This is a genomic window from Alteromonas sp. 4NH20-0104, assembly GCF_057547795.1.
This window is the reverse complement of the sequence record NZ_BAAJLP010000037.1, coordinates 1-54037: the sequence shown is the minus strand read 5'-3', so window position 1 is coordinate 54037 and position 54037 is coordinate 1. Positions and strand designations below refer to the sequence as shown.

General features: G+C 44.9%; 51 protein-coding genes and 1 tRNA gene. 28 read left to right on the top strand and 24 right to left on the bottom strand.

The features are described 5' to 3' along the window. Positions 1–919: 919 nt before the first annotated feature. The 7 genes from AC27IB_RS20835 to AC27IB_RS20805 all read right to left on the bottom strand — a co-directional run bounded on the left by AC27IB_RS20835 (position 920) and on the right by AC27IB_RS20805 (position 6030). Positions 920–1720: a DUF2884 family protein gene (locus AC27IB_RS20835; protein WP_487123348.1), complete on the bottom strand. Its 801-nt coding sequence runs from the start codon at positions 1718–1720 to the stop codon at positions 920–922. A gap of 157 nt (positions 1721–1877) precedes the next feature. Continuing rightward, positions 1878–2363, bottom strand: a complete 486-nt coding sequence (locus AC27IB_RS20830) for a PAS domain-containing protein (protein WP_296051880.1) — start codon at positions 2361–2363, stop codon at positions 1878–1880. Then, positions 2363–3361: a response regulator gene (locus AC27IB_RS20825; protein ID WP_296051884.1), complete on the bottom strand. Its 999-nt coding sequence runs from the start codon at positions 3359–3361 to the stop codon at positions 2363–2365. Before AC27IB_RS20825 ends, AC27IB_RS20830 begins: the two co-directional genes overlap by 1 nt. A 122-nt stretch (positions 3362–3483) precedes the next feature. Continuing rightward, positions 3484–4224 (bottom strand): LrgB family protein, encoded by a 741-nt coding sequence (locus AC27IB_RS20820; RefSeq protein WP_487123346.1) that lies wholly within the window; start codon positions 4222–4224, stop codon positions 3484–3486. Continuing rightward, positions 4218–4586: a CidA/LrgA family protein gene (locus AC27IB_RS20815; protein ID WP_487123344.1), complete on the bottom strand. Its 369-nt coding sequence runs from the start codon at positions 4584–4586 to the stop codon at positions 4218–4220. The genes AC27IB_RS20820 and AC27IB_RS20815 overlap by 7 nt, the downstream gene beginning before the upstream one ends. A gap of 166 nt (positions 4587–4752) precedes the next feature. Further along, the gene (locus AC27IB_RS20810) at positions 4753–5622 is read right to left on the bottom strand and encodes a LytR/AlgR family response regulator transcription factor (protein WP_487123342.1); all 870 of its coding nucleotides are present in this window, start codon (positions 5620–5622) and stop codon (positions 4753–4755) included. Positions 5623–5691: 69 nt separating this feature from the next. Continuing rightward, positions 5692–6030 carry a DUF3718 domain-containing protein gene (locus AC27IB_RS20805; RefSeq protein WP_296052963.1) on the bottom strand — a complete coding sequence of 113 codons (339 nt, stop codon included), beginning with the start codon at positions 6028–6030 and terminating at the stop codon, positions 5692–5694. A 329-nt stretch (positions 6031–6359) separates the two neighbouring features. Between AC27IB_RS20805 and AC27IB_RS20800 the strand changes: the two genes are divergently transcribed. Continuing rightward, positions 6360–7022, top strand: coding sequence for a C40 family peptidase (locus tag AC27IB_RS20800; protein ID WP_296052964.1), 663 nt, complete (start codon positions 6360–6362; stop codon positions 7020–7022). A 98-nt stretch (positions 7023–7120) separates the two neighbouring features. Here AC27IB_RS20800 and AC27IB_RS20795 read toward each other — a convergent pair whose 3' ends face one another. After that, positions 7121–7450, bottom strand: coding sequence for a hypothetical protein (locus AC27IB_RS20795; RefSeq protein WP_296052966.1), 330 nt, complete (start codon positions 7448–7450; stop codon positions 7121–7123). Positions 7451–7728: 278 nt separating this feature from the next. Here AC27IB_RS20795 and AC27IB_RS20790 point away from each other — a divergent pair. Then, positions 7729–7805: transfer RNA gene (locus AC27IB_RS20790), tRNA-Ile, on the top strand. Positions 7806–7853: 48 nt separating this feature from the next. Here AC27IB_RS20790 and AC27IB_RS20785 read toward each other — a convergent pair. From AC27IB_RS20785 to AC27IB_RS20775, 3 genes are all read right to left on the bottom strand, one after another. After that, entirely contained in the window at positions 7854–8219 is a 366-nt protein-coding gene (locus AC27IB_RS20785; RefSeq protein ID WP_487123350.1) for a nuclear transport factor 2 family protein, read from the bottom strand. A 187-nt stretch (positions 8220–8406) separates the two neighbouring features. Next, positions 8407–10473, bottom strand: coding sequence for a TonB-dependent receptor domain-containing protein (locus AC27IB_RS20780; RefSeq protein WP_487123339.1), 2067 nt, complete (start codon positions 10471–10473; stop codon positions 8407–8409). A 133-nt stretch (positions 10474–10606) separates the two neighbouring features. Continuing rightward, positions 10607–11065, bottom strand: coding sequence for a TonB-dependent receptor plug domain-containing protein (locus AC27IB_RS20775; protein WP_487123337.1), 459 nt, complete (start codon positions 11063–11065; stop codon positions 10607–10609). A gap of 757 nt (positions 11066–11822) precedes the next feature. On the opposite strand from AC27IB_RS20775, the gene AC27IB_RS20770 reads away from it, so the two are divergent. Further along, positions 11823–12641 carry an Npun_F0296 family exosortase-dependent surface protein gene (locus tag AC27IB_RS20770; RefSeq protein ID WP_296052973.1) on the top strand — a complete coding sequence of 273 codons (819 nt, stop codon included), beginning with the start codon at positions 11823–11825 and terminating at the stop codon, positions 12639–12641. A gap of 55 nt (positions 12642–12696) precedes the next feature. On the opposite strand, the gene AC27IB_RS20765 is transcribed toward AC27IB_RS20770, so the two are convergent. Further along, complete coding sequence (locus AC27IB_RS20765) at positions 12697–14184, bottom strand: Na+/H+ antiporter NhaC family protein (protein WP_487123335.1); 1488 nt, start codon at positions 14182–14184, stop codon at positions 12697–12699. A 151-nt stretch (positions 14185–14335) separates the two neighbouring features. Between AC27IB_RS20765 and AC27IB_RS20760 the strand changes: the two genes are divergently transcribed. The 14 genes from AC27IB_RS20760 to AC27IB_RS20695 all read left to right on the top strand — a co-directional run bounded on the left by AC27IB_RS20760 (position 14336) and on the right by AC27IB_RS20695 (position 30321). Continuing rightward, positions 14336–15028, top strand: coding sequence for a cupin domain-containing protein (locus tag AC27IB_RS20760; RefSeq protein WP_487123333.1), 693 nt, complete (start codon positions 14336–14338; stop codon positions 15026–15028). Positions 15029–15215: 187 nt separating this feature from the next. Further along, positions 15216–15899 carry a DUF2202 domain-containing protein gene (locus AC27IB_RS20755; protein WP_487123331.1) on the top strand — a complete coding sequence of 228 codons (684 nt, stop codon included), beginning with the start codon at positions 15216–15218 and terminating at the stop codon, positions 15897–15899. Positions 15900–16226: 327 nt separating this feature from the next. Then, positions 16227–16871 (top strand): GntR family transcriptional regulator, encoded by a 645-nt coding sequence (locus AC27IB_RS20750; RefSeq protein WP_296053699.1) that lies wholly within the window; start codon positions 16227–16229, stop codon positions 16869–16871. 154 nt (positions 16872–17025) lie between these two features. Continuing rightward, on the top strand, positions 17026–18735 hold the full coding sequence (locus tag AC27IB_RS20745; protein ID WP_487123329.1) for a M1 family metallopeptidase: 1710 nt from the start codon (positions 17026–17028) through the stop codon (positions 18733–18735). A gap of 164 nt (positions 18736–18899) precedes the next feature. Continuing rightward, positions 18900–19526, top strand: coding sequence for an RNA polymerase sigma factor (locus tag AC27IB_RS20740; protein ID WP_296053055.1), 627 nt, complete (start codon positions 18900–18902; stop codon positions 19524–19526). Between the two features lie 94 nt (positions 19527–19620). Continuing rightward, a complete protein-coding gene (locus AC27IB_RS20735; RefSeq protein ID WP_487123327.1) occupies positions 19621–20253 on the top strand; it encodes a hypothetical protein in 633 nt (210 codons plus the stop codon). Then, on the top strand, positions 20253–21806 hold the full coding sequence (locus AC27IB_RS20730; RefSeq protein WP_487123325.1) for a peroxidase family protein: 1554 nt from the start codon (positions 20253–20255) through the stop codon (positions 21804–21806). The genes AC27IB_RS20735 and AC27IB_RS20730 overlap by 1 nt, the downstream gene beginning before the upstream one ends. Next, complete coding sequence (locus AC27IB_RS20725) at positions 21799–22299, top strand: hypothetical protein (protein WP_296053049.1); 501 nt, start codon at positions 21799–21801, stop codon at positions 22297–22299. Before AC27IB_RS20730 ends, AC27IB_RS20725 begins: the two co-directional genes overlap by 8 nt. 12 nt (positions 22300–22311) lie before the next feature. Further along, complete coding sequence (locus tag AC27IB_RS20720) at positions 22312–25458, top strand: CHAT domain-containing protein (RefSeq protein ID WP_487123323.1); 3147 nt, start codon at positions 22312–22314, stop codon at positions 25456–25458. Positions 25459–25589: 131 nt separating this feature from the next. After that, positions 25590–26051, top strand: coding sequence for a RidA family protein (locus AC27IB_RS20715; protein WP_487123321.1), 462 nt, complete (start codon positions 25590–25592; stop codon positions 26049–26051). Between the two features lie 84 nt (positions 26052–26135). Beyond that, entirely contained in the window at positions 26136–26750 is a 615-nt protein-coding gene (locus AC27IB_RS20710; protein WP_487123319.1) for a YigZ family protein, read from the top strand. Between the two features lie 125 nt (positions 26751–26875). Continuing rightward, positions 26876–27511 (top strand): PAQR family membrane homeostasis protein TrhA, encoded by a 636-nt coding sequence (gene trhA, locus AC27IB_RS20705; RefSeq protein ID WP_487123317.1) that lies wholly within the window; start codon positions 26876–26878, stop codon positions 27509–27511. A 24-nt stretch (positions 27512–27535) separates the two neighbouring features. After that, complete coding sequence (locus AC27IB_RS20700; protein ID WP_487123315.1) at positions 27536–28006, top strand: protein-tyrosine phosphatase family protein; 471 nt, start codon at positions 27536–27538, stop codon at positions 28004–28006. Positions 28007–28881: 875 nt separating this feature from the next. Next, entirely contained in the window at positions 28882–30321 is a 1440-nt protein-coding gene (locus AC27IB_RS20695; protein WP_487123313.1) for a zinc ribbon domain-containing protein, read from the top strand. 652 nt (positions 30322–30973) lie between these two features. Here AC27IB_RS20695 and AC27IB_RS20690 read toward each other — a convergent pair. Beyond that, complete coding sequence (locus AC27IB_RS20690) at positions 30974–31414, bottom strand: MarR family winged helix-turn-helix transcriptional regulator (RefSeq protein ID WP_487123311.1); 441 nt, start codon at positions 31412–31414, stop codon at positions 30974–30976. A gap of 106 nt (positions 31415–31520) precedes the next feature. Here AC27IB_RS20690 and AC27IB_RS20685 point away from each other — a divergent pair, with 106 nt between their 5' ends. After that, the gene (locus AC27IB_RS20685; RefSeq protein WP_487123309.1) at positions 31521–31946 is read left to right on the top strand and encodes an organic hydroperoxide resistance protein; all 426 of its coding nucleotides are present in this window, start codon (positions 31521–31523) and stop codon (positions 31944–31946) included. Positions 31947–32014: 68 nt separating this feature from the next. Here the strand turns inward: AC27IB_RS20685 and AC27IB_RS20680 are convergent, their stop codons facing one another. From AC27IB_RS20680 to AC27IB_RS20670, 3 genes are all read right to left on the bottom strand, one after another. Further along, positions 32015–32470 (bottom strand): GDP-mannose mannosyl hydrolase, encoded by a 456-nt coding sequence (locus tag AC27IB_RS20680; RefSeq protein WP_487123307.1) that lies wholly within the window; start codon positions 32468–32470, stop codon positions 32015–32017. Between the two features lie 108 nt (positions 32471–32578). Then, positions 32579–34363, bottom strand: coding sequence for an autotransporter outer membrane beta-barrel domain-containing protein (locus tag AC27IB_RS20675; protein WP_487123305.1), 1785 nt, complete (start codon positions 34361–34363; stop codon positions 32579–32581). Between the two features lie 216 nt (positions 34364–34579). After that, positions 34580–35317, bottom strand: a complete 738-nt coding sequence (locus AC27IB_RS20670) for a helix-turn-helix transcriptional regulator (protein ID WP_487123303.1) — start codon at positions 35315–35317, stop codon at positions 34580–34582. A 223-nt stretch (positions 35318–35540) separates the two neighbouring features. Between AC27IB_RS20670 and AC27IB_RS20665 the strand changes: the two genes are divergently transcribed. From AC27IB_RS20665 to AC27IB_RS20620, 10 genes are all read left to right on the top strand, one after another. Beyond that, positions 35541–36032 (top strand): VanZ family protein, encoded by a 492-nt coding sequence (locus AC27IB_RS20665; RefSeq protein ID WP_487123301.1) that lies wholly within the window; start codon positions 35541–35543, stop codon positions 36030–36032. Positions 36033–36153: 121 nt separating this feature from the next. Further along, a complete protein-coding gene (locus tag AC27IB_RS20660; RefSeq protein ID WP_487123299.1) occupies positions 36154–36864 on the top strand; it encodes a metallophosphoesterase in 711 nt (236 codons plus the stop codon). Positions 36865–37075: 211 nt separating this feature from the next. Then, positions 37076–37492, top strand: a complete 417-nt coding sequence (locus AC27IB_RS20655) for a hypothetical protein (RefSeq protein ID WP_487123297.1) — start codon at positions 37076–37078, stop codon at positions 37490–37492. Further along, a complete protein-coding gene (locus tag AC27IB_RS20650; RefSeq protein WP_487123295.1) occupies positions 37492–38670 on the top strand; it encodes an outer membrane beta-barrel protein in 1179 nt (392 codons plus the stop codon). Before AC27IB_RS20655 ends, AC27IB_RS20650 begins: the two co-directional genes overlap by 1 nt. Before the next feature lie 4 nt (positions 38671–38674). Beyond that, a complete protein-coding gene (locus AC27IB_RS20645; protein ID WP_487123293.1) occupies positions 38675–39238 on the top strand; it encodes a polysaccharide biosynthesis/export family protein in 564 nt (187 codons plus the stop codon). 13 nt (positions 39239–39251) lie between these two features. Continuing rightward, positions 39252–41462: a GumC family protein gene (locus AC27IB_RS20640; RefSeq protein ID WP_487123291.1), complete on the top strand. Its 2211-nt coding sequence runs from the start codon at positions 39252–39254 to the stop codon at positions 41460–41462. Positions 41463–42207: 745 nt separating this feature from the next. After that, positions 42208–43224 carry a nucleotidyltransferase family protein gene (locus AC27IB_RS20635; protein ID WP_487123289.1) on the top strand — a complete coding sequence of 339 codons (1017 nt, stop codon included), beginning with the start codon at positions 42208–42210 and terminating at the stop codon, positions 43222–43224. A gap of 27 nt (positions 43225–43251) precedes the next feature. After that, positions 43252–44514, top strand: coding sequence for an oligosaccharide flippase family protein (locus tag AC27IB_RS20630; RefSeq protein WP_487123287.1), 1263 nt, complete (start codon positions 43252–43254; stop codon positions 44512–44514). A 17-nt stretch (positions 44515–44531) separates the two neighbouring features. Beyond that, positions 44532–45281 (top strand): putative capsular polysaccharide synthesis family protein, encoded by a 750-nt coding sequence (locus AC27IB_RS20625; RefSeq protein ID WP_487123285.1) that lies wholly within the window; start codon positions 44532–44534, stop codon positions 45279–45281. Positions 45282–45495: 214 nt separating this feature from the next. After that, entirely contained in the window at positions 45496–45726 is a 231-nt protein-coding gene (locus AC27IB_RS20620) for a transposase (RefSeq protein ID WP_487123283.1), read from the top strand. Positions 45727–46070: 344 nt separating this feature from the next. On the opposite strand, the gene AC27IB_RS20615 is transcribed toward AC27IB_RS20620, so the two are convergent. The 8 genes from AC27IB_RS20615 to AC27IB_RS20580 all read right to left on the bottom strand — a co-directional run bounded on the left by AC27IB_RS20615 (position 46071) and on the right by AC27IB_RS20580 (position 53303). Next, a complete protein-coding gene (locus tag AC27IB_RS20615) occupies positions 46071–47036 on the bottom strand; it encodes an IS481 family transposase (RefSeq protein ID WP_487123281.1) in 966 nt (321 codons plus the stop codon). 124 nt (positions 47037–47160) lie between these two features. Continuing rightward, positions 47161–47637 carry a glycosyltransferase gene (locus tag AC27IB_RS20610; RefSeq protein ID WP_487123279.1) on the bottom strand — a complete coding sequence of 159 codons (477 nt, stop codon included), beginning with the start codon at positions 47635–47637 and terminating at the stop codon, positions 47161–47163. Beyond that, positions 47634–48083 (bottom strand): hypothetical protein, encoded by a 450-nt coding sequence (locus tag AC27IB_RS20605; RefSeq protein ID WP_487123277.1) that lies wholly within the window; start codon positions 48081–48083, stop codon positions 47634–47636. The genes AC27IB_RS20610 and AC27IB_RS20605 overlap by 4 nt, the downstream gene beginning before the upstream one ends. Beyond that, on the bottom strand, positions 48080–48739 hold the full coding sequence (locus AC27IB_RS20600) for a hypothetical protein (RefSeq protein ID WP_487123275.1): 660 nt from the start codon (positions 48737–48739) through the stop codon (positions 48080–48082). The genes AC27IB_RS20605 and AC27IB_RS20600 overlap by 4 nt, the downstream gene beginning before the upstream one ends. Then, on the bottom strand, positions 48723–49970 hold the full coding sequence (locus tag AC27IB_RS20595; protein WP_487123273.1) for a hypothetical protein: 1248 nt from the start codon (positions 49968–49970) through the stop codon (positions 48723–48725). Before AC27IB_RS20595 ends, AC27IB_RS20600 begins: the two co-directional genes overlap by 17 nt. Next, positions 49957–50847, bottom strand: coding sequence for a sulfotransferase family protein (locus AC27IB_RS20590; protein WP_487123271.1), 891 nt, complete (start codon positions 50845–50847; stop codon positions 49957–49959). Before AC27IB_RS20590 ends, AC27IB_RS20595 begins: the two co-directional genes overlap by 14 nt. Next, positions 50840–51910 carry a glycosyltransferase family 4 protein gene (locus AC27IB_RS20585; RefSeq protein WP_487123269.1) on the bottom strand — a complete coding sequence of 357 codons (1071 nt, stop codon included), beginning with the start codon at positions 51908–51910 and terminating at the stop codon, positions 50840–50842. The genes AC27IB_RS20590 and AC27IB_RS20585 overlap by 8 nt, the downstream gene beginning before the upstream one ends. Then, positions 51900–53303, bottom strand: coding sequence for an undecaprenyl-phosphate glucose phosphotransferase (locus tag AC27IB_RS20580; RefSeq protein WP_487123267.1), 1404 nt, complete (start codon positions 53301–53303; stop codon positions 51900–51902). The genes AC27IB_RS20585 and AC27IB_RS20580 overlap by 11 nt, the downstream gene beginning before the upstream one ends. Between the last annotated feature and the right edge of the window lie 734 nt (positions 53304–54037).

The window sequence follows — 54037 nt, the reverse complement described above, 5'->3', positions numbered from 1 at the left end:
TCCGAGCCGGGATCTCCATAACAGGCTGTCTTATCCAATTCAAGCGATTCGCCAATGAAGTAGTACACCCACGATATCATGCAAGGGGATCCCCGCTTACAGCATGCGGGGATGACGAGAGTGGAACAGGCGTCAATAATACCGTCATCCAGCCCCTACATGTAACGCCATCGTGGCTCACCATTTACCGTCACCCAGCCCCTGCATGTTACGCCATCGTGACCCAACATTTATCGTCACCCAGCCCCTGCATGTTACGCCATCGTGACCCAACATTTATCGTCATCCCGGCCCAACATTTATCGTCATCCCGGCCTCCGAGCCGGGATCTCCATAACAGGCTGTCTTACCCAATTAAAGGGGTTCGCCAATGAAGTAGTACACCCACGATATCATGCAAGGGGATCCCCGCTTACAGCATGCGGGGATGACGAGAGTGGAACAGGCTTCAATATTACCGTCACCCAGCCCCTGCATGTTACGCCATCGTGGCTCACCATTTACCGTCATCCAGCCCCTACATGTAACGCCATCCCGGCCCAACATTTATCGTCATCCCGGCCCAACATTTACCGTCATCACGGTTAAATATTACCGTCATCCCGGCCCCCGAGCCGGGATCTCCATAACAGGCTGTCTTACCCAATTAAAGGGGTTCGCCAATGAAGTAGTACACCCACGATATCATGCAAGGGGATCCCCGCTTACAGCATGCGGGGATGACGAGAGTGGAGCAGGCTTCAATATTATCGTCACCCAGCCCCTACATGTTACGCCATCGTGGCCCAACATTTACCGTCATCCCGGCCCCCGAGCCGGGATCTCCATAACAGGCTGTCTTACCCACGGGATCGTGCGAAGGATGACGCGGAGGAAGTATTAAACCCTGACATGCCGGGTAACATCTACTGCGGTGTGATTAGTCTTTATGGCCGGTTTGACGAATGAAGTCGATGCCTGCCAATTGCGGGATGGTACTCTGCATTTGCTTTTCGAGCATATCGAGTTGCTTCAGGTAGTCGCAGTACCAGCGTGCTTTTTGCGGTAACGTGGTGTCTACAGGCGGCCCATCGCCGTCTGAAGTGGCCGCATAGTGAGCGATACGTTGATTGATAACCGCCATCTCTGTGCGATCCACCGCTAGTTTACCCGAGTCCATTGCACCAAGTGTCGTCAGAATACTGCCCACAGAGGTAGTGAGCGTTTTTGATAAAGGCACCATCAGATCGGCCTCCGCCAACTCATCCAGCCCTTCACTGGAACTAGGCCCAAGGTAATAATGACTGCGGGCATAACGAAACTTCTTACGCACCCGCTTTTTCATTTTATCCATAGCAGCGTTGAGCTTTTCGTAACTGTCGTGATCGCTGCCCAGTAGCGACAAAAACATCTGCTGAACGGTATCGGTAGCTAAATCAATGCCGGTAGTGGCCAGCAGTGTTACCTGAGGAACCACCGCATGCAAACCTTTAGCGTACTCGGTGACCAATGCAGACTGGTTTTTATCCAGCTTGAGCCAGTCACCCGCAACAAACAGCTGCTGCTGGTGATTTATCTGATATAAGGTGAGATATTCTTTGAGTATGCGAAGCTGATCGTCATTCACCACAACGCCATAATTTAAATCAACATCGCAGCTATAATGGGCCACAGCCGGCGCAGAAATACCAGCCGGTAACAAACACATTATGTAAAACAGGAAATGAGATACGCTTTTCATACCGATATTGTGAAACCAAAACCGTAAATGAAAAGTCGCTTTAGACCAGATTGCTAAAAATCAGGTTGAATACAGGCACCTATAACAACCAGCGGTGAACGCTACATTGCTCGCGGTAACTCGTCGCAAATAACCCACCATATATCAGGCGCGCGCCTTATGCCCCCCGCTCTAATGCTTCACTCTGCATTACCTGCAATGCTTCAAGTTGCTTCTTACCACCCGCAATATCGGTCATGTCGTAAATCATCATACTGATATGTTCAACCTTGCCGGTGGCAGAGACCAGTGGCGACAAAATGATATTCTGATACATAAATTCTTCGCTACCGGTAATCGGCCGGTAATTGGAAAATTTAAACAGGTAAGGACGCTGCTCCCACAGCATAAATGCGCGCGTTTTCAGCTCAAACACCGGCTTGGCTTTTTGCGCAAACCAGTTGTGATTGATGTCCGGAAACAAACTAAACAGGGTTTTATCGCGCACCTCCGACGGTAACTTGCCGCTATGGCTTTCCATAAAGCCGTTCCACATTTTGATTTTGAATTCGCGATCCAACACCACAATTCCAACATCCACCGTTTGCAGCATGTCGATGATCCAATGAAACTCAAGCATGTCATCCACGGCGTCATTCGCCATCAGAAATCCTCCAGCAGGTGAGCAAGTTTATAATTGAGTGTTTCCATGGAGCTTTCGGTAAATAACAACAGCAGTTCACACACGGTGTTATACCCTTCCAGGCCGTAGGAAATTTCGATGGCCAGGGTTCTTTTCCATTTAAGTTTGTTGGTTGCGATGATCTCGGTAATATTTCGATGCTGGCCAAGCACAACCGGCTGCCCCTGGGCAAAGCTGATATCGAGCTGCTCTGCAATACCACTCAGGCAAGTGCCAATCAGAATACTGGCCGCATCCATCAATAACTCTAGTTGTTTTTGGTCGTCGACGTCGCCGGAGATATTGAGGATACGTGCCACATCATCAAGACTTGAGTCACTCAGAATACACAATGCTTCGCCCTGCACGCCAGGCCCCACAAAGCCCTGACAAACCGCACTGACCCGTTCGTGATTTTCAATGTCACTGAGCAGCATGTGTAACTCAGACACTTCAATAAGGTTAACGTTTGGAATAGGTAAATGCACAAAGACATTCAGCGTTCTGGCTAAATGGTCGCCCGCCCGTCCCATGGCAATATTGGTGATCTCCTGATAGCAGTCACGAATATCCGGATCGAGCGGTTCAAATTCCTGCGGCTCTTCTGCTTCAGGCGCATTAATGAGCTTGTGCTTGCTTAACACATCCAGCAGCTCCGGCGCACTAACCGGTTTACGAATGAAATCCAGCGCCCCCAGCCTGATAACCCGTTCCCGGGCTTCGGGCTGCACGTCGCCAGACACCACAATAACATTGGTTTTTAAGCCCTGATTGCCAATGGCCTCCAGCGTTTGATAGCCGTCCATCTCAGGCATATTCAAGTCGAGTAACAACAGCTGGCCTTTACCAGCGGTTAAACACTCTATGGCCTCTCCGCCATGCCTGGCAAAATGGATAGCAACGTCCCAGTCCTGCGGCAGGCATTTTGCTACCTGCTTGCGGGCCACCAGCGAGTCATCACAGATTAAAACAGAGTACATAGCTATCCAAGGGTTAAGAACCGGCACAAAACCGTGCAGTAAGCACCCTTTAACAAATAGCAGTCAGTCGCCAAAAATCAAACTAAATGCACAGTATTTGTGCTTCAGGTTAACCCATAGCCTTAAAATATAACCGGTAAGATGATAGCGGTAAGAATGCCGTTAAGCCCAAGCCCAACTGTAGCCAGAGCGCCTTGTACTTCGCCCATCTGTAAGGCTTTGGAGGTGCCCACAGCATGGCAGACAGCCCCCAGTGCCAGTCCCTGTGCATCAGGCATGGTTACCGCAAGTAGCCGATAGGTGAGCGGCGCTGCGAGAGCCCCAACAATGCCGGTCAGAATAACGAATACGGCAGCGAGTGCAGGAATACCGCCAATGGCTGCGCCCGTTTCCATTGCCAGCGGGCTGGTAATAGATTTCACCAGCATGGTCATTTGGATAGCCACCGGCGCATCGGTTAAGTAAATTACGCCCCAGGCCAGCAGCGGCGCAACAATGCCCCCCACCATTACACTGATAACAAGCGGGGCACCTAACTGGCGAATATTCTGCCACTGATTATACATAGGGACCGCCAGGGCCACCGTGGCAGGCCCCAGTAACCAATGCAATAATGACGCGTATTCCCGGTACTGAGCAGCGGAGACATCAGACAACCACATCACCCCAGCCACCGCAATAGTAGTGATACTCAACGGATGTACCAATGGATGGCCTCGGGAGGCCCGGAAGATTTTAAGCGCAACGCCATAAAACGCCAGCGTAATGGCCAACCACAATACCCCGGAAACCGTGACGGTGTGGCTGATGACCTCGCTAAAACGGGTGATGATCTGATTAACGGCCAGCTCTGCTCTTAACATTTATCAGACCGTCTGGATTTCATCAGGCGCTGGGCAAACCAGGCCGTAAAGCCAAGCGCAACAATAGTGGTAGCCACCAAAGCCAGCACAATCCCCAATGCATTTTCACTCACCTCTGCCCAGAACAACCCCACACCAATAACAGCCGGTACAAACAACACCGACATATGGGTAAGCAATGGCTTAGCCCCTCGCCCTACCGTGATTGCCGGGCGCTGTCTGAGTAGCAGACCACCGAGCAACAATAACAGCCCAATTAAGGCTCCAGGCAATGGCAAATCAGTGACTAACACAAAAAATTCGCCCACCAGATAGCAGCCAGTAATCATTAGCCAGCCAGTCAGGGTTGATTTTACATGCACGCAGAATGCTCCGCCGGGAAGGAATGTTTTGATAATAACGAGGTTCACGCTAAACCACTACCCGACTTCAGTTGTAGTGACTTATGTGTAGGATTAATTTAAGAAATGACGATGTGGTGAGCACCGGTCCCCTTTGCCAGCACAACCCGCCAGCAGACTCACCCACTCAGGACTGCGACAGCGCCGCATCCAGTTGTTGATGACAAACAGGCATTAGTCGCCGGCTTATTTTTACCTTACTGCCATCCTGCAGCTCCACGTAATTTACCCGCGAGTTGAGTTTAATAAGCCGCTTCACAAACTGCGTGTTTACAATAATGGAGCGGTTTACACGGGTGAAGGCGTGTTGAGGTAATCGCCTGGCCATCTCGGTTAACGTTGAACGCACAATCAGGGTTTCTTCCTGAGTGTAAACACACATGTAGTCTCCCGCGGCTTCCACATATCGAATGGTTTGCCAGTCTACATACTGCCAGTCTACGCCACAGCGCATGGCAATTTGCTGAGTTGGCCGCGAACAATTCGATTTCACGTCAGACAATTCAGCCATCAGGCGCGCAGGCGAACACGCGCGTTGCCGGGCGAGCTGCTCGGTTACCAAATGCCATTTCATGGCCTGAATCCGGGTTTGATATTTCAAGTACAAGCGGTGCAGTTGCTTACGCTTTTCCTCCAGGCTGGCCGATAAACAAAAAAACATTCCTACACCAGCGTTAAACGCCTGCAATGCATCCTGATTAGAGTGGCCGCACATTACGCTGGTTACCCCACGAAAACCGGTTTCAAGAAACGGTTTTATGGTGGCCTGATCGGTGACTACAATTTGAATCTCTGGTGGCTGACATGAAGTGCCAGAAGTCATTGACGGGTGGCTGGCAATAAGTTCATTCAACGCGGCTTCGTTAAGATCCGCGGTAAAGTTAAACTCAAAAGGCGCTACAATATGCTGTGATAGAAACTGATGAAAGGCATCAACTTCCGCACTCGGTGTTCCAATAAATCGCATTACAATACTATCTGACTGCATCTCTTCCATATCAGACTCCGAAAAAAGGGCTGTGAAGAACACAGCCCAAACCCCAGGGAGGGAACTAAAACCATTACCCTACTGCTTCGCTGTTAAACTTGGTTCTTCCAGGTTGGTGCGTTTGGCAATTACCGCACCGGTATTATCGGCACCATGCTGCATCGCAAAGGTGTACATATCCATGCCATCACACACCAGGCCGCGGGCCAGACGACGGTAACTTACCCCGCTGTCCCTGACTGCTTTGTGCAGCTCAATGCGGCTGTCGTCTTTAATTGCCTGACAAACCGCGACTAATTTATCTTCCATGGCCTCAGGCAAGTTGCCGGCCTGAGCGGAAGCAATACCGCCGAATGTTGCTACTACTGTGGTACCTGCTAATAACGCTGAACGAATTACACTGTTAATTTTTTGCATGACACTATCCTCTACCTATCGCTGACTCTGTTGTGGAAGATGAAGCCTGACTCTTCCTTTCGCTCTTATACAGTAGGGGCAGAGCAGCAAAAGGTTGCCTGCAAAGCGTTAATCGACGTCTATTTGAGATTTTGCGACAAAAGGGATATAACTGCAGTTAAACGGTCCGGAATCCCCTATTGTTAATCGTGTGTGTCACACACTTTGTAACATTCGCCCTGATGCCCCGAGCAAGGAGTACGCGGTAAAGAAGCGAGAAAAGCCGAAAACAGATGATCTGTTTGGCCAGAAACCGGATTGCAAAGAGCTCAGGCAGCAACAGGAATGACATGCTTACTCAAAACGCCTATCACGATATAAAACACCTTATTGCGCCAGGCGATATCATTGCCTTTGGTGGTACCAGCTTATTTTCGCGGTGGGCCAAGTTCACGACCCGTTCGGTGGTTACCCACACCGCAATGGTCATCGACTCGCCGGACGACCATCGCTCAGTCTCCGATGTGCAGGACCTCACTATGATTGAGGCTACCTCTATAAAAGGTAAAAAAGGGGTAATGCACAACTATGTGGAAGAACGAATAAAGCACTACAAAGGCGAGGTATGGTGGCTCCCCCTGCATGATGCTGCCAAGCAGCAATTGCAGAACAACTGGCATGGCTTTCACGATTTTCTGGCCGGCGAACTGGGCAAGGATTATGACATCTGGCAATTGTTTGGTGCGGCTATCGATGTGTTTGACGATCACCGCTGGTTTAACTGGATCACCTACAACCGTAAAAAGAGCAATCGCTGGTTCTGTTCAGAACTGGTAGCCGAAGGGTTAAATCAGGCAGGCATCGCCATTGAACTCAATCCATCGGAAACCACGCCCAAAGATATTTGCCAGTTCACTATCTACGCACCTGAATACGTGCAGCTCAAGGGCAAAAAAAAGCCAATTAAGGGATTTAATACGCTGGATCCCCACCGTTGGGGAAATCTAGGGTAGCGCCGGGCTCATAGAGAGGAGAAACAGAGTAGCCTTAACATACGAAAGCGGTTTGGTAGGTTGCCATCACAAGCCTACCAACAGTGTTATGCAGGCGCTTAAAAAATGCTGTCCTGATGAACGCGAATAAACATCGAGGTACCGGCTTTAGAATAATCAATTTTGTATTCTTTGCCGTTAAGGGTTTGCACAAAAATCAGCGTTTTTTCATCGCCGAATACTTCGCTACTGGTAGCATCCACCAGCTCTATATCCATCATTTTGGCTTCGCGTTTGTTTTCCGGGATCTTGCCCGAATATTCCTTAATGCCCTTGTAATTCACCACTACTGCCGGGTCGTCATTGCCGTTTAGTATCAGTAGATCAAATTTACGAATTTTATGGATTAATGTGTTGCGGCCACTGACCAAATAGGGTTTTTCAGTCATTGTTATCTCCCAATTCAAATGCCGAACCAAGACGTATTTATCTATAAGTAGCTGAAAGATAGCAGACTATTAGTATATTTGCACTAAGCTATGGCGTTGCTCACTGGATTCAGCAAATCTGATCAGGTTCAGGCTTCTACAGATCGTTATTTTTAGTATTGTTCAGTATAAGAAAACATCAAGTAATCCCAACATGGGGTGACAAGCCCGGAAAAACTGCTTATACTTGCGCGCGCTTGGTATTTCAACCAGGTGTTCAATAGCGTTTACCGCACAATGGCCCTATAGCTCAGTTGGTTAGAGCACACGACTCATAATCGTTAGGTCCCCTGTTCGAGTCAGGGTGGGGCCACCATTTCGCGCAATTTCCACCGTTTTTGATGTTCCCGGCTTTTGCCAGTGGCTACGGCATCTTTCTGGCCGGATCCCAGTGTTCAGCAATTTTCCCATCTTCAATGCGAAACATATCAAACCACGTGGTGGTGTAAGCACTGTTTTTGCCTTCAGGCTCTTTCACATCCTGCACAAACGTAAGAATAACCCAATCCTTTTCGGCAACAATGGATACCAGCGGCATTTCCACCGTTTCCTTTATGGGTTTTGCGGTAGTGAACTGACTAAAGAAGTCTACAAAGCTCTGCCTGCCACTTGGCACGTTGGGGTTATGCTGAATGTAAGACTCGGTAAGGTATTTATCAGCAAGCTCCAGATGCCCGCCTTCAAACACTTCCCGCCAGAAGTCATAAACTAGTTGCTTATTGGCAGCCAGTTGTGGGTCGTCGCTTTGTAATAATAAACGGTGATCTTCAGCCGCTGTAACCGCTTCCTGTGCTCTTGTGCTCCTGTGCTCCTGTGGGCAAGCTAAATACCATGAGCGATAACAACATCGCAGAGAATACTGATTTCATAATAATTCCTGTAAAAGAAAAAAGCTGCCGGTTGGCAGCTTCTTGAGGTTAGAAAGTATATGTAGCGGTAACCCAGTAGGAACGGGGTTGGTCGTAAGCCACACCAAATATGGCATTTGGATTGGCCGCAATAGACTCCTGCGAAACGCTCTGACGGTCGAGAGATGCCAGGAAGCCTCCCGGAGCCGCCCACGACATTACGCCGGCTTCATCAAACAGGTTGCGGATCTGCCCTTGCACCTTCCAGTTGTCGTTCACATTCCAGGTAACACCAGCATCAAACATCCAGTAGGCAGGTAAGTCCCAGGCGCCCTGACGGTTAGCCGGGCGATCCCCCATGTAACTGGACGTCAGATAGGTCTGAATATCATCGCTGGCATCCCAGGTTATAGTGCCTCTGAACATCACATTTGGCACGTTGTCGGCGTCAGTATCCGGGCCAACCGTATACACATCGTCATCGGCGCCTGGATCATTAGGCGCCCACAAGCCAAATCCAGATGCTTCGGCGGTTTGTAAAGTTAATGCTGAACGTACTCGTAACGAAGACGTAATTTCCCAGTCAACATCGGCCTCCAAACCATAGGTTGTTACTTCACCGAAACGCGTGGGCGTGAGGTAGTTACGGCCAAACTCATCGGTAAACTGTTGAATAGCGCCTACGTTGGTCAGGCCACTATAAAACGGGAATAAAGCAATATTCCAGTTATCTGAAAGGTACTTAATACCGATTTCCATCTGCTCAATTTTTTGTGGCTGGGCAAACTCATTATCAACCCTGAACGGAGTATCCAGTAACACTACAGAGCCCATATCCGGCGCTTTCTTAGAATTTGAATAGCGCACGTAGGTACTCACATCCGCCGACCATTGATAGGTCACTGAGCCCGTATAAGCAAAGTAGTCGTAATCACGCTCCACATTCAGCTCAATAGTTTCGTTAGCCTGATTGTCGTAAAGCGTTGCAGGATTGCCGTCCGCACCACCGCCACCATTGTAGGCCGAGGCGGGCACATTGCGGTTAACAGCCGTGTTCTTTGCGTCGTAGTTAATTTTTTCATAACGTACCGCCGCATCAATAGTGATTTCATCATTCACGTACCAGGTATCACCCACGAAAAGTGACATCTGTTTCTGACTTCCCTGATATTTTACCCCCGAAGAGAACGCATTAGCGTGCGCACCAAACCCGGCCGGGTCGGTGACAATCAGCTCTGTGCCATCCGGTAAAATGTGAGTAATATCCAGCATACGAGGCTGTTCTTCCAACGTCGCAACACCGGCACCACCAGAGCCCCCTGTATTATCGATATCGCCTTTAGATAACTCAATACCAAATGCCAGGCTGTGATTACCGGCTTCTTTATTCAGCACAGATTTAAAGAACACCTCATCGGTTTCATACAGTTGATACATTGCGAACTGCGTAAACACACCCGCGCCATCAAATAAGGTTGGCGATGGCAGGTTGCTCGAAACCACCGTGCGATCAAAGCCAGTGGCAGAGGCTACGCGCGCCGCTTCTGCGCCACTATCCTGATAGCTGTAAACGGTTTCCCCCGGCAAGCCAAAGGAACCCGGTAGAATGCCAGCAAACATATCGGTCAGGTTCATTGGTGAGATTACAGCCCCGGTGTTCCATTCCGTTGATTTTTGCGCATAGCCCAGCCAGGTGTTCAAACTAAAATCATTGGGTAAGTCATGACGCCAGTCCAGATTGACACTTTTCTCTTTGGAGTGGATCAGATCAGAACCGTCCCAGGACCCGGTGCTGCCATCGGGATTAGTAAAGGTGTGAGGATTCGCCGGCGGTAATACCGAACTGGTGGTACTAAAACCAGTAGCCGGACGCGGATCGCTAAAGTTGGTTGATGGAATAAATTCAAACCAGCCGTTATGGTCGTTTAAGTATTTGGCATTAACCTGTACCCGGCCACCATCGTACTCATGCAGAATATTGGCCCGTATCTGACCACCATAGTTCAGATCATAGCCCGGATGGCGTGCACCTTTGGCCTTACGATAAAAACCACCCACCGCATAGTAAGTGTCTTCCGATAGCTCGCCACCGGTATAAAAGTCCAGCCGCTTATACGGGTTATTATCGCCCTCCAACCCATAACGGGCCTGGATCTGCGTTTTATCAAAGGATTTACCGTGCGCATAATATAGTTAAATACCCCACCAGGGGCATTTGCGCCGGTCACACTGGCGGTGCCGCCTCGCAGCGACTCCACGTGATCCAACATCAAATCAGGGCGCGAGAAATAGTCAAATTAGTGGTGGTCATCAGTTCTACCGGTACTGAGTTTTCCTGCATGGATACGTAATAGTAACCACTTGCGCCATCTAACGAGTTGGCCGATACGCACCGGGAAAACACCACGTTACGAATTTCACCCAGTGCAGAGTTAACAAATACACCCGGAACATTTTTTAAAATATCTGATGCGCTCGACGGAATTTGTTGTTCTAACTCTTCACCACTAATCACAGACAGAGCTACCGGAACCTGCTCCAGCGATTTAGCTGAAAACACACCGGTGACAACAATATTTTCTACCTCTTCCTCTTCACTGTTTTGTGCGTTGTTATTCTCCTGTGCACCAACAATTGGGGATGACATCATGCCTGCCAGACACATTGCAGCCACCACTTTTCTTACCCGAAATGCATTAGGCAATTCATTTACTTCATTCGCAACCATATTTTTTCTCACTATGAGTTGAGTCTTTATCATCAACAGCTTCCCAGTAGCGAAACTTCAGGGCTCTGGGGAAACCACATAGCTGGTCTTCATTTTTTTATTATTGACCATCAGTTACTGCGCCTTGCTTTTCCGGGCAAATGTAAACACCGCACCACCAAGCAATTAACATTATTTAAACAATTAAACCAAAAACCAATCATAGCCAACATATTTTAATCATTATTTTATGATTGATATTGACTGAATATGACTATTGTCAAAATTATCCTATATTATTCATGCAATTTTTGAATTTGGGTTTTATTTTAAAGATGGAGGATTATTTTTAGAACGGGATTAAAAATTAACATTAAATTTTCATATGAAAATTTGCAGGCTGGGTAGTACCAGGAGCGGCTGAGCGAGCGAAAAGAGACAAACAGAGTTTTTTACGGCTCTATTTAGCCAACAAAAACTGGGAGACAGCCTCTCATTTTTCTTAACTAACCTGACGGCCGGCTTTTACATTACATCCGAGTCATAATAAGCAAATCTTAACGAGCTAACATGTCTATTGTGACCCGAAGTAACTTACGAACAATTACCAAACCGCTCAAAAAACAACCTAACCATGTCAATTTTTTTTACAGGTGACTGTTTAGGAAAACAGATGAAAAACCCCAAGCCATTGAAATTAGTATAAAATATTAAGTTGGCATGATAATGGCTATACATTCAGTGTATTTTGAATTCTCCTGCCTTTAAGGACCATAAAATGAAAAAGTTGAGCCAAGTCGCTAAGGTTGTATCAATCGGTGGCGCATTAGTTTTCGGTTCATTATCAGCTAACGCCGCATCTATCTCTTTCTCCTACGATGCAGCAACTGATAGCTCTGGCTTAACCAGCCAGTATATCGATCCAGTAACCGGTGGTTTGCCAGGTTACTTCATTGAAACATTCGACCAGGATACCAATTTTTCTGGTTTCCCGGGCTCTACTGCTTATAACGATCCAGGTTTTGATCAGGATTGTGCAGTAAACAGTGTAAACGGCGGTCCTGCTGGCGTTTTGGTAACGCCTCCAAGCAGTAACGTTGGTGTTCGTCAGGGCTCTGTCTCTAACGTAGCAGCTGCACCTGCAAACGATGATACATGTTTCGCCTACCTGACCAATAACGGCAGCGGTTCTGCGAGCTTTACCTTTGACTATAGTCAGTTACTGGCAGCCAACGCAGACACAGGTATTACCTATCTAGGCTTCTACTGGGGTTCGGTAGACCGTTACAACGATTTTAATTTCTACTCTGGCGGAAACCTGGTTTCTAGCATTACAGGTAATAGCCTGCTTAATGCCCTGGGTGGCAGCGCAGGTAACCAAACAAACCCTGGTTCAAACGTTTATGTGAATATCGATTTCTCATTCGCCGAACAGTTTGACCGCCTGGTGATCAACACTTCTGGTGTAGCCGGTGAGTTCGACAACATTGTTGTTGGTTTGAGCCAGCGTCCTGTTCTTGCTTCAAGCCCTGGTAGCAACGCTCTGTTACTGTTAGGTCTGGCAGCTATCGGACTTCGCTTACGCCGTAAAAAGTAATAGCTAGTTAATACGAAAAAAGCTGACTTCGGTCAGCTTTTTTTATGTCCGTCATTCACGTAACGCGCTTCAGTACAGTAAGCACTATCAGCTGAACCATCAGTGCGCCAACAAAAATCAGCGGACTGGTCACCCAGCCGGCAATAGCAAACGCCACAACCGCAATGCCACCGTTCATTAGTGCGTAAGGTAGCTGAGTTTTAAAATGGTCGTACTGACGGCAGCTAGCCCCCGTAGCCGACAATATTGTGGTTTCCGATATGGGCGAGCAGTGATCGCCAAATAATCCGCCGGATAATACCGCCCCAATGCTCACTAATAATGCGGCATCAATGGCAAAGGCGGTTGGGATCACCAAGGGCAACATAATAGCAAAGGTGCCCCAGGAAGAACCGGTCGCAAAGGAAATAACCGCCGACAGCAAAAAGGCTACCAGCGGCAGTAACCAGGCCGGAAACCCCCGTTGCGCCTGTTCAGCAATGTAGGCAGCCGTACCCAACTCGTGGCCCAGGGAACTCAATGTCCAGGCCAACACCAGTACAATGATCACCTGCATCATGCCGCTCATGCCCTGCAAATACAGCGTAACGCCCTCCAAGCCAGAACGAACCTTATACCAGGCCATTAGTCCAATCAGCGTGCACGCCGCCAGAAAATAGGCACTGGCAAGGGCGGCCCGAAATACTGAGCCCGGCACACTGGAAAACGGAAACCCCAATGGCACCAGCATAAAGAGCAATACCAGCGCCATAACTAACAGTGGCAAAAACACAAAGCTGGCGCGGGCATTTTTATGGGTAAAGGCCTGCACCTTATTCCTGTTTTCTTCTTTCGGGTTAGCCGATACTGGCACTTTCGCCGCCTTTATTTCAGTTTTTGCCATGGCGCCAATATCGGCTTTAAGAAACACCAGCAACGGGATCACGGCAATCGCCAGTAAGGCATAAAACTGATAGGGAATAACAGCAATAAACACCTGCCAGCTATCGAGGGATTTACCGGCCTGTTCGAACTCCTTTTGTAACAAGCCCATAATGTATATCCCCCACCCAATGAAGGGCACCAGAATGGCTACGGGCGAGGCCGTGGAGTCGATAATAAATGCCAGTTTTTCCCGCGACACCTGAAGCTTCTCAAACAATGGTCGAAATACCGGCCCAATAATCAGCGGCGTGCCTAAATCTGAATAGAAGATAAAGATACCGCCACACCAGGCTGCTATTTGCGCTTTAGCCTTACTGGCGATCACCCCAATCATTTTACTGGCAAAAGCCGGCCCGCCACCAGACTTCTCCATCAGGGCCACAAAGCCACCAATAAACACCATCAACACAATCACTCCGGCATTGTAACTATCGGTGAGTGTGCCCACTAAATGGGTCTTGATCAGCTCCGCCATTACATTCAGCGGATGCCAGCCGGTGAGTAAAATCACCGCGGTGACCACCCCGCCAAACAAACCAATCACCACATGCTTGGTATACAAAGCCAACGCAAGCGTTACAACAATGGGAAGAACAGAAAGCATATCAGGGTGTGTCAAAATACCGTCCTGCTGGGCAAAATAGTTGCCGAACCAATAAATTATAATTTATATAAATCTATCTTAAACAAGCAGATGTCGCAATGAGTTGAGCTTTTCACCCATTCGTACGTACAATCCTCCAACGCCCCTGGACCGAGCAATATCAACCATGCAAATAAACAGTGATTTTAGTCAGCGAGTGGTTATTCAACCCGAAGAGTACGAATTTATCCCTTCTCCGCTTAACGGCGTTAGCCGCATGATGCTGGACCGCGCCGGTGGTGAGGTAGCCCGAGCTACCAGCATAGTCCGTTACGACGCGGGCGCCGGTTACAGTGGCCACACCCACGATGGCGGTGAGGAGATCTATGTTTTAAGCGGCACTTTCAGTGATGAGCACGGCGATTACCCTGCCGGTACCTATCTGCGCAATCCCCCAGGCAGTGCACACACGCCATTCTCAGCAGCCGGATGTACCATTCTGGTTAAGCTCTGGCAGTTTGCACAAGACGATTCCGAACATCTCACCATCAATACACATCAGGCAGCATGGCTTCCCGGCCAGGTTGAAGGGCTTAGTGTAATGCCATTGCATGAACACAACGGCGTCAGCACTGCGCTGGTTAAATGGGCGCCTGACACCCGGTTTGGCGGGCACGTTCATCCGGGCGGCGAGGAAATACTGGTCCTTAACGGGGTCTTCAACGACGAACATGGCAGTTATCCGGCAGGCAGTTGGATCCGCAATCCAAGATACAGTCAGCATACCCCTTTTACGGGTGAGGAAGGCGCGCTGATCTTCGTAAAAGTGGGTTATATGGGCGCAAACTTACTCGGCGACAAGTTTATCAGCGACGGCTGATGAGTCAGGCTGTGTCAGAGTTGTCAGTGCCTCAGGCAATTACTGTCAACGCTGACCAAAGCCGCCCTCGCTTAGAATAAAAAGCTTATATTTCAAATAGTAAAATATACTAAAAAGTAGGCACCAAGCTTGCTATCTGCTTATTGAAGAGGCGCTGTAGGAGCCTCATGGTTCAGGAGCAGAGACTATGTACCGTTTTTTACTTTTTATACTAATGGGTATGGCTTTATTCACAGCTGGCTGTGGCGATGGCAACAATCAGGGGCCAAACACGTTTACAGTCAATAATGATGGCCTGTCCACATTTAACCTTAGTCAGCTTCGTAACCAACTGAATACATACCCGTTAGGTACCCTGACCGCACTGGAGGAAGAAGGCCTGTTAATGATGCGAGAAGAAGAAAAACTCGCTCATGACGTGTACACCACCTTATATAACCAACACGGCCTGCTGATATTCAGTAACATTGCCAACAGCGAACTCACTCATACCGAGGCGGTCCTGGCATTGCTCGAACGATACCAGTTAACCGATCCGGTCACCAACAACGCCACCGGCGCATTCAGCAACACTGAGTTTAGTTACCTTTATACTGTATTAACAGAAAGTGGCTCTGTTTCTATTCTGGAAGCGCTGTATGTGGGGGCGCAGGTAGAGGAGCTGGATATTTACGATCTCATGCGCTTAGGCAACGATGTGATGGATAATCCCGACATCGACCTGGTTTACGGCAACCTGCTCAAAGGTTCACGCAATCATTTACGCGCTTTTTACAGTCAAATCCTGACTAACAATGGCACCTATCGCCCTCAATATATCAGTCAGGACCTGTTTGATGAGATTGTTAACAGCCCCATGGAAAGAGGCTAACTGGCTAATTTAACACCTTAAATTCAATTTCTAACGGCAGGTTCGGGCGCTCTGAGTTCTCTCAGCCTACCTTATTGCTGCGCAAATTAATCGCCTGCCGATATTAAAAATAGTTTTTTTGATTTTAAAACCCGTTCAAAACAAACTTTAACGTTCACAACTGTGCAAAAAGAAAGCATTCAAACCACCCGTAGCTATCCGCCATAGCTCAGATAGTATACTGTATGACATGAAGTCTACCGCTAGAATCGGTCAGACTATCGCTACAATAATAAAAAAATATCAAAATAACGAAATACCAAACTTCTGTTAAGGAGTCATTTATACATGTCAATTGTGGTTAAAACTTTGTCGGAACAAGCTTACGAGATTATTCGTGAGCGTATCCTTGCCAACGATATGTTCCCGGCAAAACCCATTCGTCAGGACGCCCTCTCCCAGGATCTGGGAGTAAGTAAGATCCCGCTGCGTGAAGCACTCACCCGGCTGGAACAAGACGGTTTATTAGTTTCTCACCCAAACCGCGGATTTATTGTTCGCCCACTCAGCCTGGCCGAAGCCGAAGATGTGTTTCATCTGCGGACCACGCTGGAACCTGAAGCGGCTGCCCAGGGCTGTAAAAAAGCCACCGAGGAAGATAAAGCCAAGGTTTCCGAGATTTTTAAACGTCTGCAAAGCATGGCTAATGAAATATCGCCCGAAGCGGTTACCGTCAACCGGGAGTTTCATTTGGCGCTGTCGGCCCCCGCCGGCCGCAAAATCACGCAGGAACTGCTGTTCAAGATCCACCTGCTGTCTGAACGTTACGTTCGTAAGCACCTTGAGCCACCCGATCGTGAGGCCGACGCCTACCGCGAACATGAAGAAATTTATGCTGCGTGGATGAACAAAGAACCTAAACTGGTGAAAAAGTTACTTAAAGAACATACTCATAGCACATTAGAAGATTTACGCGGTGAGTTATTCGAATAAGCCATTCAGGTACAGATAAAAAGAGTGGCATTGCCACTCTTTTCGTTTAACGCCGTAAAAACACGTTCAATATAAGCGCCACATCAGGATTTCATGTCGTTTAGCGCTATAATCGCAGTAACAATAACAACGACAGATCATCCGGAGCTCACACATGGATTGTATCCGTGCCTTACAAGGCCTTTTACTTTCAACTGCAGTTATCCTTAGTGCCTGCAGTGCCCCACCGCCCTCCAGTACTTCTCAATCGGCAACACCGCAGAACTTATCAACCGCCTACACCCTGAAAAGCGGCGGGCAAATCCCGCGCTATCAGCAAGGCGTCACTGTTGAGCATGCAGAGCTGCATTTCGCTTTTGATTTCGATAAGGAGCAGCTCTTTGGTAACACCATTCTGACCCTGCAAGCCGCACAACCAGCCAAAGCGGTATCAGTCGACCTGGACAGCGTGTTCACTATCGACGGTGTGTGGCTTAATGGCGAAAGAATCAGCCCGCAACGCTACACCAATGAACAGGGCGAACTGGTTATTACCCCGGCTAATGAAGTGAGTTTTCCGGTGTCGGTTCAGGTGAAATATCATGGTCATCCCCGCACGCCGCCCAACGCGCCCTGGGACGGCGGTGTAATGTGGGATAAAACCCCAGACGGCGCACCCTGGCTGGCTACCGCAGTACAGGGCGAAGGTTGCGATATCTTCTGGCCATGTATCGACCAGCCCATGGGTGAGCCCAAAACTGCCGATATTTACATTACCGTACCTAACAACCTGGTAGCGGCGAGCAATGGTGTACTGGTAAAAACCACCAGCACCGACAACGAGAGCACCTATCACTGGCAAACCCGCTCTGCACATAACACTTATGGTATTGCGCTGAATATCGCGCCGTATGAAAAAATCGAAGAAAGCTATCAAAGTATTTATGGTAACCGTTACCCGATAGTTTATTACCATCTGCCCGGCAATGCCGAAAAAGCCCGGCAGCTGTTCAACGAAATTCCGGCCATGCTGACGTTCTTTGAACGCATGATTGGCCCCTACCCCTTTGCCGATGAAAAAGTGGGCGTGGTGCAAACCCCGCACCTGGGTATGGAACACCAAACCATTAACGCCTACGGCAACGAATACAAAAAAGACGAATTCGGCTTCGACTGGTTACTGCAACATGAGTTTGCCCATGAGTACTTTGGTAACCAGGTCACCAACGATAACTGGGACCACATGTGGATCCACGAAGGCCTGGGCAGCTACATGCAGCCTTTATTTGCCCAGTACCTGCACGGCGATATTGCTTACAAAGCGTATTTAAATAACCAGCGTAAAGGGCTTATTAACACCCACCCCATCGTGTCAAATAAGTTAATGGAAGTGGAAGAGGTTTACGAAAAAGGCGTCGGCCCGGCACTGGATATCTATTATAAAGGCTCCTGGATCATGCATACTCTGCGCTATTTAATTGGCGATCCGGTATTTTTTGATTCAGTCACTACATTGTTATACGGCACGGCCACGCCGCAACCGGGCGAATTTACTACGGTGTATCGCAACACCGAGGACTTTATTCAGCTCGTCAACGCGTTGTCTGGCGACGACCTGAGCTGGTTTTTTGACGTTTATCTGTATCAGGCCAAACTGCCCGAACTGCAGGAACAGCGCAGCAACGGGGAGCTAACCCTGAGCTGGCTGGTACCCGACGATCTGCCATTTCCAATGCCGGTAGAAGTATCGGTAAATGGCAACATCACCACGCTGCAGTTACCAGATCAAAATACGCTGAAAGTCACCGCTCAGGATGTGGTTATCGTTGATCCCAACAGCAAACTCCTGCGTTTTGAAGCGCGCTACGACGCCACCGCTAAATAACTACCGGGAAAAGTGCACTGACTCACCTGAAGGGTTGGCAGTGCACGCACATCGCGGTTGTCCATTGGTCTTATAAAGTCTGTTTAATAGTCGCTTAAAGCTTGTAAATAAGGCGTTACATCGGTAGATTTATCTTTTAATTACAATCTATAACGCGCCTACTCATGGAAGAACCCGCTGTACTAGTGACGCAAATCGCCAATGGCAATAAAGAGGCAGAACAAGCACTGCTCAGTCACTTCTCCCGACCGCTGTATTCCATAGTGGCTTATAAGTGCGACGATCCCACCCTGGCACAGGATATTGTGCAGGAAGCCCTGCTTATTGTTATTCAGAAAGCCCGGGCTTCCGCTATAGAAAACCCCGAGGCAATAGCAGGCTTTGTGCGGCGGGTGGCAGAAAACCTGCTCATCGCTACCTACCGCAAAAACAAACGCCAGCGCACCGACGCCAGCGACGAAATGGATCTTCACGCTCACACGCCAAACCATACCGAAAACCAGGTCAGTTCAGAAAAGCTGCTGGAAACCGTTACCCAGGTTATGTCTGAACTCAGTGTCGAGCGCGACAGGCAGTTGCTGAGCGCTTACTTTTTTGAAGGCAAAGACAAAGAGGAATTGTGTAAGGATCTGGACTTAAGCACCGAACATTTCGATAAAGTGCTCCACCGGGCCAAGTCTCGGCTGAAACAAGCGCTGGCTATCAGATGTAAGGTAGAGCTTAACAAACAATCGCTGTTTACTTTGTTATCGGTGGCGGCCGCATTGTGCTGGCTGGGAACCCATTTATAACCTCCACAGTGCGCCTTGAGAGGGAATCGGTTTTGCCGACACTACTATAACGGAGTAATTAACCTAACCGAAACGGTTACAGAAGTTAAGTGATATGAATACACAGTACATCCAGGCTAATCATGTAATTCAGCGCTACCTGCACGGCAAGCTTACGGCAGCTGAAATGATTGAGTTTGAAGAATATTTGTTGATGCACCCCGACATGGTGGAAGAGTTCGAACTCAGTGCAATCTTCAAAAAAACACTCGGCCAGGCGGCTAAGAAAACCCGTGCAGACTCATCAGCCAGCAAACTGCTGCGGTTGTTCTGGCCACTCGGTGGCATGCTGATTGGCAGCGCCGCCACCTGGCTGTTGCTGGGATATCAGCAACCCAAACACGTGGCAACGGCCATTAGCCCCGATGTGATCTACATTGGCGAGATGCGCGGCGCCAGCACATCGCAGTTGCCGCCGGTAGGCGCGGTACTCGACGAACACAGCCAACAGCAAATACTGGTGCTGGATGTCAGCATGGCCAACGGCCTTTTGTTTGACGTAGAACTGCAATCGGCAAGCGGCCAGGCGTTACAAACCTGGCCGGCGCTGAAGAAAAACGCTCAGGGTGAACTGGTTATTCAGGCCACCCTGCAATCGGCCAATGTACCATCAACGGTCATCGCAGTACGCGACAGTTCTACTTCAGCAGTGGTATTAAGCGCCACCATTATTACAGGTTCCGACTAATGACGCCTTCCACCAGCAGTATGTTTCCTGCCTGCGAGCAGGCGCTGCTAAGCCCGGTGGAGTTAAATACCCTGGCCACCCTGATGCTGCCAGGTTTACCGCAAAATAACAGTTCGCACTCAGCGCCTGATGAGGCACCACAACCTTCCTTTTCTTTTACCTCAGCAGTAGAAGAGGATCCTGAAGACGATGCCGACCCAGCCTTTCTCGACGAGCCCGATTATACCCCGGACGACACCAACTCGCTGCCCATCCCGGCCGGTTACACCTACCTATGCCAGTTTATTGCCCACGACATTGTGGCCGATTCGCACTTTCATGTGGGCGGGCGCCAAACCAGTGCGCTGCTTAACCTGGACAGCCTGTACGGAAACACTGGCAGCGGCGACCCTATCACCAGTATTGAAGACAAGTACTTTAACAGCGAAAGCGGCAAATTTTTAACCCAGACTCACGATGTTCACCGGGTATCACCCGGCACCATAGAAAACGCGCCCTGGGCCACCGCCTGGATGCCGGAACAACGCAACGACGAAAACGCTATTGTGCTGCAGTTGCACAGCTTGTTTCAGGATTTACATAACGCCTTCATTAGTGCTTTACCAGCAGCTCAAGCAGATATTGCCGAACGCATCATTACCGCCAGGCGCTATACCGTGGCAGTGTTTCATCACATCGTGATCAATGACTTACTGCCAAAGCTGGTGCTAGCCGATTGCCATGATTACTTTTTTGATAAGCTCGGCCCATTTTACTACGACCCCGACAGGCCATACACCCAGGTACCAGCCGAATTTAAGCTGGCAAGTTTTAGATTTGGTCACAGTATGCTGCGCCCCCGCTATCATCTTAAAACCGAGCACTCGCAGTCGTTTTCACTGGATGACATCATGCGTCGCCCGCCATTTGAGCCGCTTAATAACGCGCATGTTATCGACTGGCCGGCACTGTTTTTCGATCCGCTGGAGAACGAGGGGCTGCAGCAGATAGCCAGCCCTATCGATTTGTTTATTACCAGCGATATGGCCACCGTGCCACACCCCACTAATCCGAAAGCGGGCCGTAACATTGCCCAGCTAAACTTGCTGGCAGGCATTAAAGTGCGCTTAAACAGCGCCGAAAATATTCTCCAGGCGATTGTCAGCGAGCCGCAATTTGAGCCTTTCGCCAGGCATTTTGAGCACCGCTTAAACAACCGTAAGCTGGTAGTGACCTCCCCCGGCCAGGAAACCGATTTTCTGTATGCGCTACTGAGTGTTTTACAGCAACAGCACCGCACGCCACTCTGGCTTTATACGCTGCAGGAAAACTTAACCGATTACGCCGATAACAATCAGTACAAATTGGGGCTGGTTGCCAGTGCCATTAACTGCGATGTACTACGCAGCGCCATGTATGAGTGTTACCGCAGTGACCAACAGCAGAGCCGGGCACAACTGGCCGACAAGTTAACCACAACAATACACCAGGCCTTTGAGTGCTTAGACACGCCGCTTCACACCATGGCCGACATCACCACGTTTTTAACTACAAGGAGTCAATGTGATGAGTAACCAGGCAGCGCACAGTAAATGGTATGTACCAAAGGGCTGGGTGTCAGATTATAACCGCGACGAGTGGGCCCCTGAATTTCGCCCTTATCTGCCCAAAGGTCAGCGCGACTATAACGATAACGCTTTAAAAATGCGTACCCGCGTGTTCACCCCGGTGCTCGGTTCCGCCTTTTTGGTTACCATTACCATCGTCAAATCCCAGGGGACCTGGCCAACCCTCACGGCAAAGCTGCTTAGCAAAGCGAAGTTCTTTCCCACCGACGATCCGAACATGCTGTGTTCCAACAACTTATCCATTGTAAAAGACGGTGGCTATCCGAAAGGCGCACCGGCCTTTAAAGAAAAATACACCGACGTGTACTTCACCATAACGTACTCTGTTGACGCCGATGGGAAGCCCAGGTACACCACGGCCAGCCACTGGAACAAAGAAAAAGATGGCAGCCGGGTAACGGTTAAAAACGCTCCGGCCTACGCCTGGAAAAACCACTAAAACCGGCATGACATGGAACCAATTCGCCAATCGCTCAGCCTAGGACTTATCCTGTTCTGCCTGGCACTGTTTGCCGGGCAGCGAGCGGTGGCGGATGAATTTCAGTTTACGGTTACCGCCGCAGCCAATGAGGTAATCATTGTTGAAGCGCCCGACACGGCGTTCAACATTACTCTGGACGGTACCACAGGCAGCCCGGCAAACAGCCATTATGGCTACACCCATATTGCCGCCATCAGGCCTCAAAGCAGTGCAGAATATGCAGTAACCATTACGGTAAATGATAACAGCGAACCATCAGTAACGGCCTCCGAGTTTGCTGTTTATTCACAACCGGCAAATGCGTTGTGGGACTGGCTGGCGTGGTTCTCGGCCACTTACGAAGACTCAGGCAACGCGACTGTATTAACCGAACAAATCGCCCGCCAGAGCGACGCCGAAACGGCATGCTTTGCCACCGCATTACTCGCTCGCCAATACCTGATTGAAGAAAATACCGAACAGGCTTCATCGCTGCTTGCGCCCGCCGCTAATGGCTATACCTGCTGGCAACTGGCGGCGCTTGCCATGTCGACTCATTTTGGCATTTACCATTTTGCCGATGCCAGTAATGCCGGCATGGCACTGCTCCCCGGGCAATTTAAAAACGCTTTAACCCATGCCACAAGCGTAATAAACCCAGCCGATTGGCAGCCAGCATCAGAGTCATTGCCAGGCGAACCAGCCGGTCACATGTTGCCTGCCAACAGTTACCTGACAACCCAACTGGTCACCACACTCGGCTTCAGTAACCTGCTGCATGGCTCGGTAGTATCGTCACAAACACTAATGGAAGCCGGTAAATATTCACTGGAGCAAGCCCGCTCGCAAGCCATCGAACAAGGTTATACAAAGCTACTGCCAGATATCTACAACGGTCTTGCCACCTACTGGTCGCTGGCTAACGATAATGTGGCCGCGGCCCGTTACCTGAATGAAGCTATCCGCAGCAAACAACAATCAGGCGATACACAGGGGCTTGCTGAGATAACCAACAATCTCGCGCTGGTTTATTTATGGTCTGGCCGCTGGGAGTTAGCCCAGCAGACCTTTCGCGAGGCGGCAGAGTACCTAACTGAGGATGATGCCGATATCACTGCAGCGGTGCTCACCGCCAACCTTGCCAGCAGTTACAGCTATCTGGGCGATACCGATACCGCCGAGCGCTATTATCAGCGCACCCTCACACTGAATCAGAGCCGTGTTTACGATGACGATAGCAGCCACCTGTACATTGCCTTAGCCAAAATTGCCATGGCCGGGCAGCGCTGGCCGGCAGCCCTCGATGCTCTGACTCAGGCGCAGCAAAAAGCAGAAAATCTGCGTTCCGATCGCCTGCCATTAATTTATGCCCTGCAAGCCCAGGCTTTAGTGCACAACATGCAGCCTGCACAAGCCAGTAAGCTGGAGAATACAGCGCTCGACACACTGGATAATGTAGTAAAAATGACCGAGCGCATTCAGGCCCTTACAGCCCTTACCGACACCCGTATTCAGCTCGGCGAGTATCCTGAAGCCGCCAAGCAAATAGAACAACTCTTGGCCCTTATAGACGATGATGATCCGCAACAGGTTGCCCTCGCCTCCTTGCAATACCAGCTCCTCAAAGCCACCGAGCCGCAAAACGAGAGCGCGCTTACCGCCACTTTCAGCAAAGCTAATCAGCATATTCTGCAACTGGGACGCAAACTGGACGCTTATCAAATGGGTCCTCACTGGTTTAATAAAGTCAGAGAGCTCTACGATGCTCATCTGGACACCCTGCTAAGCCACCCTACAACGGCGAATACCGAGCAGGCCCTGGCATTGCTGGAAACCTATCAGAGCCAGCTATTTTTGCGTAAACGGCAAGACCGAGAACGCCAGCAACTACTCAGGCAACCACAACTTGAAAGCCTGTGGCAGCAACGTTTAACGCTGGAAAGCAGCCTGATAAACACCACCGACACCGCTGACAAAGCGCACCAGCAGCAACAGCTCGATAACGTAAAAGAGCAGTGGTACCGACTGGTGAATCCTCAGTTACGTAGCGAGGATGCGGCCACTCCTTCCGCCTTAACGCTTAACGCGGTGCAATTGGCCCTGAAACCACATCAGGTGGTGTTGCGATACCTCCACACCGGCCAGCAGTGCTTTGTACTGGCCATTACCGCAACACGGCATCAGGCAGGGCCGGTTGACTGCCCACCAGGGCTACCTAACGGTTTATCGGGCGCAGAGATTGTTCAGGCCTACCGCAATACCCCGGCCAGCCATTTTATTCCGATTTGGGTAATAGAAAACAGCCAGCTAACCGATATTATCTGGCAAGCTGACGGGCGTTTTTTTGCTTTGCCCATGGCGCAACTTCGCCTGGGCGATAAGCAATATGTTGGCAGTCGTTACACCCTGCGCCAAACACCGTCGCTGGCAGCTTATCTGTTGTCTACCCAATCAGATCCCGCACCGCTGAGCATTGGTATTTTTGACTCCCCCACATTTGCTACCGAAGCAACCCGCGCTGAGTCAGGCTGGCGTAATCAGCTGCCTGGTCTGCCCTGGGCCAAACGCGAGGGCGACCAGCTCGCCACGCTATTTCCGGCCTTACCGGTAAAGCGATTTTCGGCACAACAGGCCACTTATCAGGCATTACTGAGTAAAGACTTACGGGAGTCTGCCCTGTTACATATTGCAACTCACAGTTATTTTGACCCACAGGATCCCGCCATTGTTGGCCTGGCAGTCGCCAGAAAGTCATCACCGGAGGCCGGGGATAATGGCTTTTTGCCGCAAAGCGCGTTATTGGGCGAACCCTTTCACAATCAACTGATAGTGCTTAGCGGCTGCGAAACCTCGCTGGGTAAAATGATGGCCCACGACGGCCTGCAAAGCCTGGCCTACGGTGTATTAACTGCCGGGGCCGACTCGGTGATTAGCACCCGCTGGAAAGTGTCAGACAAACCCACGGCAACCTTCATGAGCTACTTTTATCAGGGCCTTAAAACAACGGGCAGCACTACCGAGGCCCTGCGCCACGCGCGCCAGAAAATGCAGCGCCACCCACGCTTCAAACACCCCATGCACTGGGCGGGCTTTACGCTTACGGTGGTCAACCAGGAAGCCGAGTATTTTTCACTTTAATAGCCAGCGCATATCGCACCAAAGTTAACCGAAACTGAGCGTAAAAAGTGGCTGTTTGGGCTGATATGCACCATGAGGGCTTGTCGTTTAATCGTCACTACGTAACTATAGATTGGTATAAAAATAATTTAATGACAGATAAACAGGAGTTTGTGGTGAACTTAACTAAGTTAACCCTGATTGCAGTACTGATGAGCTTCAGCCAGCTCGCTCTGGCAAAGCTAAAATACTTCCCCCATCCCAATGAAAACGCCCCCTACTCGCTGGCCACCCAGGTAGATAATATTGTGTATCTTTCCGGTCAGATCCCGGTGGATGAGAATGGCGATATACCAGCCACAATGCCGGCGCAGTCTAAGCAGGTTATGCTAAACGTAAAAAAGGCGCTCAATTCGCTGGGCCTGGGTATGGAAGATGTCTTTAAGTGCACGGTAATGATCGACGACATCAGCAAATGGCCCGACTTTAACGCCGTGTATACGACCTTTTTTACCAAAGGAGCCTTACCGGCTCGCAGTGCTTTTGGCGTAGATGGCTTGCCCATGGGCGCGATGGTTGAAGTGGAATGTATGGCCCACATGCGCCGTATGTAGTTTTACCCATCAAACCGCTTGCGGCGGACATCCACCGCCGCATTGCACTTCGACTTACCCGCCATTTCAGTTACACTATTGGCGATGTCATACCAAACTCCCAGCCAGGCACTTGAAGTGCTGTACGAAATTAAAAAAAGCAAATTCCACGCGTTTGCCGCCTGTGCGCCCGACCGCGATACCGCTATGGCCCTGCTCGCCGAGAAAAAAACGCAATACCCTGATGCCCGACACCATTGCTGGGCTTACTTATTTGGCCGTCCGGATATGCCCCAAAGTGTTGCCTGTTCAGACGATGGTGAACCCAGCGGCACTGCCGGCAAACCGATATTAAACGTACTCCAGCATAAAGACGTGGGCGATGTAATGCTTATTGTGACCCGCTATTTTGGCGGCATTAAGCTGGGCGCCGGAGGATTAGTGCGGGCCTACTCAAGTGCCGCACAACAAGTCATGGAAAACCTCCAGGTAACGCAACACATATCACTGGATGAAATTACCGTTACTGCCGACTTTAAACACGAGCAGTTCATTCGCCATTGGGTAACCCAACAGCAGGGTGAGGTGAGCGATTGTCAGTACAGCCACCAGGTAACCATGACCGTTGCCCTGCCAGCCCCGGAAATAGACAGTTTCACCGCGATGTGCCGCAATCAGGGCATTACTGTGATGACTCAAGCACAACACAAAGACCTCTGACCACTACAAACTTAGCAGCGATATAGCAGTTAAGATCCAGCCTATGTAGCAAAACTGTCATATAAATTTCAGTGTACAAGTGTTCGCTGAACAATTAGACTGGTGGTACATAAATGAGGATGATTATGACTTCAATACCCAAACGTGCTTACTCCGTTGCCGAAGAATGGCTCAATAGTATCAGCCATGGCCTGGCCTGTGTGGCGGCTATTGTGGGGTTGGTGTTTATGTTACTGCGTGCCGAAACGTCGGTAAGTGTTACCGCTTCGGCTGTTTACGGCGGCACGCTGATTTTTATGTTTCTATCCTCAACGATATACCACGCGGTAACCCATCAAAAGGCAAAAGGCCTGTTAAAACTGTTTGATCACAGCGCCATTTATCTGCTGATTGCGGGCACTTATACTCCGCTCACTTTGGTAGCCATTGGCGGCCAGCTTGGCCTAATAGCTACGGCGTTTATCTGGATACTCGCGATTGCCGGTGTAGCCTTTAAAATGATAGCCAAACACCGCTTTCCCAAAGTATCGGTAGTTACTTACCTGATTATGGGCTGGATAGTAGTAGGGTTAATCTACCCGCTGTATCAGGCCATGCCGGGCTCCGGATTGTGGTTAATTGTAGCCGGCGGCCTGTGCTTTAGTATTGGCGTGTTGTTTTATGTTGCCAAGTCAAAGAAGTACACCCACGCCATCTGGCATTTGTTTGTAATTGGCGGCTGCGGTTGCCATTACTTTTCAATTTACTATTATGTGGTGTAGAGCACCTAACTGCAGTATTTCGTTATGACATCCAGCCTATCCTGGTTTACCGTTGGAAACGGCCGCATTACCCTTGGCGCCCGCCCCACGCCCGACTACCTTACCCAATTACGTGGTCAGGGCGTTACGCACATTGCGACCATACAGACATCAGAAGAAAACAAACCTGAATTAAAAAGCGAGGTAGCGAATGCCGGCCTGCACTGGTTATGGCTGCCGTTCAACATTGCCGATATTTTTGTAAATAACGATACTGAAAAAGCGTTTATGCAGCAGTATCTGCAAGAAGTTGCTGAAACCCTGCGCGAAGGCGGCAAGGTTTACCTGCACTGCGACGGTAACTGCGAACGCTGCCGCTTATTTTTGTACGCCCTGTGTATTCATCAACGAATCCCAGCCAGTAGCGCCTATAATATAATTCACAGTTTCGGCGGTGACAAAGCCAACCAACTATCCCGCCGCGAGTTACAACAAGCCGCCGCGATAGTGGCCTAAGAACCGGTCATCCCGGCCAAACACTTACTATCATCCCGGCCAATAAAATATAGTCATCCCGGCCTCCCCTCTCGTCATCACGGCCTCCCCCATCCCGTCATCCCGGCCTCCCCCTCCCGTCATCCCGGCCTCCCCCATCCCGTCATCCCGGAAAATACGTAGTATTTATCCGGGATCTCCCGAACAGCCTGGCTCAGCTCAACTAGTATTTTCAGGAGATCCCCGCTCAAGAGCATGCGGGGATGACGAAGGAGGTGCATGTGTGAATGACGGTAGTGAAGCATGTGTGGATGACGACTTTTATTTCTGTCATCCTGGCCCAACAAATACTGTCATCCCGGAAAATACGTAGTATTTATCCGGGATCTCCAGAACGGCCTAGCTCCCCCCAAACAACCATTCGAGCATCGAAAGTGGATCTGGGAGATAATTTCGTATGGAACAAAAGGTGATCTGCGCCCTACTACCTCGGTTATTCAGGCCCCAATCAGACAACTATTATTAAGATAAAACTGTAGGTTTTTATAATAAACTAGATGTTTGACACAAACCAAGCTCTGTATATTATTTAGTCAGGTTTATTTTTAAGCTAGACTATGTGAATCGTGGAATTGTATATGAAAAGATTATCAAACCGATTATACCTTTTGATAAAAGCTCACTTTTTCTTACGCCCCTATACGTACCGTATATCGACTATAGTGCCAACGGCTCTGTCAAAAAGAAATCCAACAACATTATTCGGAATGACTACAAGTATGCCGCAGCAAAAACAATGAGCCAACAAGGTTTCATTCCCTTCATTTACACATAGGTTTTAATAGCACTCCAATCTGCTCTTTATTGCCAGAAACATAAAAAGGACTTGAAAACTGATGACTCTGGAAACCCAAGAAAACTCAAATGTTGAACAACGTAAGCTAGCCTTAGAAGTAGATTTGTTAGAACTACAAAAACACGAGCAGTTGCGCCGATGGTACCAAAGGCCTGTTATTTTGTTTGCGATTCTTCCGAGCATAGTTGCCGCTGCAACGCTGAGTTTTCAACTTTACACAGGTTACTACGAAAATTCAGCTCGCCTGGCAACGCTAGAAAAGAAAGAAGCTGAACAAGCTAAAAATCAGCTTGATATAAAACGCAATGAACTAAAAACAATTGAAAACGATGTGGCAGCCCGGCAGAAAAAAATTAAGAAAGAACAGGATGCTATTAATGCAATAAAAAAAGAAATGACTTTACAAGAAGCTAGCTTAAAAGGTGAACTAGTAGCAATTGAAAAAATAAAAGCATCCTTAGCCGAAGCTGAAGCCAGTATCTCTCAAAAAGAAAAAGAAGTATTGGAGAAAACGAAAGAGTTAGATGAAGAATTGGCGTATATAGATAAACAAAAACAAGTCGCTCAAGCCGAGATCACCTTATTAAAAAAAGAGTTAGCTACGATAACGCAGCAATACGAAACCGCGAAAAACAATTTGAGATACGCTAGCATCGACGCGTATATTGAAGCGCTAGCTGAGAGCGATCCTTCGCCGCACAACGAGTCAGCGCATGCACTTATACGCTACCTTCAAAATACTGATGCGGTTACTTTTGAAGATATAGACATGTATTTCAATGAATTTAAGTCTGAGCCACTTCTTTACATTAACCTCCTGCATACCTTGTACCGCGCATTTGAAGAGCCGGGCCTGGTAAATCGAATTATAGATTTTGCTGAACTCAATCTTGATAGCACTTCAATTTGGTGGTTCTTTGGCACAGCCGATTGGTTTTCAAGCGATCAAATTTCGGCATGGAAAAGGTACCTTGAACTAGCAAAAACGCATAATCCCACCAATGAAAAGCTTTCTGCCATGTATTTGGAATTCGGCTACCCGAGTGATGAGCTGGACGGTGACGTACGCACACAGCTAAAAGACGACAACCTTTATTTTTACAGTGTTAAAACAGCATATGGTTTAGCTATGGATGAGCAAGCAGAAGACTATGAAAGGGGGAACGCGGTGTTGGCATTAAAAGGCCTTGCACCATCACTTGCTTTAGTAGTGATGGCTCAGTTATATGAGTCGAAGACCAGTTCTGAAACATTGAAGTTTGAAGTATATCAATACCTGAATGTGGCAACAGAAGAGATAATGTATGACATCGCAATAGAGGAGTTTGACCCTTTAACTAACACCTTTGGTGACGCTCCAACAAGCGAAGCTCTATCAAGAGTAATGATTACCTACTCGTTTCCATACGATGACTTGTATAACACAGCAAAATGGGATAGCAACATTAGGGCTAAAATTTTAGCTGAACATGGTATTTAGCTGGAAAAATTAAGCACGTAGTGTGATAAGCAGCGTTGCTCTTTATAGCATTATGAACGCTACGCAATGCAGATATCAGACATACCAAGGATATTCCGACTCCCATCCCGGTCATCCGCAAACACATTCCGTCATCCCGGAGAATATGCAGTATTCATCCGGGATCTCCTAAACAGTCTGACTCAGCTCACACAACCTTTTCAGGAGATCCCCGCTCAAGAACATGCGGGGATGACGAAGGAGGTGCATGTGTGAATGACGGTAGTGAAGCATGTGTGGATGACGACTTTTAATTCTGTCATCCCGGCCCAACAAATACTGTCATCCCGGCCCCCCTCTCCCGTCATCCCGGCCTCCCCCATCCCGTCATCCCGGAAAATACGTAGTATTTATCCGGGATCTCCCGAACAGTCTGGCTAACCCAAAACAGTTATTCAGACATCGAAAGTATACCAGGGAGATCCCGGACAGTTTCTCCGAAACTTCCGGGATGACGAAGGGAAATGAAACTTCCGGGATGACGAAGGGAAATGAAACTTCCGGGATGACGAAGGGAAATGGAACTTCCGGGATGACATAGGAGGAATACCTCCCCCGGGATAACAGAATCAGAAAGAATCAGTGGATGACCAAGGAAGAGTAAAACAAAAACTCAGGAGTGAGTTAAATCACAATACAACTTATCAATAAGGCCACTGAGCAATTGCAGTTCATTCATGTCGAGGTTTTTAATCTGACACAACAACTCTTTAGGAATCGCCGCCGCTTCGGCTTTTGCCGCTTTCCCTTTGGCCGTCAGCACCACCTGCTTTACCCGTTTATCCTGCTCTGAAGGTTGAATAAGAATAAACCCTTTCTGCTCCAGCTTTTTAAGGATAAGCGTTAATGCGCCGGGATCGATACGACTTTTTTCTACCAGCGCAGAAATGGTGAGCTGTTTATGCTCCCACAGCGCCAGTAATACCAGATACTGGGGATAAGTAATATCCATCGCCTGCAACAGCGGCCGGTAAGCCCGGGTGAACGCATTGGATACGGAATAAAAACGGTGGCACAGCTGGTTGTCCAGCTTTAGCAGATCGTCGTCTGTCATAACAAATATACCTCTGCCATTATTTTGCATACAAAATAGTTGTCAGGCAACTCTATGTTTGCTACTTTTACTTTGCATACAAAGTATATTTCAGGAGGACACCCTTATGCATAAATTAGATGATGTACTTTACACTGGCGTAGCAACAGCAACCGGCGGACGTGGCGGTAAAGCGGAATCTAATGATGGCCGTTTAAAAACCGACTTGTCTGTACCAAAAGGTTTAGGCGGTGACGATGGCCCGGGCACTAACCCTGAACAAATGTTTGCCGCAGGCTATGCCGCCTGTTTTATTGGCGCGCTGGGCTTTGTAGCCGGTCAGGAAAAAGTAAAACTGCCGGAAGACGTTAAAGTAACCGGCGAAGTAGGCATTGGCCCAATCCCAACCGGTTTTGCGATTAAAGTAAAACTGATTGTAGATTTAGGCGATATCGATACCGATAAAGAAGCCATGGTGGCCAAGGCGCACGATGTATGCCCCTACTCAAACGCCACCCGTGGCAACGTTGAAGTGACCTTCGAGGTACTTTAATTAATACCCCTCAGCGGTATTTTTTGGAGGCGGGTATTACCGGCCTCCAAAACCACGTCCGCCAGTACTCATTTTTCAACATACCACTTGGTGTGCACATGCACATCGTCGCGGTTTAGCAGTTCATCACTCGCCATCCAGCAATACTGATTGTGCTGTTCTTTTGGTAGCTCATCCAGGCTGATATCCAGTTCAAGCTCATAACCTAGTACTACATAGTGGGTAGACACCGCTTCATCAAAGGCGCTGTCAGCGTATAAATGCTCGAACACGCCCATAAAGGTTGCAGCAGAACGCTCAATGGCAATCCCTAATTCGGCTTCCGTCAGGCGCAAAAAGGCGTTATCCAGCTTTTCGTTTTTCTGCACCCTCCCCCCCGGCACAAACCAGTAACCCTGGGCCGGGCGATTAGTGCGATAACCCACTAGCACCTCGCCCTGGTAATTTTTCACAATCAGATCGATAGACACCAGCGGCGTGGCACCGATAATGGTTTGAAACGTGCTCTCGCTTAAAAATGCCATAAAAAGCCCCGCAGTAAACAATGTTTGCGGGGCCAGTGTATCAGTTTATGGCCAGTGACAGCGATTGGTTTGGTTTCGCTTTGTGCAGGCTTACAGGTAACACACAAGTTACGCCAATATCGTACGGGGCAATATTGGACCGGCTTGTTCTTTTACAACTGCACGACGAAATACCACCATTCCTATCGATAGAATCAGTAAACCAAAACCAGCCGGGGCAGAAACCGCCACATCACCAATATCATTAGGCGTAAAACTGTACTCCTGTCCCAGAAAATAAATGGTCCAGGCGCTTAGGCCGTAAACATTAATATTGTCTTCCAGGGTAAAACCTGCCTCGGCAAATACATCGCCGGACACATCAAAAAAGTCGTCGAGGTTAATAACCATTTCATCAGAGGAGGTATCAAAAAGTAAGTCAAAATTAAAAGCCGATGACAAATACAAATCACCCATTACCGCAAGAAAATCGGCATCCATATCAGAAAACTCCAGCTCCAGCGAGCCACTTAATAAACTTAGATCGCCGTTTATTAGCATTTCGCCTGGCGAATTTCCAGGTGCCAGCCGGCCGCCGTCTATGGTTACATTACCAATCACCGAGCCGCCGTTGCCGTTTAACACGCCTCCTGCGTTTACCGTAACATCCGCTTCTACCGTGCCGCCCTGATCCACAGTTAAATAAGACTCAGCATTTTGATACGCGCCCGAGTTTGCGCTGTTAGTTGATACATCTACTGTACTCCCACTTAGCATGGCCCCGTCTTGCACACGAATACTGCCTGTTGCCAGCGCATAGATAGCTTCTTCGTCGTAGAGATAGGTAGAAGGATACAAGGTTTCATATACCACCCCGTTGCTTACCCACGAATAAACCGCCCCAAGTACTTCTTCACCGGCTTCATTGTATATAATGTTACCCTGCAAATCGGTAACCGGCTCACCATCGGCCAGATTCTCCCAGTCTACAGAGGTTACCGGTACACCCGTTGCTGTATAACCGGCAATTCTTTTTGCCGACCCTATGTTGGTATCTTCGGCAATGAGCGCAGAGCCAACGCCGCTTATCAGCACAGTGGAATCACCCGTTGAATTACCTACCGACATCTCGGTATCCCAACGGCTGCTTCCGGTGACCTCTACCACACCTCCATCAGTAATATTGAGTGCAGCAGATACATTTTCGTACGTGGGGTTAAGATTTATATAATTACTTACCTCAATTACCGATCCGGCATCCATCACGTTAACCACGGCAGTAGAACCGCTGGCCGACGATGAGCCCACCCACAAACTGCCATCATTGGAGGTATCTGTAGCGCCTAACGCACTGGTTGCCCTGGCTGCACCGCCATTTTCAATATTGAGCTCACTGTATGACAAACCTTCACCCACTCTGATACGCCCACCATCGTATGTCGATTTACTGGTTACCAGCTGCGAACCCTGCCCTTCAACAGTAACCACCGAAGAACCTTGTACGCCGGCTACACCGCCATCGCTCCCCAGCCAAAAATCGCTTTCGAAGGCTTGTAAAACCCCACCATTTAACACTTGCACATTGGCACTCCCCCCCATGCCAGTGCGCACACCATAGCTTCCATAACTTGATATGCTGGCGCTGCCGGCCGAACCATCCCCAATAATGCTTAATTCGCCATGGGCTCCCGAGCCATTGCCAATAATTGTGCCATATTGAGTTGTAAGGCTATTGGCCCCATTGTTTTGCGTGTTGTAGTTCACTTCGATAGACCCATAACCACCACCAAATCCGGCTTCAATATAGCCAGAATAATAGGCATTGCCAGAGGTAATAACCGCGGCGTTAAGCTGGCAGGTTATAAGAGGAGCAGTAGCCAATAACAGGCCTTTGCAGATGAGATTAAATTTCATTTCAACATTCCTTTTGTTAAAACCAAATCGCTTCAAATATACATCAACCTCATAAAAGCCGATTCGATGAAAAAACATTTTGTGGGGAGGCCCCTTGCACGAGCAGATAGATAGGATTCAAGTAGCTGAACGGCTATTGGAGATCGCTAAGGGCCTGCCCTGTAGCTACTATGCCGTATTTGGCATGGCGAGTTTATTCCACAAAAGAGGAATAGATTATGGCGTGATCAGCCCGTAATATACCGCCTTTGCAACGGCCTGACTGCTGTTAGCGGCATCTAACAGTGTGCACGCCTTTTTCATGTGTTTTTTTACCGTGTCTTCCTGAATGTTAAGGATCCGGCCGATCTCCCAATAGGTTTTCCCGCGGCCAACCCACGACAAGACCTCCAGCTCACGCATGGTCATCGACACCACCCTCTTGCCGGAAGAGCCGTCCAGTGTGATCACTTGTTCATGAGTATGTAACGCAATAATGTGTAGATCGTATTTACATACGTTAAACCATCGTTCAAATTCCTTAATGGATTGGTCGCTAACTACCGAAAATACCGCGTGACTATTATGCGGCCCATAAATGGGCACACAACCGCCAGCTTTCATACCAACCGATGCGCTTTCATCGAACAGCTTCTCCTGCAATGGCGTTATAAAGAAATGTTGTTCAATTTCACTCCAGCAAAAAGGTAAACTGTGATTGGCAGACATTAAACCAACCATGTCATGCAGGTAATATTTATTTTTCATATAATGTTTGCTGTATTCATCCGGGTAGGTAGCCAACGCAATCGACTCCCGGTTACTGGTTGGCGCTTGACGTAACCAGTAAGAAAAACCGGTAAAGCTCAATTGCTCAATAATTTGGTGTACGCGGCTGGTTAAATCATCCAAGTCCTGCGCTTTTTGAATAACCGGTAAATACTCAGTGGGGTGTAGTATGCTATTTACTATCATCTGTTAGCACTCCATTGCCAGAAATGATCATTTTTTATACAGCCGACTCATATTACACCATATGCAGCAAAGCTAATATGAATAGATGATTAATTTCGTTCCTTTTGCAATTACTTACAAATAAGCTCCGCCTCAAGGCACACCCGGGTTAATTATCCTTGTACTCCCTTTTGGTAAATACGTTATACTAAACACTGTTAACGAACCTACCATCAGAGTGCCAATGCCCGTTCAGGAAGAACCCCAATTAAAGCCCCGCTCCCCCTTTTCATTGCCGTGGGTATTAGTGCTTGGCTTTTTGGTTTTGTCTGCACTGTTTTTTGTACCGGTACCCAAAGATTTGCACGGCAAAGTTGGCGCAGCGATACTCAATACCGGGCACATCATCTTTTTTTGCATGTTTGCCCTGGCCTTTTACCCCTTTACCAAAGGCAAAAACCGCACCCGCCTGCCCCGTTTTTTACTTATGGTGTTTGCCCTTAGTCTGTTGGTAGAAACCATTCAGAGCTCGGTGGGCCGGGCATTTCAGTGGGAAGATATTCTGCGCAACGAATTAGGGGCCATACTGGGCATTAGTATTCAAATGCACTTTCAACGGCCGCATAAGGCGCATTGGGCATTACGAATATTGCTACTGGTAGCCATTACCGTGGCCATTGTATTAGAACGCATGCCACTGTATGAAAAGCTGTTATCACTGTATAACCCAAGCTAAACCAAACACCGTTATCCGTTGCAACACGCAGCGCTATTTGGTATCAATGTTTACTTATCCGAACACAAAAAAAGTAAATAAACCCCATTAATACCACCAACCAAAGCTGCCATTATTTATAATGAAAATTAAAACCAACGCTATTAGTAAAGCCCCGTTAACCAAGCACCTTACTATCGACAGCGATAAACGCGTATTTGTAGTGGGCGATCTGGATGGTGACTACAGCCGACTAAAAACCCAGCTCATCAAGGTAAACTTCAATCCCGATGAAGATACCTTAATTAGCCTGGGCGATATTATCGACCGCGGCCCCGACAGCCCGCATCTGGTGGCTTACCTGCACAAAATTGGCGCCCATGTGGTGTTAGGTAATCATGAGCACATGATGCTCGAAGCCTTAATGAGCCGCGATACCTTTGCGCTCAGGCTATGGACCCAAAATGGCGGCAAGTGGCATAGTACCACCCAATTTCAAACCCTGGTGAACATGTGTAAATGGTTTTTACGCCAACCGCTTTCAATCACTCTAAACTACCAGGGCCACACCATTGGCATTTCGCACACGTTACCGCCCACCTGGAGCTGGACTACCATGCCAGGTAATACCGAAGCCTGCGTGGCGCCCCTACTCTGGGACAGAGAGCGATTTACCAAACGTAAGCACAAGGTAAACCACGGCGTAGACTTTTCGGTGCACGGCCATAACTCAACCCAAACTCCCATATGGATTGGCAATTCCCTGCATATCGATACCAGCCACTACGGCCACCCCACGGTGATCAACCTGGCAGAGACGATTGAAACGTTTAAGCAACTGCCCCCGGCTTAACCAAACGAATCAAAGAAAACTAATTTACCCACAATCACCATTTGGTCATAATTATTTGTAACGATTGTGGATAAGAACTTGCATACCATCGGGTAATTACGGGGACGAATTCGCACTTAAAAGATTTTTGGTGCATTTTAGTGCCAACAATTGGCATAATATGTTCCAATGTAGTGCACACAATAAACCAGTGGTAGTGTAAAGGAATATGGTGGAAAGCGATAAAGCACCGAGCTCGGCAGACCCGGCTCTAAACAGTTTACTGGAGCGCATGCCGCCAGAAGTAGCTGAAAGCTTTACGGATGAACAGCTTTCTCACCTGCATAGTGCGTTAGGCGCACGCAGTTGGAAAAAGCATTCACTGGACATTCGTTCAACCTTCCCCATACCTTTCGCCAAAAGCAGAATATATTTTGTGCTGCTGATGGGCCGTAACCGCAGAGAGCTTACCCGCCGGGAAAAGCAAATTTCTGCTTTTACTTTCGCTTTATTTGTGGCCGCGTTTATTGGGGCATCAACCCTATTTGGTTTGCTGGTACTGTACTTAATAAAATCAGCATTGGGCATAGATTTATTTAAAGGCTTTTCCCTGGGTATCTGGGATTGGTTTAAGGACTTATGGAAGTAATGGGAATGCGTAACTCAACCACATTTTTACTGTCAACTTTAGCAATAGCAGTACTAAGCACAAACGCCGTTGCACAATCAGATGAAAAACCCGGTTTGTTTGCCTCTGCCGATGCATCGATAGTGCACGACGACAATATATACCGTGTAATCGATGATCTAGCCCAATCAGATACTTATTTACGCCTAAAGCCTGAATTAGCTGCAGTAGGCGGGCTAGGCAAACATCGTTTTCAATTATCCTACATTGGTGATTACGCTAAGTTTTCAGACCAGTCCGATGCTGATTACACGGATCATGATTTACGTGGGAGAATAGATTTCGACCATACGTTACGATTTAGTTCACAATTTGAAGCCGGATATCAAAAAGAACACGAAGAACCAGGCACGATTAACCGTGTTCAATTAGATGTAACTGAATACAACAAATATAACCAAAGTTTTGTATTAGCCGGTTTAGCTTATGGCTCGGAAGAAGCTATAGGCCGATTAGCATTGAATTATCGCAGAACAGATAAAGACTACACCAATAACAATTTAGATTTTCTTGATTATGTAAGCGACCAATTTACCGGGCGCTTTACATACAGAATAGCTCCGAATACAAAAATATATGCAGAAGCAATCGTTGCCGAACTGGATTACACTCCTACATCAAGCTTTGAGCTCGATAACACTTATAAACGTTACCGTGCCGGTATTACCTGGAATTTTTCTGGCAAACTCACCGGCGATATCAACATAGGTTATCAGGATAGAGATTACGACTTAGATACCATTCGGGATATCGACGGTCTGGCATACGATGGTGAAATTACTTGGGCGCTAAATACATACACAAAAATAATTGCCGCAGCGAAACGCGAATCAATTGATTCTTCCCTAGAAGAAGCCGGCGGTTTTTTAAGAACCACCTATGGTTTATCCGTGAACCACGAGCTAACAGAGCGATTGAAACTAAAAGCGGATGCGGGATACTCCAATGACCAACTGGTTTTTAGCTCGAATCGTGACGACAAGCGTTATGCCTACCAACTTGGCTTAGAGTATGAACTTCTCCGCAACGTAGCACTGGGGATCGATTATACATATGAAGAAAGGGATTCAACGGTAGCAATTGCAGATTACACGGCTAACATATTTGGTTTAAACGTAATCGTTTCATTGGAAGATTAATAATATGAACACTATCCTACGTTTAATAAAGAAAGACTCACACAGCCTACTATTTGGGCTTTTTACCCTGTTGGCATTTGCCAGCAGCAATGCCTGTGCGCAAGACTTACAACACTACAAGCTAAGTGCCGACGACGTCATTAGCGTTACTGTGTTTGATGAGCCTGATTTAAGTTTGAAAGAAGCTCGGGTCTCCAGCACAGGCACCATTGCTATGCCATTAGTTGGCCAAATTAACGTAAAAGGTTTAAGTGTTTCCGAAGCAGAAAAGCTCATTTATAACGCCTATTTAGGCGACTATCTTAAAAAACCCGATATCACCATTACCATTGTTGAATATCGCCAGTTTTACATTAACGGCGAAGTAGAAAAACCAGGCGGATATAGCTACCGCGAAGGGATGACAGTACAGCGAGCTATCACGCTTGCTGGCGGGTTTACTGAGCGCGCATCTCGCACCAATATTAAATTAATAAGAGAAAGTGGCAATGGTGCTGCTATTGACGCTACCTTAAGCACCACAGTACAACCTGGTGACGTAATAACCGTTGAAGAAAGCTTTTTCTAAAAGGATGTAATTAATGCAAACTATGGACTACAGTGGCCAGGTAAAATCACATGACGATGACGTTATCGATATCGGCCAATATATTCGTATTCTTAAACGCCGTAAGTGGAGCATTATTCTAACTACCTGCATTTTTATTGCGTTAGCTATTTTTTATATCATCAAAGCTACCCCCATCTATCAGGCATCAGCAAAGATACAAGCTGACCCCATACAACCTAATGCAACTGCTCAAGACCAATATGTAATGAATTCAATGGTGTTTCTGTTTTACGAAACGCAATACGAAATCATTCAGTCTCGCAAAGTAGCCGAAACAGTTGTAGACAAATTGAACCTGGTAGAAAGGTATAAGCAGGAACTGGCTGAAGCAAAAGCAAGTGGCGAAAATGAAAGCCTGGTTAAAGACATAAAAACAATTATTAAATCACTTATTCCAAAAGAAGAAGAGCCCACGAATACAGGAACTCAGGCGCTTACCGACGCACAATTGCGAACTATACTTGCACAAGGTATTCAGGCAGGATTAAGTGTTGAAGGCGGAACTCAAAGTCAGATCATTAATATTAGTTACCAACATGAAGATCCCGTTCTTGCTGCTAATGTAGTGAATGCCATAAGTGAATCTTACATTCAGTTTGGTTTAGAGGCCCGTTTAAGCCAAATTAAAGACACCGCAGAATGGCTAACAGAACAGTTAGAAGAGTTACGCCAAACCTTACAAGCCTCTGAGGATAAACTACGCGACTTCCGCTTGTCTCAAAACCTTATGGATACCGAGCAACAACAACGCATTGCCAATACTCAGCTACAAACACTAAATACCGAGCTTGTGCGAGCACAAACGCAACTATCACAGGCCAAAGACCTGTATTCTCAAATTTCGCAACTAGAACGTGACGGCGGTGATTACCGTTCCTTAGGGCCAGTCTTACAGAGCAACACCATTCGAGATTTAGTTCGAGAAGAGAGTACATTAAGCCGTAAGGTACAAGAACTCAGCGAACGTTATGGTGAAAAGCACCCGAAGATGATTGCTGCCCGTTCAGATCTAGCCAGCGCACAAGCTAACTTAGACAGAGAGGCTGCTAAGATAGTAGAGAGTATTAAAAAAGATTACCGCTCAGCACAAGCACAAGAACAAAACATAAAGCGCCTCATATCAGAAACTCGCGAAGGGCTTCAGTCATACCAAGGTGACAGCTTTGAATTAACACGCCTGGAGCGAGAAGTAGAAAATAACCGACGTATCTACGAAAGTTTCCTGGGTAAGCTAATGGAAGCCGATGTATCAGGCGAATATGACGCATCAAACATACGCGTAATCGACAGCGCAACTATACCAGAGTTTCCCGTAAAACCGCGAGCGGCACTTGTATTGGCTATCAGTATTGTTTTTGGCGTATTTATTGGTGTTGTCTATGCTTTTATGCGCGAAATGATGGGCAATGTATTCAGAACGCCAGACCAATTAGAACAAGAACTTCATCTGCCTTCTCTAGGCATCACTCCTCTGATTAAAAAGGCTAGAAACGGAGTAACACCAGAAAAGCAATACATTGCAGACCAGCGCAGTACCTTTGCCGAGGCTATCAATACAATACGTACGGGATTGTTGTTCTCAAACATAGACAATCCTCCTAAAACGATTTTAATTACATCTACCAACGGTTCTGAAGGTAAAACGACACTTGCTATAAACCTGGCCGTGGCATTAAGCCAGATGGATAAAACGCTATTAATAGAAATGGATCTGCGTAAACCGGCTGTTGGTAAAGATTTAGGTATAAAAGCCGATATGGGGTTAAGTGACTTACTAAGTGGTAAAACAGATACTAATATGTTCCATCAGGTTGAAGGCGCACCTAACCTTAGCGTTATTACTTGTGGAACCATTCCCCCCAACCCTATGGAATTAATATCCAGTAAACGCTTTAGTAGTCTACTTACGTCTTTAAAAGATAAATTTGCTCATATCGTAATTGACAGCCCACCAACATTGCCAGTAAGCGACTCTTGTGTGTTAGCGAAAATGGCAGACGCAACAATTGTGGCAGTTAAGGCCGAAGAAACCAAAATCAGTATGGCAAGAGAGACAGTTACCCGCCTAAATAAAGTTAACGCTACTATAACTGGTATGGTACTTACTCAGGCCTCCTCGAAAAAAATGAGTTATTACGGTGAGCATTACTATCAAGACAAATACTATGGGCACGAGCATTAGGTTTAGATAATAAGAAAACACAGTGCCTAGTCGCTATAGATAGAGTTACGCCAAACGCAATATTTAGGATTCTATAGCATTTAAACTCAAATCGAATAAATTACCACCTAGTGGTTTTCTAGGATTTGATATGTTCTTTAAATTATATAGCTAATTAATAGTTCATGAAAATTATCATTTAGAAAATACGCCTTAAGAAGAATTTTAAACCTCATCTAAGATAGCGAGATACCTGTTTAGATTTCTTCCCCGTAAACTGAAACAAGTAAATACAACCTCTGATGTAAAAGGCGATAGACACATATAATTGAGACCTTCTGCAAAACTAATAAGGTAGACCGAGTTGCCTTTCATGTCATAAACCTTTTCTATCAGAAACTTTTAAGAATTTAAACTATAAAGAAACAACGTTTCTCTATAGATTGATTAAGCCTGATGAATATGACACATAGGAGTTGGTTTTTATGAAAAAGTATTTTTTTTGATTAGAAAAATTACATCGATCAGCAAAGAAAGCAAAGAAAATGGTCAATAAAATTTGAACTGAAAATCGATACTATAGAACGAAGTAAATATAAATTTAACTAATATAGAAAAGATATTATCATAGAATAAAACGCAAATTTACATTTAAAAAAAAAGCATAGATTCAGAAGTGGTGATTATTATAATTAGGAACGAAAACCAATGAACCTAATTAACATAACTCTTAACCTTTTATTATGAATGGAATAAGCTAATACCCATGGCACAAGAACTATTAAAGAAACTATTCCAGGCTTGTGTATCAGATGACGAATTAGTTTTAACACAAGAAGAAATTCAATGCGTATCAAAGCTACTAGTTAAAAACAAAGAGTTACACCATCTAAGTCCATTACTATTAGAGTATATAAGGCAAAATACAAATCAGAGTACAGAATCCATCTCTGACTTAAAAAAAATATCATTCAAAACAATAGCTAATTATCTCGAAAAACGCTCTGTTATAATTTCGATAATCAGAGAAATGAATTTTCTATGCATAAAATTTCCTATCATTTTGCTTAAGGCAATGGCGTTTAATGATAATATTTATTCAAAAGATTCTCCTCGTGGATGTTCTGATATTGACCTCATTACAGAAAAAAAGAACATTACTAAACTTGTCAATATACTTGAAAGATTAGGCTTTGAACGAAACTATGTAACTAACAATCCTTTTAGTGCTGAGTATGAATTTACTCTATCCAGAAAAAATATACATATTGATTTACATACACATTTAATAAATCCGTTAAAATTTAATTTCTCAGAAGAAGAAATATTTAAAAAAAGTATGGTACACCCATACTATAATACTAGGGAGATAAGAGTACTCTCAACTAATCTGAATTGTGTGCATCTAAGTCTTCACTATCAAAAGGACTGCTACGTATATCACCATAGTCTTATTGATTTTATCTTGCTAAAAAAGAAAGAGACTGTTGATGTCTCTGGATTAATATCAGAATATAAAAATCTAAAAAGAATAATTTCTTTAATATCTGAAGTATCTATTTATATTAAAAATTACAGACACACAAAAATAAATGCTCGCTTATCCTTATTTATTTTTCTATTACCAAAAACTAAGAAGGACATTAGGAAAAAGAGTTTAAGATATAGGCTATCTCAGTTGACTATGGATATAATAGCATTTCCTAGCATAAAAGACTTTATAAGATACTACACAATATATTTCGTTAGATTAATGAAAAAACATTTAAGTAAGACTAATTAACATTCACCATTTTTTCGGATTTATAAATTGAAAGATATAATTAAAGGCAGTGTTTTTGGCTTATTATCTAAAGTACTGAGCGCATTGATAACAGTTCTATTTACTTTAGCGATAACCAACTTATTACCATCAGATGAAGCTGGAACTTATTTATTTTTCATTACGCTAGTTTTAATAATCTCAAATTTATCTAGATTCGGAATCGATAAGCATATAGTAAAGACTCTATCAACAGAGGAAATAACCTACTCTGATAGAGTTAAAATAATTAACAGTTTTTCATCCTTAGTTACTTTCACTCTGATAACATCTTCTTTATATGCGCTTATTATATATGTATTTATTAAACCAATTACATTATTGGCATTTACAAATTTTGAATTGAAAAATATATCGCATGGATTAATAGCAATTCCGTTTTATACGGTTTGTCTTCTTGTAGCAAATTACTATCAAGTTGTTAAAAAATCATCAACATATATTCTTTCGCTAAATTTTTTCCAACAAGCTTCTACACTATTATTGATATTATTTGTCTACTTTAATACTAATAATATAAGTTTAAAGGATGTAGTTAGTTGTTATATAGTCGGTTGTTTTATTTCATCTTTATATCTATCCATTTCTTTCGTTAAAAGGTATAGCGAAGGAATAAGCAGATTCAAACCAAGATTGACTATTATAAAGGAATCAGTAAAGTCCTCTATCCCTTTGTTTGTGATAGTCATATTTAATTTAACTTTAAATTGGTCAACACAAATAATACTTGCATCCCATAATAACCCAACTGAAGTGTCAATCTATACAGTTTCATTGCGTTTAGTGATGCTAATTAGCTTTATTTTAGTTGCAGTTAACTCCGTAACAGCGCCTAAATATGCTTTTTACTTTAAGAAAGACGATCTCAATTCAATTAAAAAAGTTTATAAATTTTCCTTACTTCTTTCTTTATCTTTTTCAATCGTCACGTCGATTTTTTACATTATACTAGGAAGAAATCTCTTAGGATTTTTTGGAGATGAATATATTGCTTCTTATGAAATATTATTAGTGATGATGATTGGACAAATAGTAAATGTTCTTACGGGCTCTGTATCCTACTTACTCCAAATGAAAGGTGATTATAAAAAGGTAATGGTAATAAACATAGTGGCCGGGCTTGTGAGCATACCACTTGGATTTTTACTTATCAGTTTTTATGGCATCTACGGAGCTGCAGTTGCCTATTCTCTGTCAATAAGTTTTCTTAATTTATTACTTTTAAACCAAGCTATAAAAGTTTTAAGATAAAATTAAAAGGTTAATTTATGAAAAGAATTTCAAGCCTAATATCAAAATGCGTAAACAAAGAAATTGTATTAATTTACACAATGGGAAAGGTAGGCTCTAGTTCTCTAGAGAATAATATTCCCGGTAGTTTTCATTTGCATTCATTATATAATAACCCGCCAAATCCATTGCATTGGGAGCTAAGGAATCATGGTGTGTTTAGAAAGATTTCTATAAGACTTCGAAATTCGTTTAGAAGATTTATTTATAGTAAAGCTAGATCAGTCAAGATTATTACGTTAATAAGAGACCCTTTGGATAGAAATATTTCAATGTATTTTCAAGCATTACCATTTTGGCTAAGTGTGGCTCAGTCAGGCTATAAGTCAAAGAATCATATAGACTCAAGAAAGGAAGGATTTGATGTTATCATACAAAGCTTTGAGAATTATTATAATCACCAGTATTGTTTAACCTGGTTTGATAAGGAGTTAAAAAAATTTTCCGGGATAGATGTATATTCAAAAGATTTCGATAAAGGTAAAGGATTTGTTTTTTTTAAAAATGGAAAGTATGAGTGTTTAATTTTATCCTTAGAAAAATTAAATGACAGCTCTTCAATTATATCTGAATTTCTAGCTCAAAATGTGAATATCAGTTCTGAAAACTCTGGTGAAAGAAAATGGTATGCTGACATTTATCGTAAATTCAAGACTGAATATAGGCCCTCAGAAAGATTAAATGGTCTTATCTATAATTCAAAATACTATACTCATTTTTTTAAGTAATATTGACCACAATCTTTAAACTAAGGCAGCATCACAGGTAGTATCGATAGAAAATAGTGTTTGAGCATGTTGTAGAGGCAAACTAAACCCGAACACCATTTTAAGTGGTAGCATTATACTTAATAACGAGGTATTCAATGAGAAGACAAAGACGGTCATTCAGTCCAGAATTTAAACATGATGCAGCGAGCCTGGTGCTTGATAACGGTATAGCGTGCCCGAAGCAAGTCGCCCGGTAGACGTTCTTGAAAATACCCTGCGCAAATGGGTTAACCAGCTTGAGTCTGAACGTGGTGGCAGTACACCCAAGTCCAAAGCGTTGACTCCAGACCAGCAGCGAATTCAAGAGCTGGAAGCCCCCGTGAATCGTCTGGAACGAGAAAAAGCTATACTAAAAAAGGCTACTGCTCTCTTGATGTCCGACGACCTGAAATCCATGCGCTGATAGACCGATTGAGGGAGCATGAATCAACAAAATTGGTCTGTTCAGCGTTAGGTATTGATGTCAGTAGTTATTACGAACGACGAAAGCGCCAGCGTATGATGAGTGCTAAACGGCGTATTCTGCGCGCAGAGTTAAGCGTCTGTTCGATGAAAGTCGTCAGTCCGCTGGCACTTGAACACTTGTTGAGGTGCTTCGCGATGAAGGCATTATCATGGGCCGATTCAAAGTAGGTCGGCTGATGAAAGAACAGTGATTGATGAGCAAGCTGCCAGATAAGCACGCCTACAAAAACGTGCAGGTTGAGCGGACAGATATCCCTAATTTACTTGTGTGATTCATAGAGATCATTTCACTTTTCTCAGTTGCAGGTCACGTTGATAATTTGATAGCTGAATGCGCTCGTTGTCAGTTATATAATCCTCGTGAACCTCTTCCCAAAGTGGGGTTAGTTCAAGCCTTTCACAGACAACATCCATTTGCGTTTTTCCTTTGAATGAACCATGTGCCCGTTGCCAGTTGTAGTAATGCTGCCACTCGGGCAATGTTTCGTTTTTCAGTTCTTCTAGATCCAAGTTTACTGTTGAATAAAACTCTTCTTTGTCGGTTCTTTGCGACCTTTCAACCTTGCCATTCAAGTGAGGAGAACCAGGCTTGTTAGGACGGAATTTGATGCCATAATCCATCAGCTTTCGCTGAACTTTCTCTGCGAAGAATTCTGTACCACGGTCGGTTTGTATTCGCTGTACTAGAAATGGCATTTCCTCGATTACCTTATCGATGAAAACAAGGGTATTTGCTGCCGACCTCCGGCTAAACACATCCAGGAAGCGATATCTAGAGCAGTCATCAATAGCAGTATATTGGTAAATTCCAGGAGCGATTTTGCATGTGTCCATCCGCACTCGATCACCTGGAATAGGTCTTTGATAACGGATGAAGTCTTTTTTCTTCAGCTGAAATACTATTGGTTTAACGTCATGTCTAGTCAGCACCTTATGTATGGAAGCAAGCGATAATTGAACACTATGCTCGCGAAGGAGTTCATTTTGAATTCTGCGCGCACCAAGCTTCCTTTCTTTTGTCAGGCTTAGAATCCATTCCTCTATCTGACGGTTTATTTTAGCGTTTGGGGAGGTATGAGGGCGTTTAGAAACGTCCTTTAGACCGTCTAGCCCATTTTCCTTATATCGGTTTAACCATTTACGAAGAGTGGGCCTGGATATACCACATCGGCGGCAGACTAGACCTGCATTTTTAGTTTCTTCGTAAAGCTCAATCCACTTGAGTCGCTGTCTAATTTCTTTGTTCATAGAGTCGTATTATATTGAAACGATCTCTATGAATCACACACATAAAGTCTTATTATACTGAAACGCTCTCTATGAACCACAGACTTAAAGTATGATTGGTCTCGATTAATCGTTAATGTCCAACCTACGAGTGATCACTAAGTAACCGCTTCAAATTATCGATCATATCCATTGGTGCCCACTGTGAAAGTTTAGAATTATCATGTGATTCTGCATTGGTGACAATATGCTGAATATCTTCTAGCTTATTAATTTCATAAACACCGTCAAAGTCTATAAACCGCTTAAGCGTAGCAATCTGATGATCGTTTCTGTGTTCATTATACTTCGACAAACGTGCAGTTATAGCTATCTTTTTTCCTTTAACTAAAGACTGCAAGATAGTTCCCATACCTGCGTGCGATATTATAATTGATGCTTCATCAAACTTTCTTTCAAAATCTGCTACTTCTAATTGCTTACAATATTCAAAATTTTTTGGCTTATAATCTGTGTTACCAATCTGACCAAATATTTCGATGTCTGATACTTCAGCGAATTTATCAATTAATTTAGTCAAACGGTCAAAGGGCAATTGCGTACCTACCGTATAGAAAATCATACAACCTTACCTATATACTGAACACCTTCGCTGTCAGCAACATTCTCCCACTGCGAATAGCAATTTTCAGTAATCCTTTTTGCGATCTTTCCTGCAAAAGACATTGTTTCACCATTAGCAATGGAATCAATCCAAATTACTTTTTTAAAAAATAATCGTCCAATTAGTATTGCAAATAATCCCGGTGCGGCTCCGGTGGTTAAAACTACATCTGGCCGAAAAACTATAAATTTAATTAAAACTTGAAAGAATGTAACTAACAAGGAAAATTTGCTGTCGAAATTACTGTCTTTGACCACTGAAACATCAACATCAATAAACATGTCACTATTTGTAAGAGACCTCGTAGTAATCACTCTCATTTCCATATCTTTGTAAGCTGGATATAATCTATAAAGTTGAACAAGGTGTCCACCCGCTGATGCCACTAAAAGTATTTTCTTCATTTAATATTCTCATATTTAATTTTTATGTCTTTCACACCTACTGTTAGATCAGATGGTACTTCAGCGTAGCTTCCAAACTTTAAATATGGACCTAGATTGCATGAAACATAAGTCTGGCCGCTCGGTATTAATTCGAATACTTCAAATGATTGAGTATCTTTAATCGACAGTGATAAGTAACCATTTACCTCATCAAACTTACCAAAAACAGTAAATTCAATCCACTCGTCATATAAGACGGGCCTATTTAAAAATAAATCGCGCTCATTCTCACCTATATTTCGCATCCATATATACCAATTATTATCTATAATCCTAATATGGTAGTTACCGCCATTAAAGCAATCATTTTGCCATCCAATTATTTGACTAACTGTGGAATTAACGTGGTCACTACCATTTGAAATCTTTAACTTCCAACTAACTCGAATATCTGATTCTGTAAGCAGTCTATATGTAGCTAATTCAGATCTTGGAAAGACGTGATTAATAATTATCGACTGTTCCTCCTCGTTGTATTCGTAAATCATTTCACCTTGAGTACAATTTGAGCATAAGGTTCTAAAATAATCAGAAAGATTATTTCGGTTTAAATCAAATTTCACAGATTTTGTAAAATGATCATTTACTATTTCAACTTCACTTGGTAAATCCATTGTATTTTCTCTCTGAAGCTAAAATAATAGAAAAAGCAACAATTAAATAGAAGAATGACTGAACATTAGAGGTTGACAAACTTGTTAAAACTAAAAATAAGTACATAAGTTTAGAATTTAAAGATCTAAATAAAGATGATATTTTTGACATCAGCACTATACTAATTAACAATCCTGGAAGGCCAAGTTCCGCAATTACATGCGGCCAAAATGTATCATAAAAGTAAAGACCTTCTTTTACCCACCAATATTGCTGCCATATAATTGTATCGTAGGCATTCGTCACGTCTGCTGCAGCATGACTCCCTAAAGTTCCCCAACCGCTGCCAATAAGATTTGAATTTAACAATTCTTGATATGCATGTTTGAAAAATATAAAGCGAGGTGCTTCTGCAAGATTACCTAAACTAAGGTTTGCAAAATACATAACTGACGGAACAACTAATAACGAAAAAATCAAAATAAAAATAGTAATTGGAGTAATCCAATTACTTCTTATAATATTTAAATTTACCATCATAGCTAATAACAATATCACGAAAATACTTAACAATTCGAAATTTTGTTTAGAGGCAAATATCATTACTATTGACAGGAAAATAATTACTAAATTTTTAAATGAACGTGTGTGACTAGAGAATAAGCAATTATAATAATATAAAAATACTAAGCTACTGAAAAATGCTAATTGCGATGAATGCCAAAATATCGCAGAATGTCTTATAATCCCGAAATCACCGAGGTCTCCAAACCCCATATGACCACCATCTTTATAAATATTGTCATACAAGGAAGGACTAACCTCACGAAATAGAATATCGAGAACACATAAAAGATATACGACCATTACAAATTTATTAAAGTTTTGCTCTGATAGTATCCTTGAGCTTGTTGAAATTCCGTAAAGCAATACGAATATAACTGTGTACTTTATTTCGTGATAGTATTGATATGGTATTGCCACCATGTCTTTGCCATTAAGAACTGTAATCAAAGTCCCCCAACTTAGCAATGCAGCCAGGTAAATTAAAATGGTTCTTACTTCTTTCCTTAAGTAAATTTTCTTTTTTACCAAAATAAAAATACAAAGAAACGGTAATAATCTTATACAGCTAAAATAGTATGAAGAAAGTTCTAACGATGATTTTTTGATGAATGTGAATACAATCGTGATTACAAGCAAAGCAACTGCAATCTCAAAATATTTAATTTTATAATCAGACGAATTCATATATTTTCTTTAAAAACTTGTCATCTTCTGATGAGCCTTTTATCTTTTCTACTTCTATAAAATAAAGGTTTCTCAAGTACTCTTTATCCTCATCACTCAAAAACTCCTTTACACTTGTATTTTTATTTAATACTTTTCGTTTCAAATTCTTTCTTATTGAATCGGGCACAATATATACAAATAGGCTTTTGAGGAACGATTTACGCATAATCAGTTTCTGGACTATTTTAGACTTAGGATTGCCGCTTCTATTACTTTTTTCCTTCTTAAATGTAAAGTCAGATAATGATAGGAAATATGTGACTCTTCGCATTTCCTTTTCTATCTGATTATTTAGATCATCGAAATTAACTAATAGCAGATTTTCTCTGAATAGTTTACGACAGAATCTTACTTTATCTACATATAAACCCGACTTGTAGTAATGCCATATTGGTAAATGTCTCTCCCTGTTTCCATTAAGCTCTTCTTCAAGTGCAATTTTAAATGGCAATATTTCTCTTACATCTCTTTTCATATGACTATATGCAGAAAATGCGCGTTCTATAGGATCTCTTAAACAAATAATAATCTTAGCATTAGGAAATTTTTGTTTAATTTCAACTAGCGCTCTTTCACTTTCGATAGTCATGGCAGAACCATCAATTTTTAAGCCTTTCCCCTGGTATAATTTCTCATATTTGGACTGCTCGGTCACAAACATTTGTTTTATTGCGTCTTGATCTGCCTTCCCGTCAAAACTTTGACCTTCAAATTTCGAAAAATGAAAGTGAGGTTCTTTGTGGAACTGCTTAAGAACTTCTGGATGCTGCATTAACATATCATATAAAGAAGTTGTAGCACATTTTGTTACACCGATGATAAATACGTCAGGCATACAACCCCTCGATATATTTATATATAGCTTTTAATTTTGGTATTATAACTTCTGGTGAATATTTAGAATTAAAATCATCTCTAGCTTTGATTCCGATTTTTCTATCTTTTATAGGAATCAATTTTTCTTTTAATATTTTTTTCAGAGCAACTTGGTTACCTGGTTCAATTAAATAACCATTTATGTTATTTTCTATTGCTTCGGGAATTCCACCAACCTTTGTTGATAATATAACTTTCCCTAAACTCATCCCTTCTAATATTATCATCGGTAGCCCCTCATTATATGAAGGTAAAACTATTGCATCGACTTTGTTTAGTAAATACTGTTTTTCATCTCCAGTTATCCAGCCCATGACCTTTACTTTATCTGAGAGTAAACGTGCGTTAACTATCTCTTTTACTTTGTCTATCTCACCATCACCACACACATATAACGTAAAGTTATCGACTTCACTACCTAAATTATTTACTACGTCTAATAAGTCGTAAATTCCTTTTCTTTTTCCTAACGCTCCAAAAAAACCTATATTCGTTTTGTTAACATCTCTCTCAATATTCAAATCAACGATAGGATTGACATAATTATTAACTACCCGAACATTTATATTTTTATCAATTTCATTTATAAAACTTTTCCATGAATCAGATAATACAATTACTACATCAGTTTTTCTAAACAGACTTTTAATTCTCTTTCTTACAAGCTTCGATGAGTTTTCATAAAAAACTTTAAATTCTGAACCATGCAAATGTATTATAGTCTTTCTACCGAATAACTTTAAAAGCTTAAGGATTATATACTTCCTGAAAAAGCTCCCTTTCATAGCCATGTGTATATGATAAATATATTTTCCTGAAAATATTGTAGTTAGTACTGCTAATAGTGAGAATGTGAAAATAATTATATTTCTCAGCTTTCCACTACCTTCATGGCTTCTGATCCATTTATCGCCCTTACATTCATCTAATAATTTATTCTCATAGTAATTCTCAATTACAGTACGAATCCCACCTTTTGATTTTGTACTTATCGTAATTACCCGATGATTTCTAATAGACATTCTTCCCCACAAATCCCTTAAACAACGTAAAAATCACAATCTTGAAATCCATCCAGATACTCCAATTACGGATGTATTCCAGATCGTATTTAATCCGCATTTCCATTTTTTCTACGGTATCAGTTTCACCACGCCAGCCATTTACCTGCGCCCATCCGGTGATGCCTGGTTTCATTTTATGGCGTAACATGTAGTAAGCGACTTTCTTTCTGTATTCTTCATTGTGGCTTACGGCGTGGGGGCGTGGGCCCACTACTGACATAGTGCCTTGCAATACATTAAAAAACTGTGGGAGCTCATCCAGGCTGGTACGTCTTAGGAATGCACCAAAAGGTGTTATGCGTGGATCGCCTTTGGTGGCTTGTTTTACCACCGCACCGTTATCCATTACCCGCATGGAGCGGAACTTCCAGACTTTAATTTTTTTACCGTCCATGCCGTAACGATCTTGTTTAAATAATACCGGGCCTTTAGAGCTAAGCTTTATTCCTAATGCAATGCACAGCATAGGAATAGCAATAACAGCTAAGATTGATAATGATAGGAATACGTCTTCCATACGTTTCATGATGGAATAACCACCGCGCATAGGGCTGTCGTATACGCTAATGGTTTGTACCTCGCCTACATGGCCCATGCGGGAGTGCAGTAGGTTGAACGTAAATACGTCGGGCACTATGTGTACATCTACCGTGGTGTCGCCCAGTGCTTTTAAAATGTTCTCTATTCGTTCTTTATTAGTGAGTGGTAACGCAACAAACAGAATTTCTAATTTGCCTTGCTGGGCCATTTTAACGCCCTCGGCAATGCCACCTTCGAGTCTGTCGATGTATTTATGGTCGAGCCGAACCGGATCCCGTTCATCAAACACCGCAGTAAGCTTATAGCCACTTTCGGGATAGTTGATTATTTCGTTAGCTAGGTCGATACCCCGTTTGGTAAGCCCAATAATGCCTACTGAGCGCGTGTTGTAGCCTTTTCTGCGGATAGAAATAAGGAACTGGCGGAAAACACCGCGCCAGGCACACAGCATTATTGCAGTGCTTACCATCCATAAGCCCAATACCACTCGTGAGAAGTATTCGGTTTGTTTGGTAAAGAATAAAAAGATAAACAGTGGGAATAGCGTTAACGCCCAGCTACAAACGGTATAAAACACCATTTCTTTAAACGAGCCGTTTCGCCAGGAACGGTACAATACAAAGAGTTCAGCAAAGAACAGATAGGCCATATTGGAAACCAGGCCTAATACAAAATATTTTACGTCGAATTTTTCGAGGTATAAGTAAGAAGCAGCAATTAAGCAGATTTGAATTATGAAAATATCAATCAGGCGATATAAAAAGGCAAACTGATTGAGGTTGTTACGGATAAATCCGCCATTTTCGTTCATTGAATCCCATCCTTTGGCAATGACCAGGTACTACAAGACTGTGATTTGGTGAAGGTAATTATAGTATTTGTTTTTAATGACATTACCGTTACTCACCATAATGGTGCATTCGCACCAGCCTGCAACTATACCGTATTTTCATACAAATCACAGTGGGTGAAAACCCTTTGTTTGGATTTGTTGATTTATACGGCGTTTTATTGCTCTTTTAAAAGCTTGGTTGTTTTGCCAGGGTACTGGTTTTTATTATTTGCTTCTTGTTGAGCAAAGGGGGTGCCAGTTTGTGTTGCTTGTTTGTTATTTGTTGGTTGTTTTTGGTTAGTCAGGATGGTTGGGGGTCTCTGTTCGGGGGGTAGTTGTATTTTGTTAGTCGGAGTGTTTGGGAGGTCCCGGATAGTTTCTGCGAAACTTCCGGGATGACGGTTTAATTGGGGCGTGATGACAGGTTAGTTGATGGTTGTTTTGAGTTAGTTAGACTGTTTGGGGGGTCCCGGATAGTTTCTGCGAAACTTCCGGGATGACGGTATTTTATTGGCCGGGATGACGAGTTAATTGGGCCGGGGTGATGGGTTAGTTGATGGTTGTTTTTAGTTAGTTAGTCTGTTTGGGGGGTCCCGGATAGTTTCTGCGAAACTTCCGGGATGACGGTTTAGTTGATGGTTGTTTTGAGTTAGTTAGACAGTTTGGGAGGTCCCGGATAGTTTCTGCGAAACTTCCGGGTTGAGGGTTTGTTG

Bases quoted from the DNA above. Each gene is read 5' to 3' on its own strand.
- AC27IB_RS20820 (WP_487123346.1), bottom strand. From the start codon at position 4,224: ATGTTAAGAGCAGAGCTGGCCGTTAATCAGATCATCACCCGTTTTAGC.
- AC27IB_RS20670 (WP_487123303.1), bottom strand. From the start codon at position 35,317: ATGATAGTAAATAGCATACTACACCCCACTGAGTATTTACCGGTTATT.
- AC27IB_RS20775 (WP_487123337.1), bottom strand. From the start codon at position 11,065: ATGGTTGCGAATGAAGTAAATGAATTGCCTAATGCATTTCGGGTAAGA.
- AC27IB_RS20610 (WP_487123279.1), bottom strand. From the start codon at position 47,637: ATGATTTTCTATACGGTAGGTACGCAATTGCCCTTTGACCGTTTGACT.
- AC27IB_RS20680 (WP_487123307.1), bottom strand. From the start codon at position 32,470: ATGGCATTTTTAAGCGAGAGCACGTTTCAAACCATTATCGGTGCCACG.
- AC27IB_RS20760 (WP_487123333.1), top strand. From the start codon at position 14,336: ATGCAAATAAACAGTGATTTTAGTCAGCGAGTGGTTATTCAACCCGAA.
- AC27IB_RS20605 (WP_487123277.1), bottom strand. From the start codon at position 48,083: ATGAAGAAAATACTTTTAGTGGCATCAGCGGGTGGACACCTTGTTCAA.
- AC27IB_RS20595 (WP_487123273.1), bottom strand. From the start codon at position 49,970: ATGAATTCGTCTGATTATAAAATTAAATATTTTGAGATTGCAGTTGCT.
- AC27IB_RS20795 (WP_296052966.1), bottom strand. From the start codon at position 7,450: ATGACTGAAAAACCCTATTTGGTCAGTGGCCGCAACACATTAATCCAT.
- AC27IB_RS20835 (WP_487123348.1), bottom strand. From the start codon at position 1,720: ATGAAAAGCGTATCTCATTTCCTGTTTTACATAATGTGTTTGTTACCG.
- AC27IB_RS20615 (WP_487123281.1), bottom strand. From the start codon at position 47,036: ATGAACAAAGAAATTAGACAGCGACTCAAGTGGATTGAGCTTTACGAA.
- AC27IB_RS20650 (WP_487123295.1), top strand. From the start codon at position 37,492: ATGGGAATGCGTAACTCAACCACATTTTTACTGTCAACTTTAGCAATA.
- AC27IB_RS20600 (WP_487123275.1), bottom strand. From the start codon at position 48,739: ATGGATTTACCAAGTGAAGTTGAAATAGTAAATGATCATTTTACAAAA.
- AC27IB_RS20825 (WP_296051884.1), bottom strand. From the start codon at position 3,361: ATGTACTCTGTTTTAATCTGTGATGACTCGCTGGTGGCCCGCAAGCAG.
- AC27IB_RS20745 (WP_487123329.1), top strand. From the start codon at position 17,026: ATGGATTGTATCCGTGCCTTACAAGGCCTTTTACTTTCAACTGCAGTT.
- AC27IB_RS20725 (WP_296053049.1), top strand. From the start codon at position 21,799: ATGAGTAACCAGGCAGCGCACAGTAAATGGTATGTACCAAAGGGCTGG.
- AC27IB_RS20685 (WP_487123309.1), top strand. From the start codon at position 31,521: ATGCATAAATTAGATGATGTACTTTACACTGGCGTAGCAACAGCAACC.
- AC27IB_RS20730 (WP_487123325.1), top strand. From the start codon at position 20,253: ATGACGCCTTCCACCAGCAGTATGTTTCCTGCCTGCGAGCAGGCGCTG.
- AC27IB_RS20640 (WP_487123291.1), top strand. From the start codon at position 39,252: ATGCAAACTATGGACTACAGTGGCCAGGTAAAATCACATGACGATGAC.
- AC27IB_RS20810 (WP_487123342.1), bottom strand. From the start codon at position 5,622: ATGGAAGAGATGCAGTCAGATAGTATTGTAATGCGATTTATTGGAACA.
- AC27IB_RS20585 (WP_487123269.1), bottom strand. From the start codon at position 51,910: ATGTCTATTAGAAATCATCGGGTAATTACGATAAGTACAAAATCAAAA.
- AC27IB_RS20660 (WP_487123299.1), top strand. From the start codon at position 36,154: ATGAAAATTAAAACCAACGCTATTAGTAAAGCCCCGTTAACCAAGCAC.
- AC27IB_RS20770 (WP_296052973.1), top strand. From the start codon at position 11,823: ATGAAAAAGTTGAGCCAAGTCGCTAAGGTTGTATCAATCGGTGGCGCA.
- AC27IB_RS20665 (WP_487123301.1), top strand. From the start codon at position 35,541: ATGCCCGTTCAGGAAGAACCCCAATTAAAGCCCCGCTCCCCCTTTTCA.
- AC27IB_RS20675 (WP_487123305.1), bottom strand. From the start codon at position 34,363: ATGAAATTTAATCTCATCTGCAAAGGCCTGTTATTGGCTACTGCTCCT.
- trhA (WP_487123317.1), top strand. From the start codon at position 26,876: ATGACTTCAATACCCAAACGTGCTTACTCCGTTGCCGAAGAATGGCTC.
- AC27IB_RS20625 (WP_487123285.1), top strand. From the start codon at position 44,532: ATGAAAAGAATTTCAAGCCTAATATCAAAATGCGTAAACAAAGAAATT.
- AC27IB_RS20715 (WP_487123321.1), top strand. From the start codon at position 25,590: ATGACAGATAAACAGGAGTTTGTGGTGAACTTAACTAAGTTAACCCTG.
- AC27IB_RS20750 (WP_296053699.1), top strand. From the start codon at position 16,227: ATGTCAATTGTGGTTAAAACTTTGTCGGAACAAGCTTACGAGATTATT.
- AC27IB_RS20645 (WP_487123293.1), top strand. From the start codon at position 38,675: ATGAACACTATCCTACGTTTAATAAAGAAAGACTCACACAGCCTACTA.
- AC27IB_RS20690 (WP_487123311.1), bottom strand. From the start codon at position 31,414: ATGACAGACGACGATCTGCTAAAGCTGGACAACCAGCTGTGCCACCGT.
- AC27IB_RS20805 (WP_296052963.1), bottom strand. From the start codon at position 6,030: ATGCAAAAAATTAACAGTGTAATTCGTTCAGCGTTATTAGCAGGTACC.
- AC27IB_RS20580 (WP_487123267.1), bottom strand. From the start codon at position 53,303: ATGAACGAAAATGGCGGATTTATCCGTAACAACCTCAATCAGTTTGCC.
- AC27IB_RS20830 (WP_296051880.1), bottom strand. From the start codon at position 2,363: ATGGCGAATGACGCCGTGGATGACATGCTTGAGTTTCATTGGATCATC.
- AC27IB_RS20740 (WP_296053055.1), top strand. From the start codon at position 18,900: ATGGAAGAACCCGCTGTACTAGTGACGCAAATCGCCAATGGCAATAAA.
- AC27IB_RS20635 (WP_487123289.1), top strand. From the start codon at position 42,208: ATGGCACAAGAACTATTAAAGAAACTATTCCAGGCTTGTGTATCAGAT.
- AC27IB_RS20720 (WP_487123323.1), top strand. From the start codon at position 22,312: ATGGAACCAATTCGCCAATCGCTCAGCCTAGGACTTATCCTGTTCTGC.
- AC27IB_RS20735 (WP_487123327.1), top strand. From the start codon at position 19,621: ATGAATACACAGTACATCCAGGCTAATCATGTAATTCAGCGCTACCTG.
- AC27IB_RS20695 (WP_487123313.1), top strand. From the start codon at position 28,882: ATGACTCTGGAAACCCAAGAAAACTCAAATGTTGAACAACGTAAGCTA.
- AC27IB_RS20800 (WP_296052964.1), top strand. From the start codon at position 6,360: ATGCTTACTCAAAACGCCTATCACGATATAAAACACCTTATTGCGCCA.
- AC27IB_RS20755 (WP_487123331.1), top strand. From the start codon at position 15,216: ATGTACCGTTTTTTACTTTTTATACTAATGGGTATGGCTTTATTCACA.
- AC27IB_RS20700 (WP_487123315.1), top strand. From the start codon at position 27,536: ATGACATCCAGCCTATCCTGGTTTACCGTTGGAAACGGCCGCATTACC.
- AC27IB_RS20590 (WP_487123271.1), bottom strand. From the start codon at position 50,847: ATGCCTGACGTATTTATCATCGGTGTAACAAAATGTGCTACAACTTCT.
- AC27IB_RS20710 (WP_487123319.1), top strand. From the start codon at position 26,136: ATGTCATACCAAACTCCCAGCCAGGCACTTGAAGTGCTGTACGAAATT.